56 protein-coding genes (1 of these 56 running past the window's edge) are annotated in these 55,366 nt (G+C 71.1%); 30 read left to right on the forward strand and 26 right to left on the reverse strand.

Going from position 1 to position 55,366, the window contains the following annotated elements; translation table 11 throughout:
* The 6 genes from C2865_RS35330 to C2865_RS35355 all read left to right on the forward strand — a co-directional run.
* A protein-coding gene (locus tag C2865_RS35330; RefSeq protein WP_106402998.1) for a hypothetical protein crosses the window boundary here: on the forward strand, window positions 1-385 show its 3' portion. Its footprint begins 251 nt before the window's first position; the window shows 385 of its 636 coding nt (coding positions 252-636); its start codon lies beyond the left edge, outside the window; the stop codon is at window positions 383-385.
* The gene (locus tag C2865_RS35335; protein ID WP_106402999.1) at window positions 382-1,431 is read left to right on the forward strand and encodes a bifunctional lytic transglycosylase/C40 family peptidase; all 1,050 of its coding nucleotides are present in this window, start codon (window positions 382-384) and stop codon (window positions 1,429-1,431) included. The genes C2865_RS35330 and C2865_RS35335 overlap by 4 nt, the downstream gene beginning before the upstream one ends.
* A gap of 74 nt (window positions 1,432-1,505) precedes the next feature.
* Complete coding sequence (locus C2865_RS41175; RefSeq protein ID WP_232835980.1) at window positions 1,506-2,273, forward strand: SEC-C domain-containing protein; 768 nt, start codon at window positions 1,506-1,508, stop codon at window positions 2,271-2,273.
* A gap of 43 nt (window positions 2,274-2,316) precedes the next feature.
* The gene (locus C2865_RS35345) at window positions 2,317-2,712 is read left to right on the forward strand and encodes a (deoxy)nucleoside triphosphate pyrophosphohydrolase (RefSeq protein ID WP_106403000.1); all 396 of its coding nucleotides are present in this window, start codon (window positions 2,317-2,319) and stop codon (window positions 2,710-2,712) included.
* 175 nt (window positions 2,713-2,887) lie between these two features.
* Window positions 2,888-4,738, forward strand: coding sequence for a translational GTPase TypA (gene typA, locus C2865_RS35350; protein WP_106403001.1), 1,851 nt, complete (start codon window positions 2,888-2,890; stop codon window positions 4,736-4,738).
* Between the two features lie 120 nt (window positions 4,739-4,858).
* The gene (locus tag C2865_RS35355) at window positions 4,859-5,524 is read left to right on the forward strand and encodes a Uma2 family endonuclease (RefSeq protein WP_106403002.1); all 666 of its coding nucleotides are present in this window, start codon (window positions 4,859-4,861) and stop codon (window positions 5,522-5,524) included.
* Between the two features lie 280 nt (window positions 5,525-5,804).
* Here the strand turns inward: C2865_RS35355 and C2865_RS35360 are convergent, their stop codons facing one another.
* From C2865_RS35360 to C2865_RS39740, 6 genes are all read right to left on the reverse strand, one after another.
* Complete coding sequence (locus C2865_RS35360; protein WP_106403003.1) at window positions 5,805-7,217, reverse strand: FHA domain-containing protein; 1,413 nt, start codon at window positions 7,215-7,217, stop codon at window positions 5,805-5,807.
* Window positions 7,205-7,864 (reverse strand): 4Fe-4S single cluster domain-containing protein, encoded by a 660-nt coding sequence (locus C2865_RS35365; protein ID WP_106403004.1) that lies wholly within the window; start codon window positions 7,862-7,864, stop codon window positions 7,205-7,207. The genes C2865_RS35360 and C2865_RS35365 overlap by 13 nt, the downstream gene beginning before the upstream one ends.
* Window positions 7,861-9,714, reverse strand: coding sequence for an AAA family ATPase (locus C2865_RS35370; RefSeq protein WP_232835981.1), 1,854 nt, complete (start codon window positions 9,712-9,714; stop codon window positions 7,861-7,863). Before C2865_RS35370 ends, C2865_RS35365 begins: the two co-directional genes overlap by 4 nt.
* Entirely contained in the window at window positions 9,704-10,774 is a 1,071-nt protein-coding gene (locus C2865_RS35375) for a response regulator receiver protein (protein WP_106403005.1), read from the reverse strand. The genes C2865_RS35370 and C2865_RS35375 overlap by 11 nt, the downstream gene beginning before the upstream one ends.
* Window positions 10,775-10,813: 39 nt before the next feature.
* Complete coding sequence (locus tag C2865_RS35380; protein ID WP_106403006.1) at window positions 10,814-12,376, reverse strand: serine/threonine-protein kinase; 1,563 nt, start codon at window positions 12,374-12,376, stop codon at window positions 10,814-10,816.
* 139 nt (window positions 12,377-12,515) lie between these two features.
* Window positions 12,516-13,055, reverse strand: coding sequence for a DUF4352 domain-containing protein (locus C2865_RS39740; RefSeq protein WP_157964027.1), 540 nt, complete (start codon window positions 13,053-13,055; stop codon window positions 12,516-12,518).
* Between the two features lie 437 nt (window positions 13,056-13,492).
* Between C2865_RS39740 and C2865_RS35390 the strand changes: the two genes are divergently transcribed.
* Window positions 13,493-13,864, forward strand: coding sequence for an ATP-binding protein (locus C2865_RS35390; RefSeq protein ID WP_157964028.1), 372 nt, complete (start codon window positions 13,493-13,495; stop codon window positions 13,862-13,864).
* A 37-nt stretch (window positions 13,865-13,901) separates the two neighbouring features.
* Here C2865_RS35390 and C2865_RS35395 read toward each other — a convergent pair whose 3' ends face one another.
* On the reverse strand, window positions 13,902-14,552 hold the full coding sequence (locus C2865_RS35395; protein ID WP_232835982.1) for a response regulator: 651 nt from the start codon (window positions 14,550-14,552) through the stop codon (window positions 13,902-13,904).
* The gene (locus C2865_RS35400; protein ID WP_198653823.1) at window positions 14,549-15,691 is read right to left on the reverse strand and encodes a sensor histidine kinase; all 1,143 of its coding nucleotides are present in this window, start codon (window positions 15,689-15,691) and stop codon (window positions 14,549-14,551) included. The genes C2865_RS35395 and C2865_RS35400 overlap by 4 nt, the downstream gene beginning before the upstream one ends.
* A 149-nt stretch (window positions 15,692-15,840) precedes the next feature.
* Here C2865_RS35400 and C2865_RS35405 point away from each other — a divergent pair, with 149 nt between their 5' ends.
* From C2865_RS35405 to C2865_RS35415, 3 genes are all read left to right on the forward strand, one after another.
* A complete protein-coding gene (locus tag C2865_RS35405; RefSeq protein ID WP_106403010.1) occupies window positions 15,841-16,455 on the forward strand; it encodes a VanZ family protein in 615 nt (204 codons plus the stop codon).
* A gap of 73 nt (window positions 16,456-16,528) precedes the next feature.
* Entirely contained in the window at window positions 16,529-17,533 is a 1,005-nt protein-coding gene (locus C2865_RS35410; protein ID WP_106403011.1) for a metallophosphoesterase family protein, read from the forward strand.
* A gap of 443 nt (window positions 17,534-17,976) precedes the next feature.
* Entirely contained in the window at window positions 17,977-19,197 is a 1,221-nt protein-coding gene (locus C2865_RS35415; RefSeq protein WP_106403012.1) for a glycosyltransferase, read from the forward strand.
* Window positions 19,198-19,323: 126 nt separating this feature from the next.
* Here C2865_RS35415 and C2865_RS35420 read toward each other — a convergent pair whose 3' ends face one another.
* Genes C2865_RS35420 through C2865_RS35435 form a run of 4 tightly spaced genes read right to left on the reverse strand, consistent with a single transcriptional unit; the run spans window position 19,324 to window position 22,942 of the window.
* Entirely contained in the window at window positions 19,324-19,761 is a 438-nt protein-coding gene (locus C2865_RS35420; RefSeq protein WP_106403013.1) for a carboxymuconolactone decarboxylase family protein, read from the reverse strand.
* Window positions 19,758-20,609: an RNA polymerase sigma factor SigJ gene (gene sigJ, locus C2865_RS35425; RefSeq protein WP_106403014.1), complete on the reverse strand. Its 852-nt coding sequence runs from the start codon at window positions 20,607-20,609 to the stop codon at window positions 19,758-19,760. Before sigJ ends, C2865_RS35420 begins: the two co-directional genes overlap by 4 nt.
* A gap of 41 nt (window positions 20,610-20,650) precedes the next feature.
* Window positions 20,651-21,655, reverse strand: coding sequence for an NHL repeat-containing protein (locus C2865_RS35430; protein ID WP_157964029.1), 1,005 nt, complete (start codon window positions 21,653-21,655; stop codon window positions 20,651-20,653).
* A 48-nt stretch (window positions 21,656-21,703) separates the two neighbouring features.
* Entirely contained in the window at window positions 21,704-22,942 is a 1,239-nt protein-coding gene (locus C2865_RS35435; RefSeq protein WP_232835983.1) for a benzoate/H(+) symporter BenE family transporter, read from the reverse strand.
* A gap of 99 nt (window positions 22,943-23,041) precedes the next feature.
* Here C2865_RS35435 and C2865_RS35440 point away from each other — a divergent pair, with 99 nt between their 5' ends.
* Window positions 23,042-23,584 carry a helix-turn-helix domain-containing protein gene (locus C2865_RS35440; RefSeq protein WP_106403016.1) on the forward strand — a complete coding sequence of 181 codons (543 nt, stop codon included), beginning with the start codon at window positions 23,042-23,044 and terminating at the stop codon, window positions 23,582-23,584.
* 237 nt (window positions 23,585-23,821) lie between these two features.
* Here C2865_RS35440 and C2865_RS35445 read toward each other — a convergent pair whose 3' ends face one another.
* Complete coding sequence (locus C2865_RS35445) at window positions 23,822-24,247, reverse strand: hypothetical protein (protein ID WP_157964030.1); 426 nt, start codon at window positions 24,245-24,247, stop codon at window positions 23,822-23,824.
* A gap of 235 nt (window positions 24,248-24,482) precedes the next feature.
* Here C2865_RS35445 and C2865_RS35450 point away from each other — a divergent pair, with 235 nt between their 5' ends.
* A complete protein-coding gene (locus C2865_RS35450) occupies window positions 24,483-25,223 on the forward strand; it encodes a sporulation protein (RefSeq protein ID WP_157964031.1) in 741 nt (246 codons plus the stop codon).
* Window positions 25,224-25,485: 262 nt separating this feature from the next.
* Here C2865_RS35450 and C2865_RS35455 read toward each other — a convergent pair whose 3' ends face one another.
* Window positions 25,486-25,992 carry a hypothetical protein gene (locus tag C2865_RS35455; protein ID WP_106403019.1) on the reverse strand — a complete coding sequence of 169 codons (507 nt, stop codon included), beginning with the start codon at window positions 25,990-25,992 and terminating at the stop codon, window positions 25,486-25,488.
* Window positions 25,993-26,067: 75 nt separating this feature from the next.
* Here C2865_RS35455 and C2865_RS35460 point away from each other — a divergent pair, with 75 nt between their 5' ends.
* Window positions 26,068-26,433 carry a VldE C-terminal domain-containing protein gene (locus C2865_RS35460; protein WP_106403020.1) on the forward strand — a complete coding sequence of 122 codons (366 nt, stop codon included), beginning with the start codon at window positions 26,068-26,070 and terminating at the stop codon, window positions 26,431-26,433.
* 22 nt (window positions 26,434-26,455) lie between these two features.
* Here C2865_RS35460 and C2865_RS35465 read toward each other — a convergent pair whose 3' ends face one another.
* Window positions 26,456-27,109 (reverse strand): hypothetical protein, encoded by a 654-nt coding sequence (locus C2865_RS35465; protein WP_106403021.1) that lies wholly within the window; start codon window positions 27,107-27,109, stop codon window positions 26,456-26,458.
* A gap of 95 nt (window positions 27,110-27,204) precedes the next feature.
* Complete coding sequence (locus C2865_RS35470) at window positions 27,205-27,885, reverse strand: DUF4282 domain-containing protein (RefSeq protein WP_106403022.1); 681 nt, start codon at window positions 27,883-27,885, stop codon at window positions 27,205-27,207.
* A 290-nt stretch (window positions 27,886-28,175) separates the two neighbouring features.
* Here C2865_RS35470 and C2865_RS35475 point away from each other — a divergent pair, with 290 nt between their 5' ends.
* The 3 genes from C2865_RS35475 to C2865_RS35485 are packed head-to-tail and all read left to right on the forward strand — an operon-like array spanning window position 28,176 to window position 31,668.
* The gene (locus C2865_RS35475) at window positions 28,176-29,006 is read left to right on the forward strand and encodes a hypothetical protein (protein ID WP_106403023.1); all 831 of its coding nucleotides are present in this window, start codon (window positions 28,176-28,178) and stop codon (window positions 29,004-29,006) included.
* A gap of 8 nt (window positions 29,007-29,014) precedes the next feature.
* Complete coding sequence (locus C2865_RS35480) at window positions 29,015-30,901, forward strand: fumarate reductase/succinate dehydrogenase flavoprotein subunit (RefSeq protein ID WP_106403024.1); 1,887 nt, start codon at window positions 29,015-29,017, stop codon at window positions 30,899-30,901.
* Window positions 30,898-31,668: a succinate dehydrogenase/fumarate reductase iron-sulfur subunit gene (locus tag C2865_RS35485; protein ID WP_106403025.1), complete on the forward strand. Its 771-nt coding sequence runs from the start codon at window positions 30,898-30,900 to the stop codon at window positions 31,666-31,668. The genes C2865_RS35480 and C2865_RS35485 overlap by 4 nt, the downstream gene beginning before the upstream one ends.
* A 590-nt stretch (window positions 31,669-32,258) precedes the next feature.
* On the opposite strand, the gene C2865_RS35490 is transcribed toward C2865_RS35485, so the two are convergent.
* The 5 genes from C2865_RS35490 to C2865_RS35510 form a co-directional block, all read right to left on the reverse strand.
* Window positions 32,259-32,843, reverse strand: a complete 585-nt coding sequence (locus tag C2865_RS35490; RefSeq protein ID WP_106403026.1) for a hypothetical protein — start codon at window positions 32,841-32,843, stop codon at window positions 32,259-32,261.
* Window positions 32,844-33,035: 192 nt separating this feature from the next.
* The gene (locus tag C2865_RS35495) at window positions 33,036-33,776 is read right to left on the reverse strand and encodes a succinate dehydrogenase/fumarate reductase iron-sulfur subunit (RefSeq protein ID WP_106403027.1); all 741 of its coding nucleotides are present in this window, start codon (window positions 33,774-33,776) and stop codon (window positions 33,036-33,038) included.
* A gap of 14 nt (window positions 33,777-33,790) precedes the next feature.
* The gene (locus tag C2865_RS35500; protein ID WP_106403028.1) at window positions 33,791-35,731 is read right to left on the reverse strand and encodes a fumarate reductase/succinate dehydrogenase flavoprotein subunit; all 1,941 of its coding nucleotides are present in this window, start codon (window positions 35,729-35,731) and stop codon (window positions 33,791-33,793) included.
* A complete protein-coding gene (locus C2865_RS35505; protein ID WP_269802771.1) occupies window positions 35,731-36,420 on the reverse strand; it encodes a succinate dehydrogenase cytochrome b subunit in 690 nt (229 codons plus the stop codon). Before C2865_RS35505 ends, C2865_RS35500 begins: the two co-directional genes overlap by 1 nt.
* 339 nt (window positions 36,421-36,759) lie before the next feature.
* On the reverse strand, window positions 36,760-38,832 hold the full coding sequence (locus tag C2865_RS35510; protein ID WP_106403030.1) for a S9 family peptidase: 2,073 nt from the start codon (window positions 38,830-38,832) through the stop codon (window positions 36,760-36,762).
* 325 nt (window positions 38,833-39,157) lie between these two features.
* Here C2865_RS35510 and C2865_RS35515 point away from each other — a divergent pair, with 325 nt between their 5' ends.
* On the forward strand, window positions 39,158-40,126 hold the full coding sequence (locus tag C2865_RS35515; protein WP_106403076.1) for a LysR family transcriptional regulator: 969 nt from the start codon (window positions 39,158-39,160) through the stop codon (window positions 40,124-40,126).
* A gap of 67 nt (window positions 40,127-40,193) precedes the next feature.
* On the opposite strand, the gene C2865_RS35520 is transcribed toward C2865_RS35515, so the two are convergent.
* Both C2865_RS35520 and C2865_RS35525 read right to left on the reverse strand, forming a co-directional pair.
* On the reverse strand, window positions 40,194-41,888 hold the full coding sequence (locus C2865_RS35520) for an ABC transporter ATP-binding protein (protein ID WP_198653825.1): 1,695 nt from the start codon (window positions 41,886-41,888) through the stop codon (window positions 40,194-40,196).
* A gap of 2 nt (window positions 41,889-41,890) precedes the next feature.
* Window positions 41,891-43,582 carry an ABC transporter transmembrane domain-containing protein gene (locus C2865_RS35525; protein ID WP_106403032.1) on the reverse strand — a complete coding sequence of 564 codons (1,692 nt, stop codon included), beginning with the start codon at window positions 43,580-43,582 and terminating at the stop codon, window positions 41,891-41,893.
* 147 nt (window positions 43,583-43,729) lie between these two features.
* Between C2865_RS35525 and mshB the strand changes: the two genes are divergently transcribed.
* The 5 genes from mshB to rraA all read left to right on the forward strand — a co-directional run bounded on the left by mshB (window position 43,730) and on the right by rraA (window position 47,258).
* Entirely contained in the window at window positions 43,730-44,581 is an 852-nt protein-coding gene (mshB, locus tag C2865_RS35530; protein ID WP_106403033.1) for an N-acetyl-1-D-myo-inositol-2-amino-2-deoxy-alpha-D-glucopyranoside deacetylase, read from the forward strand.
* 6 nt (window positions 44,582-44,587) lie between these two features.
* Window positions 44,588-44,980 carry a DUF6113 family protein gene (locus C2865_RS35535; protein WP_106403034.1) on the forward strand — a complete coding sequence of 131 codons (393 nt, stop codon included), beginning with the start codon at window positions 44,588-44,590 and terminating at the stop codon, window positions 44,978-44,980.
* Entirely contained in the window at window positions 44,955-45,452 is a 498-nt protein-coding gene (locus tag C2865_RS35540; RefSeq protein ID WP_106403035.1) for a flavin reductase family protein, read from the forward strand. The genes C2865_RS35535 and C2865_RS35540 overlap by 26 nt, the downstream gene beginning before the upstream one ends.
* A gap of 89 nt (window positions 45,453-45,541) precedes the next feature.
* Complete coding sequence (gene rocD / locus C2865_RS35545; RefSeq protein WP_106403036.1) at window positions 45,542-46,735, forward strand: ornithine--oxo-acid transaminase; 1,194 nt, start codon at window positions 45,542-45,544, stop codon at window positions 46,733-46,735.
* 28 nt (window positions 46,736-46,763) lie between these two features.
* On the forward strand, window positions 46,764-47,258 hold the full coding sequence (gene rraA / locus C2865_RS35550) for a ribonuclease E activity regulator RraA (RefSeq protein ID WP_106403037.1): 495 nt from the start codon (window positions 46,764-46,766) through the stop codon (window positions 47,256-47,258).
* Window positions 47,259-47,269: 11 nt separating this feature from the next.
* Here rraA and C2865_RS35555 read toward each other — a convergent pair whose 3' ends face one another.
* Window positions 47,270-47,494 carry an EF-hand domain-containing protein gene (locus C2865_RS35555; RefSeq protein ID WP_232835984.1) on the reverse strand — a complete coding sequence of 75 codons (225 nt, stop codon included), beginning with the start codon at window positions 47,492-47,494 and terminating at the stop codon, window positions 47,270-47,272.
* A 16-nt stretch (window positions 47,495-47,510) separates the two neighbouring features.
* Window positions 47,511-48,968, reverse strand: a complete 1,458-nt coding sequence (locus tag C2865_RS35560; RefSeq protein ID WP_106403039.1) for a lysyl oxidase family protein — start codon at window positions 48,966-48,968, stop codon at window positions 47,511-47,513.
* Window positions 48,969-49,140: 172 nt separating this feature from the next.
* On the opposite strand from C2865_RS35560, the gene C2865_RS35565 reads away from it, so the two are divergent.
* From C2865_RS35565 to C2865_RS35590, 6 genes are all read left to right on the forward strand, one after another.
* Entirely contained in the window at window positions 49,141-49,785 is a 645-nt protein-coding gene (locus tag C2865_RS35565; RefSeq protein WP_157964032.1) for a Uma2 family endonuclease, read from the forward strand.
* A gap of 45 nt (window positions 49,786-49,830) precedes the next feature.
* Window positions 49,831-49,980 (forward strand): hypothetical protein, encoded by a 150-nt coding sequence (locus C2865_RS39745; protein ID WP_157964033.1) that lies wholly within the window; start codon window positions 49,831-49,833, stop codon window positions 49,978-49,980.
* Between the two features lie 95 nt (window positions 49,981-50,075).
* Window positions 50,076-50,288 carry a helix-turn-helix domain-containing protein gene (locus C2865_RS35570; protein WP_106403041.1) on the forward strand — a complete coding sequence of 71 codons (213 nt, stop codon included), beginning with the start codon at window positions 50,076-50,078 and terminating at the stop codon, window positions 50,286-50,288.
* Window positions 50,289-50,689: 401 nt separating this feature from the next.
* The gene (locus C2865_RS35575) at window positions 50,690-51,745 is read left to right on the forward strand and encodes an AI-2E family transporter (protein WP_106403042.1); all 1,056 of its coding nucleotides are present in this window, start codon (window positions 50,690-50,692) and stop codon (window positions 51,743-51,745) included.
* 147 nt (window positions 51,746-51,892) lie between these two features.
* Entirely contained in the window at window positions 51,893-52,588 is a 696-nt protein-coding gene (locus C2865_RS35580; protein WP_157964034.1) for a hypothetical protein, read from the forward strand.
* Window positions 52,589-53,157: 569 nt separating this feature from the next.
* Window positions 53,158-53,358: a hypothetical protein gene (locus C2865_RS35590; RefSeq protein ID WP_106403044.1), complete on the forward strand. Its 201-nt coding sequence runs from the start codon at window positions 53,158-53,160 to the stop codon at window positions 53,356-53,358.
* Window positions 53,359-53,682: 324 nt separating this feature from the next.
* Here C2865_RS35590 and C2865_RS35595 read toward each other — a convergent pair whose 3' ends face one another.
* Window positions 53,683-53,901, reverse strand: coding sequence for a hypothetical protein (locus tag C2865_RS35595; RefSeq protein WP_106403045.1), 219 nt, complete (start codon window positions 53,899-53,901; stop codon window positions 53,683-53,685).
* A gap of 153 nt (window positions 53,902-54,054) precedes the next feature.
* Between C2865_RS35595 and C2865_RS35600 the strand changes: the two genes are divergently transcribed.
* The gene (locus C2865_RS35600; protein WP_106403046.1) at window positions 54,055-54,867 is read left to right on the forward strand and encodes a helix-turn-helix domain-containing protein; all 813 of its coding nucleotides are present in this window, start codon (window positions 54,055-54,057) and stop codon (window positions 54,865-54,867) included.
* Window positions 54,864-55,070 (forward strand): DUF397 domain-containing protein, encoded by a 207-nt coding sequence (locus tag C2865_RS35605; protein ID WP_106403047.1) that lies wholly within the window; start codon window positions 54,864-54,866, stop codon window positions 55,068-55,070. Before C2865_RS35600 ends, C2865_RS35605 begins: the two co-directional genes overlap by 4 nt.
* The last annotated feature ends 296 nt before the right edge of the window (window positions 55,071-55,366 follow it).

Genomic DNA, 55,366 nt, shown 5'->3' on the forward strand with positions numbered 1-55,366 from the left:
GGCCACCACCGCCCAGCAGTTCGTCTCCCGTTACGGGACGTACCGGTACGACGAGACCCCGCAGACCTATCTGGACAGGCTCCGCCCGCTGGTGAACGATCAGGTCCATGACGACCTGCTGGCCGCCGCGTCCTCCCCGGGCATCCTGGAGCAGCGCAAGGCCGACCGGACCGTCGCGGAGGGCAGCGCCTCGCTGAACTCCATCCGCACGATCGGCGGCACCTCGATCACCTTCGTGGTCACCGGCATCCAGCAGGTCACCGAGGCCGGCACCACCGGCCAGGACAGCGAGCAGTGGGCGGTGACGGTGCAGAACACCGGAGGTTCCTGGAAGGTGTACTCCTTCGGCCCGGCCGACGTCGGGCAGGACGGTGAGTCCGGATGAGGCGGCGCCTGCTGGCGGTGGCCGCGGTCAGCGTGTTCGCCGCGCTCTTCTTCGCCCTCCTGGTCGTCCCCACGTTCTTCGGCGCCTCCCAGTTCCTCTTCGGCGGGGGAGGCGGCCGCGGCAACTGCGTCGACACCTCCGATGCCGCCGAGCAGCCCAGCGAGGCCGAGGCCGCCAAGGGCATCCCCGAGAACTACCTCGCCCTCTACAAGAAGGCGGGCGAGGAGTACGGCATCCCGTGGAACGTCCTGGCCGGGGTCGGCCGGGTCGAGACGATCCACGGCACCCTGGAGGCCGAGGGCGTCCTCAGCGGCGAGAACTACGCCGGCGCGGGCGGCCCGATGCAGTTCCTGGAGCCGACGTGGAAGGCCTTCGCCGTCGACGGCGACGGGGACGGCGCGAAGAACCGCTACGACCCGGCCGACGCGATCCCCGCCGCGGCCCGCTACCTCAAGCACAACAAGGCGCCGGAGAAGATCCGCACGGCGCTGTTCCAGTACAACCACTCCTGGGACTACGTCGACGACGTGCTGGACTGGGCGACCAAGTACGCGGCCGGCGAGTTCCGGGTGATCCAGGCGGCCGGGCTGCCCGACTGCAAGGACACCGAGGGCCTGCCCGCCTACGCCGACGGCGTCGTCGCCCGCATCATCGACTTCGCGCTGGCCCAGCGCGGCAAGCCCTACATCTGGGGCGGCGTCGGCCCCGACGGCTACGACTGCTCCGGGCTCATGCAGATGGCCTACAAGCACGCCGGCCTGGACATCCCCCGCGTCACCTTCGACCAGTGGCCGTTCGGCGCCAAGGTCGACGACGGCTCGGAGCAGCCCGGCGACCTCGTCTTCTTCAACTCCGGTCCGGGCACCGCCCCCGGCCGGCCCGGCCACGTCGGCATGGTCATCGGCGAGAACAAGATGATCGTCGCCCGCTGCACCTTCTGCCGTCCGGCCATCGCCGTCATGCCCTACCGCATCGGCACCCTGATCGGCTTCACCCGCCCCATGGAGAACCCCCAGGTGGCGGACCAGCTGGAGAAGCTCGGCTGAGCGTGCGGCGCCCGCCCTGACCGGCCCCGACTCGCCGCGGCCGGTCAGGGCGGGGCCTCTGGCAGACTTGACGGATGCTGCCTGACGAGTTGTTTCACCCGCTGGACCTGGACGACGCCCTGGAGGAGGCCGAGCAGGCCGGGGGGCGCGCGGCGGCCGTCGAGCTGCTGCAGCGGGTGCTGGACGATCCCCGGGCCGAGGGCGACGAGGCGCTGCCGGAGTACCTGGACGAGCTGATCGACCAGCTGACCGAGTTGAAGCGCTACCCCGAGGCGATCGAGGCGACCTACCGGCTGATCGAGGTGGACGAGTCCGCGCGGCTGGAGGAGCTCGGCGCGATCGCCCACCTGCACGCGATGAACGGCGACAGGATCCAGGCGCGCGAGCTGCTGGAGGAGCTGCGCGGGAAGGCCGAGCCGCTGGACGCGCTGATGAACACCCTGGTGCTCGCGGGAGAGCTGGACGACCACGAGACGGCCGTCGAGTGGCTCGCCGAGGACCTGCGGCGCGGCGTCTCCGAAGGCTGGGACCCCGACCTCGTGCTGATCCACCGCGGCCACTTCCGCCGCCTGGGCGGCTCCGACGCCCGGCTGGAGGCGCTGGTCGCCGACTACCTGCCGCCCGTGGAGCAGCGCGGCACCAAGCGGCTGCCGACCGGGCCCCGCTTCACCCATCCGGGCACCGACCGGCTGGAGATCGAACGCCGGATGCGCGCCGACCTGTCCGCGCGGATCATCACCCCCGAGGGCGAGCTGGTCCCCTGGCCCCCGGAGCGCAACGACCCGTGCTGGTGCGGATCGGGCGCCAAGTACAAGAAGTGCTGCGGGCGTCCCACGCTGTGAACTCCGCGCTCGGGTAGGTTGCGGGGAACTCTCGGGAGGACTCATGGTCATCGTGGTGGGCGCCGCCATCATCTCCGAAGGCAGGCTGCTGGCCGCCCAGCGGGCGGCTCCGGCCTCGCTGGCGGGCGGCTGGGAGCTGCCCGGCGGCAAGGTCGATCCGGGCGAGACCGACGAGGCAGCGCTGGTCCGGGAGTGCAAGGAGGAGCTCGGCGTCCTCGTCGAGCCGCTCGTCCGGGTCGGGGGCGACTGGCCGCTGGGCGAGGGCAAGGTGCTGCGGGTCTGGACGGCCCGGCTCGCGGAGGGCGAGCCCGAGGCGCTGGAGCACACGGCGCTGCGCTGGCTGGGCCGCGACGAGCTCGGCGACGTCGCCTGGCTGCCCGGCGACCTCCCGGCCGTCGAGGCGGTGCGCTCCCACCTGAGGTCTTCCGGACCGTCCTAGACCTGCGGTTAAGGGCCCGGGAGTGACGTGGAACACCGTGTGACGGCGGGTCGACAAGCCGGGACGCACTAGAATTCTGGGGTAGACCGCTGATCTGCGCCGCCCGGTTCCGGATTCAGACCCGATTCAGACCTTCGGATGCGGCGAATCCCGACACGAAACCGAGCGTACTCTCATGCCCATCGCCACCCGTGACGACCTGCGAAACGTGGCCATCGTGGCCCACGTCGACCACGGCAAGACCACCCTCGTGGACGCCATGCTCTGGCAGTCCGGAGCCTTCCGCGACAACCAGTCCGTCGACGACCGCGTCATGGACTCCAACGACCTGGAGCGCGAGAAGGGCATCACCATTCTCGCCAAGAACACCGCGGTCCGCCACAGCGATCTGCTGCTGAACATCATCGACACCCCCGGCCACGCCGACTTCGGCGGCGAGGTCGAGCGCGGCCTTTCCATGGTCGACGGCGTGGTGCTGCTGGTCGACGCCTCCGAGGGCCCCCTGCCGCAGACCCGCTTCGTGCTGCGCAAGGCGCTGGGCGCCAAGATGCCGGTCATCCTGGTGATCAACAAGGTGGACCGGCCCGACGCCCGGATCGCCGAGGTCATCGACGAGGTCTACGAGCTGTTCATGGACCTCGACGCCACCGAGGAGCAGATCGACTTCCCGATCGTCTACGCCTCGGGCCGCGCCGGGCGGGCCAGCCTCAACCAGCCCGCCAACGGCGAGATGCCCGACAACGAGGACCTGGAGCCGCTGTTCCAGGTGATCAAGGAGACGATCCCGGCGCCGGCGTACGACCCGGCCGCCCCGTTCCAGGCGCAGGTCACCAACCTGGACTCCTCCAGCTACCTGGGCCGCATCGCGCTGTGCCGGGTGTACAACGGCACGATCAAAAAGGGCCAGCAGGTCGCCTGGTGCAAGGCCGACGGCAGCGTCGAGCGGGTCAAGATCTCCGAGCTGCTGATGACCGACGCGCTGGAGCGCAAGCCGGCCGAGTCCGCGGGTCCCGGCGACATCATCGCCATCGCCGGCATCTCCGAGATCATGATCGGCGAGACCCTGGCCGACCCCGAGGACCCGCGCCCGCTGCCGCTGATCACGGTGGACGAGCCCGCGATCTCCATGCTGCTGGGCACCAACACCGGCCCGCTCGCGGGCCGCGAGAAGGGCACCAAGGTCACCGCCCGCCTCGTCAAGGACCGCCTCGACCGCGAGCTCGTCGGCAACGTCTCGCTGCGGGTCCTGCCGACCGAGCGCCCCGACGCCTGGGAGGTGCAGGGCCGCGGCGAGCTGGCGCTGGCCATCCTGGTGGAGAACATGCGCCGCGAGGGCTACGAGCTGACCCTCGGCAAGCCCCGCGTGGTCACCAAGCAGGTCGACGGCAAGCTGCACGAGCCCGTCGAGCGGCTGACCGTCGACATCCCCGAGGAGTACCTCGGCGCCGTCACCCAGCTGCTGGCCGTCCGCAAGGGCCGCATGGAGCACATGACCAACCACGGCACCGGCTGGATCCGCATGGAGTTCCTGGTCCCGGCCCGCGGCCTGATCGGCTTCCGCACCGAGTTCCTCACCGAGACCCGCGGCACCGGCATCGCCCACCAGGTCTTCGAGAAGTACGAGCCGTGGTTCGGCGAGCTGCGCACCCGCCCCACCGGCTCGCTGGTCTCCGACCGCGCGGGCACGGCCACCACCTACGCGATGTTCAACCTGCAGGAGCGCGGCACCCTGTTCGTGGACCCGTCCACCGAGGTCTACGAGGGCATGATCGTCGGCGAGAACTCCCGCGCCGACGACATGAGCATCAACATCACCAAGGAGAAGCAGAAGACCAACATCCGCTCCTCCACGGCCGAGGAGTTCGACCGCCTCACCCCGCCGAAGAAGCTCTCCATGGAAGCCGCCCTGGAGTTCATCCGCGACGACGAGTGCGTCGAGGTCACCCCCACCGCCGTCCGCCTGCGCAAGGTCATCCTCGACACCAAGGACCGCGAGCGCACGGCCGCCCGCGCCAAGCGCGCCTGACCTGCGGCGATACGAGCCCGGTTCCCTTCGGGGAGCCGGGTTTTTTCTTCGCGTTCTGGCTACGCTGGGAGACGGCGGATCCTACGATGACGGGAGCTGAGCGTGAGGAGAAGAGCGCAGATGGTAATCGTCTCGGTCCCGCCGGAGTTCTCCGTGTCCCTGCCGGAGGAGGACACGCCGTACGGCATGTGGCTGCGCGGTGAACTCGAGGACTATCTCCATCTCCCCGAACTCTTCTACACGGAGATCATCGACGGGGAGATCGTGGTGTCACGTGCACCGGCCCATGGCCACAATCAGATCATCGAGTCCATCGGGCTTCCGTTTCGCGGAAGGCTGTTCAACGACTCCTCATTCCCCTGGCGCTGTTCGCAGTGCACCGGGCTCGACATGGTCGGGATCGAGCAGGGCTTCCTGCCGGATCTGATGATCCTGGACGCCCGGCTGTACCAGGAGGCGTCGCGTGAACACAGGCTGGTCTCCGACCAGATCGAGATGGTCGTCGAGGTCACGTCGCCGTCGAACGCCGGGAACGACCGACGTCCCGCCAAGGCGAACACCAAGTTCAGCAAGTGGCGCGACTACGCGCAGGTGGGAATTCCCTATTACCTGCTGGTCGACCGTGACCCGAAGGCCAAGGTCATCACCCTGTACTCGATTCCCGATGCCGCCACGGGGGCGTATCTGCAGGAGGAGTCGTGGAAGTTCGGGGAGACGGTCGTGCTGCCCGAGCACCTGGGCGTGGAGATCCCCACCGACGAGTGGCTGCCCTGGGATCTCGCCTGAGGTTCCGGGCGCTTCCGCACCGGGAGCGCCGGACGGCCGTCAGCCCGGGGTGGGCCTGCCGGTGGCGTCGGTCCTGACGGCCCTGGAAGAGGCGTGTCGCCCTTGGCGGTGCCGTCGAAGACGACCCGATACCCGGCGTCGCACCCGGTGCCGGACTTGAACTTGAAACGGCCCCGGCGCCGGTGCGGCCGGTGGCCGCGAGGCGCCGGATACCGCCGCAGAGGAAGATCACGGCGATTCCGCGGGTCCGGGGGTCTTGGGGACCCCCGGACCTCCGGCGTCAGTTGAGGTGCACCGTGCCGGTGACGTCGGCGGCGAGGCGGAGGGAGTCGCCGTCCTGGAGGAAGGCCTCCACGCCGGGGGAGAGGCGCTCGCCGTTGACGAACGTGCCGTTGGTGGAGCGCTCGTCGCGGACCTTGGCCACGCCCCCCTGGTCGACCCAGACGGTCGCGTGCTTGCGCGAGACGTTGTCGTACTGGGTGAAGGTGGACGCGGCGGGGGACTGGCCCGCGTCGCGGCCGAGGATCAGCTGCTGGCCGGCCGTGACCTTCAGCTCCCCGGTGGGGAAGCTCAGCCGCAGCGTCGGGCCCAGACCGCCGGGCCGCAGCGGCTTGAGGCAGACGTTGCACTGGGCCGCGGCCGGGTTGGCCAGCACGCTCTCGCAGTGCGGGCACATCGCGGCGGTGCTGTCCTGCGGCGGCATCAGCGTGCCGTCGCGGGCGGGCGGCGGATCCAGGTGGCCCGGACGGCGTCCGTACGGGTCCTGGGGCTGGCCGTAGCCCGGCTGGGGCTGCTGCCCGTAGCCCTGGGGTCCGGGCTGCCCGTAGCCCTGCTGGGGCTGGCCGTAGGGGTCCTGGGGGCCGGGCTGCTGGCCGTAGCCGGGCTGCTGGGGCTGGCCGTACGGGTCCTGAGGGCCGGGCTGCTGGCCGTAGCCGGGCTGCTGCGGCTGGCCGTACGGGTCCGGGGCGCCGGGCTGGCCGTAGCCCTGCTGGGGCTGGCCGTAGGGGTCCTGGCCCTGCTGGCCGAGCTGGTTGGGCTGGCCGTACGGGTCCTGGCCGCCGGGCTGGGCGTACGGGTCCTGGCCCTGCGGCTGGCCGTAGCCCTGCTGGGGCTGGCCGAGCGGCTGGCCGTACGGGTCCTGGCCCTGGGGCTGGCCGCCGTAGCCGCCCTGGCCCTGTTGGCCGAGCTGGTTGGGCTGGCTCTGCTGGGCGTAGGGGTCCTGGGGGCCGGGCTGCTGGCCGTAGCCGGGTTGCTGCGGCTGGGCGTACGGGTCCTGGCCCTGCGGCTGGCCGTAGCCGGGTTGCTGCGGCTGGGCGTACGGGTCCTGGCCGCCGGGCTGGGCGTACGGGTCCTGGCCCTGCGGCTGGCCGTAGCCGGGCTGCTGGGGCTGCTGGCCGTAGCCGGGCTGCTGCGGCTGGGCGTACGGGTCCTGGCCCTGGGGCTGGCCGTAGCCGGGCTGCTGGGGCTGGGCGTACGGGTCCTGGCCCTGCTGGCCGTACTGGGCGGGCTGCCCGTACGGGTCCTGCGCGGGCTGGCCGTAGCCGCCCGCCGGACCAGGCTGCGACGCGTAGGGCTGTTCCGCGGGGGCGGGACGCCGACGACGCCCGCGGGTGAGGTTGTTCCCGCAGGTCATGCAGATCAGGTCGCCAGGATTGTGCGGGGTCTGACAGACCTCGCAGGTCAGAGTCTCCATGAGGCCTCCCCGGCTCGTACTCCCGCCCCGTCCAGCACCGCGCTCAGACGATCCATGTCGCCTCGGCGCGGGATGCCGATGTAGTACACCCGCCGTCCTTCCGCACCGTCCTCGACGCACACCTGCATGCGCCGCCCGTCCATCTCGTCAGTCCCGTACCGCCTGCGTCCCAGGGGGGACAGCGGTATGAGTCGCTGGTTCGCCGATCCCCGGAGCGGGGATCCGTCGTTGAGCCGCTCCACGTACGGACCGGTCACCACAGCGTCGCACAGTTTAAGGATGTCCCGCGACTCCGGATCCCGGGAGAGCCTCGAGATTACATATCCGGAATAGACCAGGATGTCCAATGGACGTGACCTGCGCCACTCCTGCAGCCCCTCCAGCAGCTCCCGTAGCGCGCGGACCTGCTGGAACGGCTCCCCGCCGGAGATCGTGACCCCGTCCAGGTCCGGCAGGCCCGCCAGCCACTCCAGGACCGAGGCCACCGGCACCCGGTGGCTCTCGTCGGCCTCCCAGGTGTCCCGGGACAGGCAGCCGGGGCAGGCCAGCGTGCAGCCCTGGAACCAGATCCCGGCCCGCACGCCCGGCCCCAGCGCGGTCACCGGATGGTGCAGCTTGGCCAGCAGGACCGAGCCGCCGCCGCTCACGTCTCCTCGTCGGCGGAGTCGGGAGGCGTGGAGTCCAGCTCCAGCTCGACGATGCTGCCCTCGCGCCGGATGCCCCGCACCGTGACCCGCGTCCCGGCGGGCAGGTCGAGCTCGAACAGGGCGCGGGCCAGCGGGTTGACGAAATGCGACTCCAGGGCCATGCCGATGCCGCGGCCGCCCTTGTCGAGCTCGCCGGTGCACCACTCGCGCAGCGTGCCCATCACCTCGGACTTGACCGCCAGGCTGAGCCGGTGCTCCTCGGTGACCCGGCGGCAGATGTTCGCCAGCTGCATGTCGAAGATCCGCGACGCGGCCTCGGCCCCGATGAAGTTGAAGACGATCACGTTGTCGCCGAGCCGGTTGAGCAGCTCGGGGCGGTTGAGCGTCGAGGTGAAGTGGTCGGAGATCGCGCTCTTGATCCGGTGCTCGATCTCGGCGTACCCCAGCCCCGGCGTGACCGTGGCCGAGCCCAGGTTCGAGGTGAAGATCAGGATCGACTCGGAGAAGTGCACGGTGTGGCCGCGCCCGTCGGTCAGCCGCCCGTCCTCCAGGATCTGCAGGAACTTGTCGAGGATCCGCGGGTGCGCCTTCTCGATCTCGTCGAAGAGGATCACCCGGAACGGGTCCTCGCGCACCGCGTTGGTCAGCTCGCCGCCCGCCTCGTGGCCGATGTAGCCGGGCGGGGCGCCGATCAGCCGGTCCCCGGCGCCCTCGGCGGAGAACTCCGACATGTCGAAGCGCAGGTAGGCCGAGTCGTCGCCGAAGACCAGCTCGGTGATCGACTTGGCCAGCTCGGTCTTGCCGGTGCCGGTCGGGCCGGCGAAGAACAGCACGCCGCGCGGCCGGGAGGCGGACTTGGTGGCCTGCGCGCCCGACAGGCCCAGCACCGCCCGCTTGAGGATGTCCAGGGTCTTGGTGACGGCCTGGGGCTGGCCCAGGACCCGTTCGGGCACCCGCCGCTCGCCGTCCAGCACCCGGCGGCGCAGGTGGCCGCGCGACCACGGGTTGTCCAGGACGCCCAGCTTGTAGGTGCGCACCGCGTCGGGCAGGTCGGCCAGGTCGATGTTGCGCTCCTTGGCCAGCCGGGTGACCTCGATCATCGACTGGAGGGTCAGCCCGTCGGCCTGCTCGGCGAAGGCGTCGCAGGCCTCGGCGGCCCCCTGGTCGGCCTCGGGGTCGGCGGCGAACGCGCGGGCCAGCAGCCGTGCGGTCACCTGCCGGTCGCCCAGGTGCGGGCGGGGCAGCGTCAGCTCGCGGATGGCGTCGTTCTCGGCCGCCAGCCAGGCCGGGAGGTCGCCGGGGCGCTCCACCAGCCACAGGATCGGGTTGTAGAACGGCTTGGGCCGCACTCCCGGCACCCGGACGGGCCGGGCCGTGCGCGAGAGCTTCTCGCAGAAGCGGAAGAAGTCGCGCTCGGGCGGCTGGAGCTCGGTGGGGGAGGTGCCGATCCGGGACGCGCCCTCGATGAGGAAGGCCGCGCGGATCTGCTCGGAGGGCCGGGCCAGCGCCGCCAGGTGCTTGGTGAGCCCCTCCAGGGACGGCTTGGCGTCCCACTTGCCGAGCAGCTTCTCGGCGGCGGCGTGCGCGTCGTCGTCCTCGGGGAAGACGCGCAGCCCGTCGACCACGTCGTAGACGAGCATGCAGGACACCCCGCTGGACTGCAGCGCCTCCCACAGCAGTTCGCGCAGCGGCAGCAGCGCGATCTCGCCGCCGTTGGGGAAGAGGAAACTGTCGTAGAGGTTGCCCGACAGTACATACTGCGAGTGCACCGACAGGGTCGCGTCGAGCTCCCGGACGAACGGCGGCCAGCCCATGAGGCGGCCGCCGAGGGTGGGCTGGTCAGTGCTCACGTCGGCGTTCCCTCGGCTTGTTCTTCTGCTGCGTGGTGGTCGACGTCGATTGTGCACCCAACGGGAGTTCCTCGGCGCCGGGCTCCAGCCGCCAGGTGAGCTCCATGTCCAGCCCGTCCTCGCGCAGCCGCTCCTTGGCGGCCTCGAAGGCGTCGCACCACTCCCGTTCGCGCTCGGCGTCGCGGCGGCGGTCGTCCTCGCTCAGCGCCGGCCGGGTGCGCATCATCTTGGCGCGCAGGGTGGAGTCGTCCAGCTGCATCCGGACGGCCTGGTCGGGCCAGGCGGAGCGGGTCAGCAGCAGCGATCCCTCCACGGGGACGAAGGTGGAGAAGCCGGTGTCGACCTGGTAGCCGAGTTCTTCGAAGGTCCGCGTGATGGTCGACAGGATGTACTGGCGCTCGGCCTCGGCCTGGGCGAGCCTGTCCTGCTCCAGCGCCCAGGCCTTGAGGCGCTCCCGCTCGGCCCTGACGTTCCGGCCCGCCTCCTGGACGCGCAGGCGCACCTCGGTGAGCATGGCCTCGGCCTCGGCGTCCGTGGTGGCCTGGGCGACGCGCTCGGCGGCCTCCCGAACATGGAGGCGGTCGGCTTCGGCGGTGTCGTGGGGGAGCCGGGAGAGGACGCGGGCGAGGTCTTCACCGCGGTTCGCAGGGGTCTTGAGCTCGCGGGCGGTGCGGCGCCCGAGCTCCTCGGCGAGGGCGCTCTCGGCACGGGCGAGCGCCTCGTCGGCGGCGGCGCACCAGGAGACGAGCGCTTCGTACTCCTCCTCACCGGTGAACTCCAGCTCGGCGGGGAGGGGAACGGCGGCGTGCTCCCGGCGCCGGACGTCGCCGAGCGCACGGATCCGGGCGTTGCGGTCGATGACCTCGCGCAGCGCACGCTCGTACCGTTCGACCTCGGCGAGCGCCTCGGCCCGCCCGCCCGCCTTCTTCTCGGCGAGCGCGGCCAGCACCTCGGCCGTCTTCGCCCCGGCTCCGGCGCCCGCGCCGAGCAGCCGGTTCATCCCCAGGCTGGCGATCACCGCGGCGTCCAGGACGATCTCCGCCTCCACGCCACTGCTCAACTAGTGCCCCTTCCCGGTGCGCCCCGCATGCGTGCGGAGTCAGCCTTCTATGACTTCCCTGCGGCGCGCGGAGTTCGCCTCACGCCACCGATGGCTTCGCATACCCCCGCCGAGCGCGTGCCCGACGGTCGCCACCGCGACCAGCAGCAACCACAACAACCAGGCCAGCGAGCTGAGGATCGAGACCAGCACGAGCAGCATCAGCACGGGGATCATCGCCGCCAGCAACGCGACCCCGCATCCGCGCGCACCCGTCCGCCGTGCCGTGTTCGACACCGCCTGCGACGTCTTGGACAGCCCGCCGCTGAGGACCCTGCCGCCCTTGGCCAGCGCCGCCCACGGCCCCCCCGCGAGGTAGTCGGCACCCTGCTGCTGGGCGAGCGCGAGCTCCACGGCGGCCGAGACGAGCCAGGCGCCCGCCCCCACGAGCAGCATCAGCCCGAGCGGCACGGCCGAGGCCCGCTGCACGCCTCCGACACCGGCCGTCTCACCCGGCTGGGCCTGCCCGGCCATCGCCGAGACGGCGAAGCTCCCGGCGCTCCACAGCGCCAGGAAGGCCAGCGACCACAGGACCGCCCTGACCCGTGCCGCGTTCCGTCCGGCCTTCCTCTTGCCCTCCTGCTGCTCCCACAGCGCTGCCCTGCCCTCGGCCCGGTAGGCGTCCGCGGCCGCGTCCACGTCGGCGGGCAGCCGCGCGGGGGCCGGCGGGGCCTGCGGCGGCACGTACGGCTCCGCGGCCTCCTCCTGGACGGCGGGGGTCCCGCCCCGCAGCCATTCCGCGATCTGCGCGTACCCCCACCGCCGGCGCGGGTCCCGCGTGAGCAGCCCCTGGCAGAGCAGCCGCAGGTGCGGGTCCTGCACGTCGTCGTTCTCGATGGCCCGCGTGGCCAAGTGGTCCACGACCACGGTCTCGCTCAGCCCGTCGAACGGCCTCCGCCCGGTGATGAGCTCACGCGCGATCATCCCGAGCGACCACCAGTCCCGCGCCGGCGACACCTGCCCCGACAACGACTCCGGCGCCGCGTAGGCGAGCGTCCGGGAGGAGGAGGCGAACACCACGCTCTGCTCCAGCACCCGGCTGAGCCCGAAGTCGGTGATGACGAGCTCGCTCCCGCGCACCAGCACGTTCTCGGGCTTGAGGTCACGGTGCACGATGCCCGCGTCGTGCAGCGCCTTCAGCCCTTCGGCGAGCTGCGCCACGGCCGCGGTCGGGTCCACCCGCCTGGCCCGCGCCAGCCCCCGCAGGCTCCCCTCGGGCAGGTACTCGAGGATCTCGTAGTCCCGGCCGTCCGCGTGCCCGGTCTCCAGCACCCTGACCACATTCCGCGACGAGAGCCGCGGCAGCATCTCCCATACTTCCCGGTCGGCCGAGTACCCCCGCCGGTAGATCTTGACGACGTACCGCCCGGCCTCTCCGCCGTGCTCCCGCACCAGCAGCAGGTCGGACTCCGCTCCCTGGACGGGCAGCTCCCCCTCGACGGCGAACCGTGATCCGAGCGCCCCCGGCAACCGCACCAGGGAGTCTCCTCCCGCCTGCTGCGCCCCCGGCGCATCCCGGCTGGTGACTCCCGGATCCCGTCGCGTCCACTGCGGGTCGTCCACGCCGCGAGCCTACCGCCCCCGAACCCGGACGCACCCGGCACGACCGCTCCCAGCCGGACTGTGTTGTGTCACCACGGCCCGGCCGGCGGCCGCACCGCGCTGTACGGCCACCTGACGCCGGGACGGCCGGCGCGGCCGGTCAGCTCAGCGCCCACTCCCCGGTCTGGGGGGCCATGCCGCTGTCCAGCGTGATCTGCAGGGCCGCGGGCTTGACGTTCTTGGGCATCTCGAAGACGAGGTAGCCCTTGCGGCTCTTCCCGGGCGCCATCTTCACCAGGTCCACGAGCGGCCCCGCCGCGATCTCGGTGACGAGGATCGTGTTGTACTCCTGCCCCTCGGCGTCCAGGAGGACCGACCCGTTGGTGAGGGCGTCGTCGTAGACCACGGTGCCGACGTTCTCCAACGCGAGCCGCACGCCGACGAAACGCTGCCCCTTCTTGGTGGGCTTGGACCCGTCGGTGGCCTTGACGGCCTTGGGGGCCTTGAGCACGGTGACCGCGATCTTCAGATTCTCGTCGGTGCCCTTCAGCGTGATCTTGTCGCCCACCTTCGCGGCCTCCTGCTTCTTGTGCTGCGATCCGTTATCGGTCCCGTCCGGACTGGTCGTCACTTCGGAGGCGGCGCATCCGGACGAACCCAGCACGAGCGCGGCGGCCAAGACGGCAAGGGACTTCTTCATCGGAACTCTCCAGACCACGGTCAATGTCAACGTCTGAGCAGGCCGATTCTGGAGCGTTCCGGATGAACGACCTGTGCTGGTTGACGCAAATAGGTCAATTTCGATTTCCTGGCTTGTTTGACAGAATCCCGCAATTTGTCCACGGGAACTCCGTCCGCCGACCCGGTTCCCCGAGTCGCTCCGGGATCCGGAGGCCCGCACGCGGCAGGGTCGGATGTCCGGTTCTCTGGTCGGTCTCCTGTTTCCGACTTCCTTTCGAGAAAGTCCGGATCGGCGTCCGTTCGAGTTCACCCACGTGTTCTCTCGGCGTTCCTTGTCGGGATGTTCCGGGCGGCTCATACTCGAGGGCAGTTCGCTGATACGGGATCGTGTGACGAAGGAAGCCGGGGGCGATGTCCTGTCCAGGGCAGGGTGGTGCCGACAGGGAGACCGACTGCGTGCGTTTCGCCGCCTCGCCCGCTTCGGTGGGGTCGGCGCGGCGGCTGGTGCGGGCGCGGCTGCCGTCGTGGGGGCTGGAGGATCTCGTGGACGCCTGCGCGCTCGTGGTCAGCGAATGCGCCACGAACAGCGTCCGCGCCACGGAGGGCGACGGTGAGTCCGCGTTCGTCGTCGTCCGGCTCAGGCTCACCCCCACGCAGCTCTTCGCCGAGATCGACGACGCCTCTCCCGCGCCGCCCGTCACCAGAAGGGCGGGGGAGGACGCCGAGGATGGCAGGGGCCTGTTCCTCGTCGCGGAGTACGCCGACCAGTGGGGCTGGTATCCGACCACCGGCGGTAAACGCGTCTACGCCGCGTGGAACCTCTGCTGAACGGCTGCGGGCACCGGGACGCGGAGAGAGAGGGCGTTCAGCTCTCGAGGAGGCCGGACTCCCAGGCCCAGGCGGCGATCTCCACGCGGTTGCGGGCGGGGAGCTTGGCCTGCACGTTCCCCAGGTGCGTCTTCACCGTGCCGGCCGTGACGGAGAGCGCGGCGGCGATCTCCGCGTTGGTGAGCCCCCTGGCCACGAGCCGCACGACCTCCGTCTCCCGGGACGACAGCTCCACCTGCGGCTTCCGCGGCACGGGCTTCGTGCGCTGGAATCTGCGCAGCAGCCGCAGGGTGATGGACGGGCTGATGAGCGCATCGCCCGACGCGGCGGCGCGGACGGCCTCCACCAGCAGGGCGGGCCCGGCGTCCTTGAGGATGAAGCCGTGCGCTCCGCCGTGCAGCGCGCGGTGGACGTACTCGTCGTCGTCGAAGGTCGTCACCATGACGACCCTCGGCGGGGCGACGGCACCGGGCCGGTTGAGCAGGCGCAGCGCCTCCAGGCCGTCCAGGCGGGGCATGCGGATGTCCATGAGCACCACGTCGGGGCGGTGCCGGGCGGCCAGCTCCACCGCCTGCACGCCGTCCTCGGCCTCCGCGACGACCTCGATGCCGTCCTCGGCGGCGAGGATCATCCCGAAGCCGGTGCGGACCATGGCCTGGTCGTCGGCGATCATCACCCGGACCGTCACGGGGCGCCCTCCACCGGAAGGGACGCCTCGACGGCCCAGCCGCCGTCCGGTCCGGGCCCCGCCCGCAACGTGCCGCCGACCATGGACACCCTCTCCTCCAGTCCTTTGAGCCCGAACCCTCCGCCCGTGCCGTGCCGCCGCCGGCCGTCGTCGTGCACCCGCACGGCCACCCGGTCCGGGGCGCGGTCCACCAGGACCTCGACGGCCGTGCAGTCGAGCCCGTGCTTGCGCACGTTCGTCAGCGCCTCCATGACCACCCGGTGCACGGTCCCGGCCACCTCCGGAGGGAGCTCCCCGCTCCCTCCCCGTGCGGTGAAATGCGCCTTCACCCCGCCGGGCAGGGAGAAACCCCCGACGAGGGAACGCACCGAGGCCATATCCGGCGACGCCGTACGCGAGAGGCCTTCGCCGGACTCCCGCAGCATTCCCACCATGCGGCGCATCGACGTCAGGGTCTGGGCCCCGGCCCGTTCGATCTCCTCCAGCGCGGGCAGGACGAGTTCCGGCCTCTTCGCCGCGATGGTACGCGCCCCCTGCGCCTGTACGACGATGCCCGTCACATGGTGGGCGACGAAGTCGTGCAGGTCCCGGGCGAACTCGGCGCGCTGCTCCAGCCGCACGGTCTCCTCCCGCCGCCGCCTGTCCGCCGCGAACAGCCGCCCGGCGAGCCCCGCACCCAGCGCCATCATCGCGACCAGCGCGAGGAACAATGCGAGGACCACCCCGGTCTCCTGTACCCCGACCGCCATCGGCCGCAGCACGATCGCCGCGACCAGCACCGGAACGGCCAGGACGGTGCCCGCCGGAGCACCACGCCACGCGACGAGTGCCAGCAGGACGAGCAGAACGGCCGGCTCGGTGAACCCGAACGCGTCCGATGCCTCGGATCCGGGCCCCGAAACGGAACGAAGGACAGCCGTCCCGGCCAACGACACCAGCCCGGCCGCACAAGAAGCCACCGACAGGCCGCGGCCTTCCCGAGGCCAGGAGATGAGGAGGATCACGGCGGACGCCGCTGCGAGCCCCAGCTTGATCTCGCCCGCGAAGCCCCGGAACAGGTCGAACCGGAGGTCGATCAGTGCTCCGGAACCCGCCAGGACCACCGTCAGCACCGCGGTGAGCCGTCCTCCAGATCTCATGCCGGTGAGGCTAACCGCATTCCGCAGGTCAGCGGCTCTGCCGAAAGTCGTAGCGCAGGTGAGAGAGCTCGCTCTTTCGGGAGATCCGGAGCGAGAGGCCACCGGCCGAGACTCATCGGCGACAAGGTTCCCGAACCAAGGTTCACACGATGAAGAACTTCGATTTCGAGCTCGATTCCACATTCGTTCTGGGGCCGCTCCTGGTCGCCTTCTGCGTCCTCACGGTCGTGCGCGCCGTCCGGAGGCGCCCCGGCTGGACGGGCGGGCACGCCGCCGTCCGCCTCGTGGCGGCCTGCTACGCGGCGGCCGTCCTCGACCTCACGATCTTCCCGATCGCCATCACCTATGGCGAGTACGCCAACCAGACACCCTGGTACGAACTCGTCAACTTCATTCCGCTGCTCGTCGCCGACCTGACGTTCGTGCCCAACGTGGTCATGCTGCTGCCGCTGGGCTTCCTCCTCCCGCTCACGGCGGCCGGACCCGTCTCCTTGAAACGGGCCACGGGCCTGGCCTTCCTCGCCTCGCTCACCATCGAGGCGGCGCAGCTCCTGTGCTATCTGCTGTTCAACAACGGCCGCTCCGTCGACGTCAACGACCTGATCGCCAACACCCTCGGCGGCGCGCTCGGCTATCTGGCCTACCGTCTGGCGGCCCGCACGCCGTCCCTGAACGCCCTCCTGGGCCGCCTCACTCTGCCCGCCGCGGCCGAGGAGGGCCGGTCGACGCAGCCGAAGGCGAGCGTCGGTGAGACGGGAGGATGAGCGGGACTTCGAGGGGTGCGAGCGCCTTCAAAATGTTTTGTGCGGTGGATCGGCGTCTCCTTAAGATCCCCCGATGGGGCGCATCGTCATCGTGGGTGACATTCACGGCTGTTTCGAGGAACTGATCGAACTGCTGGAGAAGGTCGATCTCCGCCCGGACGATCTGCTGATCAGCGTCGGCGACCTGGTCGACCGCGGCCCGGATCCCGGCGGGGTGGTCGAGTACTTCCGGGAACGCCCGAACTCCGTCGTGCTGATGGGCAACCACGAGCGCAAGCACGTGCGGGGCGTCTTCTCCTACGCGCAGGAGATCACGCGCCTGCAGCTCGGCGACCGCTACGCCGAGACGGTCGACTGGATGCGGACGCTGCCCTACTACTTCGAGAACGAGCAGGTCCGCGTCGTCCACGCCGCGATGGTGCCCGGAGTCCCACTGGCGTCCCAGCGGGAGGAGGTCCTCTGCGGCTCGACGCGAGGGGAGCGGGAGCTGGCGGCGCTGTTCCCCGGCGGGCACTGGCACGACCACTACACCGACGCCGCACCGGTCGTGTTCGGCCACCACGTCACCGGGCGGGAACCGCTGATCCGCGACGGACGGGTCTTCGGCCTCGACACCGGCGCCTGCCACGGCTGGAACCTGACCGCCCTGTGCGTCCCGGGATTCACGGTCCACGCGGTCCCGGCGCGCGCCGACCACTGGGCGGCCGCCAAACGCCGGTGGCAGCTGCCCGTCCTGAAGAGCAGGCCGTGGCGCGACCACACCTGGCAGGAACTGGATCAGGCGCTCGGGCGGCACTCCCCGTCCGCCGACGCCGACACCCGCCGCTGGCTGGAGGCGCTCGAAGCATGGGCCGCGGACCTGCGGTCGGGCTTCCCCGCCCTGGTCTCCGCGGCGCGGCGCACCGCCGGCGGGCTCACCGCGGACGAGCTGCGCCGGCACCCCGCGGCGCCGGTGCTGTTCCAGGCCCGCGACGGCCGCCTCGACACCACCGCCCTGGCCCGGCGCTGCCCGACGCCCGCCAGGACCATCGCCCTGGCGGCGGCACTGGGCCTGACCCTGCCCGGCCCTCCCGGCTGAACCGCCGCCCGGCCCGCCCTGCCGGGCCGGGAGCGGGACGGCTGGCTCCGTGCTCCTTCGCCCGCCCGGGGCCGCCCCGCCGCCCGGGGCGATGACGGGCCCCTCAGTGATCTCGGCGACTCGGGGAAGGCCGGTTCGGGAACGCTCCGTGTGAACGGCTCGCGTCGACCGACACAAGTGCCGCATTTCGCGGTTCCCGTTCGACGTACGGATCCCCGAAATCCGTCCGCCATGGCGGTGGCCGACTCGTTCGGAAACGCGCCGTTCTCGTCGCCACTTTCAAGGTATAGCGGCACCGGGGGCTTGCGGCAAGACCCCGGTGCCGTCGCAGAATCGGGGTCCTTGAGCCGGGCCGGCACGGAAAGCGCCGGTCGCATGCAGATGCGGGCTCTCATTCACCATGCGGTCATTCAGGCCGTGATCGGAAATCAGGGAGAATCCACGTGCGTTTTCTGCTGTCCACGATAGGGACGCGCGGTGACGTCCAGCCGCTGGTGGCGCTGGCCATGGAACTGAGGGGACTGGGGCAGGAGGTCCACCTGTGCGTGCCTCCGGACTTCCGCGACTGGATCGACGGTTTTGCGATTCCCGCCACCGCCATCGGGCCCGAGTTGCGCAAGGCCGCGGCCGTCCCGTCGGCGCCGTCGGCCCCGCCCTCGCCGGAGCGGCTGCGCCTGCTGGCGAGGGACTCGGTCGCCGCCCAGTTCGCGACGGTCGCGGAGGCGGCCGAGGGCTGCGACGTCATCGTCGCCGCGACGGCCCTGCAGGTGGCGGCCCGCTCGGTGGCGGAACTGAAGGGCATCCCCTACGTCTTCGCCGCCTACTGCCCGGCGGTCCTGCCGTCGCCGCACCACGCGCCGCCGGTCCTTCCGGGACCGCCGCCCGCGGAGACCGGCGACCGCGGGCCGTGGGACCGGGACGCAGCACGCTTCAACGAGATGTTCGGTGACGCGCTCGACTCCCACCGCGCGTCACTCGGCCTGGCTCCGGTCGAGGACGTGCGCGGCCACATCCTCACCGAGCGGCCCCTGCTGGCGGCCGACCCGGTGCTGGCGCCCTGGCCCGGGCCCGCCGACGCGGGCGTCGTGCAGACCGGCGCCTGGATCCTGCGGGACCGGCGCCCGCTGCCTCCGGAGCTGGTGGAGTTCCTCCGGTCCGGTGAGCCGCCCGTCTACTTCGGTCTCGGCAGCCGCATGCACGCCCCGCAGGGCCTCGTCCGAGAGATGGTCGAGTCGGCCCGCACGCTCGGACGCCGCGCGATCGTCTCCCGAGGCTGGGCCGGCCTGTCCCCGGTGGACGACGCCCCCGACTGCATGTCCGTCGGCGACGTCGACCACCGGGCGCTCTTCGGGCGGGTCGCCGCCGTCGTCCACCACGGCGGGGCCGGCACCACGACGACGGCCGCCCTCGCCGGGACGCCGCAGGTCGTCCTCCCCCAGGTCTACGACCAGTACTACTGGGCGCAGCGGGTCCAGGACCTCGGCATCGGAACCGCGCACCCGTCCGCCGAGCCGACCGCGGAATCGCTGGCCGCGGCCCTCGACCGCGCCCTCCGCCCCGGTACGGCGGCCCGTGCCCGGGCCGTCGCCGCCGAGATGAGCGACGACGGCGCCGGGGCCGCCGCCCGGCACCTGGTCTCCTCGAACCTGCAGAGTCCGCCCTGAGCCGTTCCGGGCCCGTCTGAGCGGGTCAGGAGCCTCGGCCCCAGGGCTTCGGCGACGTCCGTCCGCGGCCGGTCCTGCGGCGTCCGCCCCGCCGCCCGCCGTGCAGGCGGGCGGCGGGGCCGGTGGTCACGGCTGGGGAGAGAGCCGGTTGATGACGCCCAGGCGGTTCATGGCGTTCATCTGGGCGATGGTCGCGATCAGTGCGGCGAGCAGTTCCTCCGGGTAGTGCGCGGCGGCCTCCTCCCAGACGGCGTCGGAGACGCCGTGGCCTCCGGGCAGGAGGGTGCCTTCCTCGGCGAGGGCCAGGGCGGCGCGTTCGGCCGGGGTGTAGAAGGGCGACTCGCGCCAGGCGGCGACGCCCCAGACGCGCCGGTCGTCCTCGCCGAGCTTCTTCAGGTCGGCGCTGTGGGAGTCCACGCAGTAGGCGCAGCCGTTGAGCTGGCTGATGCGCAGGTACAGCAGGTCGACGGTGGCGTCGGGCAGCCCGGACGAGCGGATGTACTTCTCGAGCGAGCCGAACGCCCGGTAGACGTCGGGGGCGGTGCTCCGCAGATCGATCCTCATGGGAGTTTCCTCAGCTTCTCAGGATTCAACTGGATGTCGATCTCGCGGATCCGGCCGTCGAGGACGGTGAAGCCGAAGACGCCGGTGACCGTGCCGTCCTGCACGCGCAGCAGCCCGGGAGCCCCGTTGACGGCCGCCGGGACGAACACCGCCGCCGAGGCGAACTTCGTCCGCACCCCGACGAGGAACCGGGCGACCCGTCCGGCCCCGACCACGGGGTTGCGCGCCGCGCGCACCCGCCCGCCGCCGTCGGTGCGCAGGACGACGTCCGGGTCGAGGAGGCCGAGCAGCCTCCCCAGGTCGGCGCCCGAGGCGGCCTCGGCGAACAGCGCGACCGCCCGCCGGTGCTCCGCCTCGTCCACGTCGAACCGGGGAGCGCGGGCGCGGACGTGCCGCCGCGCCCGCGAGGCCAGCTGGCGGCAGGCCTCGGGCGTGCGCCCGACGGCCTTCGCCACCTCGGTGAAGGCCAGCCCGAACACGTCGTGCAGCACGAACACGGTGCGTTCGGCCGGGCTCAGCGACTCCAGGACGACGTGCAGCGCCAGGCTCATCGACTCGTCCAGCGTCACCCGGTCGGCCGGATCGGGGACGGCTACGTCGGGTTCCGGCAACCAGGGACCGACGTATCGCTCCCTGCGGTGCCGCGCCGACTTCAGCACGTCGAGGGCGAGCCGCGACACCGTCACCACCAGCCAGCCCTCGACGTCCCCGTCCACCCCGGCCCGCCACATCCGCAGCCACGCCTCCTGGACGACGTCCTCGGCCTCGGCCAGGTCGCCGAGCACCCCGTAGGCCACCCGGACGAGCCGGGGCCGCAACGCGTCGAAGCCGGTCACGAGATCGTTCATACCCCGAGCACGAGACGGGCCGCCGGAGTGTGACATCGGGATCAGCCGTTGGTCAGGGAGACCGCCGCCTTGTCGCCGGGAGCGGTGCCGACCGCCCACAGGGCGCCGGGCAGGGGGTCGACGGCGTTGATCGTGTCGACGGGCAGGGACGCGGACCGCCACGCGGTGCCGTCGAAGCGGTGGACGGTGTTCTCGTCGACGCGCCACAGGGCGCCTTCGGCGTCGAGCAGGTACCTGGTCGCCAGGACGCTCGTGGGGATTTCGGGAGCCGGCGGAAGGGCGGTGGTGCCGCCGTCGGACACGCGTTTCACGGTCCGGTCGGGGGAGGAGTAGTAGTACAGGGCGTCATCGTCGACGGCCAGGAGGTGGCCCTCGGAGGCTCCTTCCGCCTCGACCCAGCCGTTGCCGTCCCGGCGGAGCGGCTTGTGGCCCACCAGGTAGACCTCGTTCGAGGCGGTCACATGGACGTCATGGACGAAGTCGTCGGGCACGGCGTGGACGGCCCATTCGCCAGCCTTCCAGTGGAACACGCACCTGCCGCCCCAGGAGGCCCAGGCTTCGTCGGTTCCCGCGGCGGTCAGCTGGAGCTTCGCGCGCGAAGCGGTACTCGGGCAGTCCCCCGCGGGCAGAGCGATCTCGTTCCACTTCTTCCCGTCCCACCGGAAGATGCGGGCCTGGCCGTTCTTCATTCCAGAGACCCACACGTTGCCCGAGGCGGACGCGTCGAGGTCCGCCAGTTCGTAATTCCACGTGACGGGAGGGTTCTTCGTCTCCCAGAAGGTTCCGTTCCAGCGCTTGAGGGTCGTGTTGGAGTTGCATGTCGTCCCGGCGCCGAGGAAAGGAATCGACCAGTCGTAGCAGGTCTGCCCCGCGTAACCTCCGACCCACACTTCCTCGGGTCCCAGGGCGGCGACGTGGGAGAGCCCCGAGTCGGGCACCATCTGCGGTGCTCTGGTGACACGCCACGGTCTTTCTTCGGCGTACGCGGCCGGAGCGAGCATTCCGACGGCCAAGGCGGCCGCCGCGACGATGAGTGTTCTTCTCATGGCGGTCATGCTGTTCTCCCGTCCGCTGTTTTTCTTGTTCGGGGAACGTCAATCAGCCTCGGAGATTTTCTGTTCTCTGGACACTTCCCCGCTTTCGTCAATCCGCTGGATGCGGTCGGCGGGCACGGGCCGTCGCGGGGAACGCGAGGTGAGCCGGTGGTAGGCGAGGCCGGTGACGAGGCCCCAGAAGGGAGCGCCGACGCCCAGGACGGTGATGCCGGAGGCGGAGACGACGAGGGCGATGACGGCGGCCTCGCGGGCGTCCGGGTCCTGGACGGCCGCGTGCAGGGAGGCGGCGAGGGCGGCGAAGAGGGCGAGGCCCGCGACGGACTCGATGAGCAGCGGCGGCGCGGTGGAGGCGAAGGAGACGGCCAGGCCCGACATGAGGCCGAGGAGCAGGTAGACGACGCCGCCGGTGACGGAGGCGATCCAGCGGCGGTCGGGATCGGGGTGGGCGTCGGGTCCGGCGGCGAGCTGGGCGGTGATGGCGGCGAGGTTGATGGCGTGGCCGCCGAACGGGGCGCCCAGGAGCGTGCCGGCCCCGGTGGTGGTGAGGACGGGGCGCAGGTCGGGCCGGTAGCCGTTCGCCGCCATGACGCTCATGCCGGGGACGTTCTGGGACGCCATCGTCACGATGTACAGGGGGAGGGCGATGCCGATGAGCGCGTCGGGCGACAGGGCGGGCCACTCGAAGGACAGGACGGGCAGGACGCCCGCCATGGGCGGCGCGCCGGGGGAGCGGGTGAACCAGATGGCGGCGATGGCGACAGCCAGCGCGGCGGGCACGGCCCAGACCTTCGTGCGGGCGAAACGGCCGAGCACCAGCCAGGTCAGGACGACGGGGATCGCGGCGCGCGGGAGCTCGGCGACGGCCTTCACCGGCGCGAGGCACAGCGGGAGCAGGACGCCCGCGAGCATCGCCGACGCCAGCGGGACGGGGATCGCCGCGAGCAGCCGGGCGAGCCGCGCCGACAGTCCGGTGAGCACCAGGAGCACCCCGGTGACGGCGAAGGCGCCCAGCGCCTCCCGGTAGGTGATGTCCCGGCTCACCCCGGTCGCCAGCAGGGCCGCTCCGGGCGTCGACCAGGCGATGCTGATCGGCATCCGGTGGCGCAGCCCCAGGTAGACGGCGCTCAGGCCCATCGTCACCGACAGGACGAGCAGCCCGGACGCGGCCTGCCGCCCGTCCGCGCCGATCGCGCGCAGCCCGGCGAGCACGACGGCGAACGAGCTGGCGAAGCCGACGATCGCCATCACGATCCCGGCGAGCACCGGTTGCAGCCTCACCCGTTCCCCCTCACAGCGCCGTTCCGTTTACGGAACAGCGAGCATACCCGGAGTGTTCCGTAAACGGAACGGTGCGGCCGTCCGGCATGCTTGGGCACCATGACCGACGGACAGGGCTTCGCCGCCGAGATAGGGCGGCGCATCCGCGACCTCCGCCGGACCCGCGGGATCTCCCTGTCGGAGCTGGCGCACCGCGCGTCCGTCGGCAAGGCGACGCTGTCCGCGCTGGAGTCCGGCACCCGCAACCCCACGGTCGAGACGCTGTACGCGATCACGGCCCAGCTGAACGTCCCGCTCGCCTCCGTGCTCACCGACCCGGGCGTCCCCGCCGCCGAGGCCGTCCACGGCGAGGCCGTCACCGCCGAGCTGCTGGAGACGTTCGACGACGGTGGCCGCACCACCGAGCTCTACCGGCTGCGCATCCGCCCCGGCCGGCGGCAGGTCTCCCCGGCCCACCCCGAAGGCGTCACCGAACACCTGACGGTCTTCACCGGCACCGCCCGGGTGGGCCCCCTCGACGCGCCCCTGACCATCCCCGCCGGGGCGCACGCCTCGTGGCGTTCGGACGTCCCGCACCTCTACGCGACCGAAACGGACGAAGAAGTGCAGGCGGCACTTCTCATCCGGCATCCCCGGGCCTGAAGAAAGAACGGCCGATGGCCGTATCCGGACGCGGCCGAGGGCCGACCGTTCGCCCGGCTCGGCGGTGCCGGGGCATCCGCTCACCCTGGGGTCCGCGGCCCTCAACTCCGCGAGCGGGACGTGAAATGCCGTACCAAGGGAAAAGGGCCCTGGGACCCGACCGGAGGCCCGTTCCACGGAAGCCAAGGCAAGAGGAAGCCTTTTCGGAGAGCGGGGAGGTCGTCGCGGATGGCGGCGTCAGCGGAGGCGAAGCCCTCGTAGCCGCTGCACGTCGGGATGGTCGTCCCATCCGCGTTCCCGGCAGGACCGAAGCAGGGCGTCGCAGGCCGGTGTCAGGGAGCGGACGAACTCGTCCGCGGCGAGCACCACCGTGCGGCCGCTCCCGTGCGCGTTGGCGGTGACGGAGACGGATCCGTCTTCGAGAGCGGTCAGGTTGAGCCAGAAGGGGCCGTCGAAGAAACTCACCCTCCTGCGCCGACCCGGCTTCGCGCGGGCGTCCCCGGCGGCTTCGATCAGTTCGGCGACGAAGGCGACCGGGAGGTCGTTCCAGTTCCGCTCGGGGAACGGCACGCCCGCGAGTTCCACCCAGACGCCTCCCCAGATGACGCCCGATCCGGCCGGTTCGAGCGACGCCGTGTCGCAACGCAGTTGGAGTTCCATCATTCAATTTCAGACTGGAAGCGGCTTCCATCCGGCGGATTTTCTCGTTCACTCATATCTCGATCGTCAGTCCGTTCGCCTTCCCGTGGAGCTTCACCCTGTCGTCCGGCCATCGTGGAGTTCCGTGAGGTCTGCCGGATCGAGGGCGCGGAACGGGGAACCCGGGGTCGCGGTGACGCGTCTGTTCAGACGATCGGGAAGAAGCTGGACGAGATTCGCCTTTCAGAAGGAGAAGAACGTGGCATTCCGGAAGTTCCTTAGCTCGCTCGGCATCAACGCGCCCGGTGTCGACACGGTGCTGGACACCCCGGTGGTCACGCCGGGCGGCACGTTGCGGGGCTCGATCAGGGTGCGGGGCGGCGGGGCGGATGTCCGGATCGAACGCCTGAGGGTCGAACTGGTGGTCCGGGTGGAGGCGAACGAGCCGGACGCGACCGGCTGGCACGCCCCGGGAGTCGTGCACTCCTACGAGATCGACGCCTTCGACCTGCCCGAGGGGAAGACCCTCGACTTCCCGCTGGCCCTCGAAGTGCCCTGGGAGATGCCCCTCACCCACGCCCTGGGCCTGCCGCTCAAGGGGGCACGCGCCGCCATCCGCACCACCGTCGAGATCGACAACGCCCTCGACAAGGGTGACTTCGACGAGATCGACGTGCACGCGCTCCCCGCCCAGGACGCCTTCTTCGCGGCATACCGGGACCTCGGCTTCCGCTTCGACGAAGCGGAGGTGAAGCACTACCGCTGCCAGGGCGGCGACAACCAGACCCTCCCCTACTGCCAGGAACTGGAGTTCTGGTTCCCCGCCGACTACGGCCTCGCGCCCGGCTCCCAGCTGGAGACCCTGCTGATCGCCAGGTCCGACTCCCTCGACCTGATCACCGGCACCAGCGGCCCCCACCCCTTCTCCTACGCCGGCCTCACCGCCGACTCCGCCACCGAGTGGCTCGACGCCCACCTGCGCGGCCTCTTCCAGCGGTGAACGGCGCACGGTGCGGGACCCGGCGGTCCGCACGCCGTCAGTCGCCGTTGAACAGAAGGCGGCGATGGGCCTGAGCCCGACCAGATCGAGCGCCTCCCGGACGCCGGCCTCCGCGAGCCGGCACATGGCTCCGATGGAGGCGTAGGCCGGAACGTCGTCTGCGGCGCAACGGACGCCCTCCCCGGAAGCCGGCGAAAGGCCGTACCAAGGGAATCGGAGGGCGAAGGGTCCCGGGACCTGACCGGGGCCCGTTCCGCCGGGATCAGGGGAGGGCGCAGGCGCCTCTCAGGGAGAACGGGGAGGTCCAGGCGGGGAGGTTGTTGCGGATGGCGGCGGGGTCGTCGGTCTCGTAGTCGGGGACGCGGGGGGCGAGGCGGGGGACGTCGGCGACGTAGAACTCGGCGCGTTCGGCGGTGAGGCGGAGGCGGGCCTCGGGGAGGAAGACGAGGTCGAGGGTGAACAGGCCGTCGGAGGCGCCGGGGACGGAGGACGCCACGGTCCAGGCGCTCGGGGGGACGGGGCGGGAAGCGGCGGTCCAGGTGAACTCGCGGACGCCGTGGGCGACGAGGAGGGCCGCGTCGCCCTTGGTGAACTCCATGGTGGTGCGCAGTTCCAGGAGCAGACCGGCGCGGGAGACGAGGGTCTCGACGCGGGTGTCCAGCAGCTGGGCGTCGAGGAGGACGTCGGGTTCGCGCAGCGGGTCCCGCTCGGGCAGGGGGGCGGTCTCGGGCTCGGCGGTGCCGTGGAAGAGGTCTTGGGCTCGCAACATGGATGAGGCCTCCGAGGGGGAGAGGTCTGCGGCCAGGTCCTCCTGATCATAAACACGGTTGTCCCGTCAACGGCGGTGGACTCTCCGAAGCCGCCGCACGGTCTGCCGCGGGCTTCTGGAGTTCGACGCGGGCTCAGCCCCTCTCATGAGGAGGGGAGCGGTCTCCAGAAGCCGTACACCCGCCAACGCGCTTCTTCCCAGACCGCCTCTCCCCATCGGCCCTCGGGGATCCGCCTCCCTCCCGTTCTGATTCGCGCGACAGGTGCGAAGGCCGAGGACTGCCGGCCGCTGGAGCAGGCCGGGAACGCCGAGGAACGGGGCATCCACTACGTCATCTGGAAGCAGCACGTCTGGAACATCGACCGCGCCGGAGAGGGCCGGCGCCCCGTGGAGGACCGCGGCAGCATCACCCAGAACCACGTGCACATCTCGATGTACTGACCCGCGCCCGGTCCGTGCCGTCTCAGCCCAGGGTGAAGGAGGCGAGGACCGGGTCGGTGACCGTCGGGGTGAGGGTCTGCGGGGAGCCTTCGAGGGAGACGTAGCAGTACTCGTCGGCGGAGACGGGGACGCGGACTTCCACGCTCTTGTAGGCGACCTGGTCGTGGTTGCGGGTGCCCGTCTGGGTGATGCGGAGCGCGGGCCTGCCGCCGACCTGGGTGTCCTCCGCCTGGGCGCCCTCCTTGGCCTGCGCCTTCTTGCGCAGGGACTCCAGGTCGCTGCCGGTGAGGCCGCCGGAGTCGCAGGCGGCGCTCAGGTGGTGGGCGAAGGAGCCGGTGGCCGAGGCCGGGTCGAGCGCCCAGACCGCGCCCTTGTCCTTGAGTTCGGCTTGGAGGTCGGTGATCAGGCCGCCGAAGGGGTTGTCCTTGACGCCCCAGGAGACCTGGACGAGCTCGGAGGTGTCCGTGGCGGGGTCGACCCGGCTCCATCCGGCGGGGACGGTGACGGTGAGGCCGCGGGATCGCAGCACCTGCCCCTGGGCCGGGGGCTGCCCGGCGGGCGGGGAAGCGGACGCCGGGGCCTTCGACGCGGGCGGCGTGCTCGCGGACCGATCGTCCTGGCAGCCGGTGAGCAGCAGGACGCCGGCGATCGTGCACAGTGTGACGCGGGTGGACAAGGGAGGCTCCTGGGATGAGGGGGATCGCCCAGGAGTAGAGACCGGCTTCCGCCCGGAAGTTCGCCCGCGGCCTCTTCCGGCCGTCCGCGGCGGGATCAGCGGCCGGGGCCCGAGGTGTTGCGGCGGATCTTCTGCAGCTCCTCGGTGATCTTGAACTGGTTGATGACGAACTCCAGCGCCATCCGCACCAGCAGCACCTGGAACAGCCAGAACAGCGGGGCGATGACGATGGCCGCGTAGAAGGGCCAGTCGGCTCCGTCGTCGTAGGGACTGGAACCGCCCAGCCCCCAGATGCCCAGGAACAGGAACAGGCTGATCAGCGTGATGACCGCCAGGGACAGCAGGTAGAAGCCGCGGATGAGCATCGGGGTGACCATCGCGTCGAACCGGGTGTCCAGCAGCGCGCCGAAGAAGCCCTTCTTGCGCACGACGGGGTGCCCCTGCGACTGGCCGGGACCCGGCTGGCCCGGCGGTCGGTTCTGCGGCGGGAACGCCTGCTGCGGGCCGGTGTGCCCCTGCTGCGGCAGGGCGGGCTGCGGGCCGGTGTGGCCGGGCGGCACCTGCTGCTGCGGTCCGGTGTGCTGGGGGCCGGGCTGCCACTGGCGCGGCGCGCTCGGCGGCTGGCCCTGCTGACCGGGTTGCCCCTGCTGGGCGGGCTGCTGGCCCTGCTGGCCGGGCGGGTTCTGCGCTCCGGGGGGTCCCGGCTGCTCGGGCGGGGTGGGGCCGTATCCGTACTGCTGGGGGTTGAACCTCGGCTGTTCGGACGGGGTCGTCATCCACCTGCTCCTGTCATCGGGGACCTGCGTCCACCTTAGAACGCACGGCCCGCGCGGGACGGCCGGACACGGACGAGGTTCTTCCGGGCGAGAAGAGGGAAAGGGCATAACCGGCAAAGCGTCTGTCCTAAACCAATTCCCTGCAGATGTCCTGTCCATAGCCTACGGCTATCAAAGAGGGGGAGAGCATATGTGATGAGCATCACAGCTAGATGACTCGGTGTTAGCTGTGTCACATCAGCTGAGGAAGAGCGTAAGGTCGCCTTCCTCAGAGCCCTGAGGAGGCTGCGATGGCTACGGTCGATGCGCCCGCGAAGACGCGGGCGCGGATCTCGGCAAAGACCTTCCGTACCGACAACTGGCGCAAGTATCCGTATGTCACCTTCATTTTCTTCACCGCCTGGGTCGCCTACGCGACGGTCCGCGCGATGTGGGGCGGGGCGTTCTACGTCCCCGAGTACAACTATCTGACGCCGTTCTACTCGCCCTGCGTGAACGATGCCTGCCGGAACATCACGTTGGACGGGGTGACGGGAGACGCCGCGCACTTCGGCACGTTCGTACCCGCGAACGTGCCTTTTTTCATTCCCTACGCCCTGCTCTCCCTGCCGTTCCTGCTGCTGTTCCGGTTGACCTGCTACTACTACCGCAAGGCCTACTACCGGTCCTTCTGGGCGTCCCCGCAGGCCTGCGCGGTCCGCGAGCCGCACGCCAAGTACACGGGTGAGACGCGCTTCCCGCTGATCGGGCAGAACCTGCACCGGTACTTCTGGATCGCCGCGGGCCTCATCTCGCTCATCAACACCTATGACGCGATCCTCGCCTTCAAGGGCAAGGACGGCGGGTTCGGCATCGGCCTGGGCAGCCTCATCCTGCTGGCCAACGTCATCCTCCTGTGGCTGTACACGCTCTCGTGCCACTCCTGCCGGCACGTCATGGGCGGCAGGCTGAAGAGCTTCTCCAAGCACCCCGTCCGCTACCGCCTGTGGACCTGGGTGTCGAAGATCAACGCCCAGCACGGCATGTACGCCCTCATCACGCTCGGCTCCCTGGTGGTCGCCGACTTCTACGTGATGCTCGTGGCCAGCGACACCATCAACGACTTCCGCTTCTTCAACTGAAGGCCCTCATGACAGAAATCGAACGACACTCCTACGACGTCGTCGTCATCGGCGCGGGCGGCGCGGGTCTGCGGGCGGCGATCGAGGCCCGGCTGCGCGGCAAGAAGGTCGCGGTCATCTCCAAGTCGCTGTTCGGCAAGGCGCACACGGTCATGGCCGAGGGCGGCGCCGCCGCCGCGATGGGCAACGTCAACAGCAACGACGACTGGCAGGTGCACTTCCGCGACACCATGCGCGGAGGCAAGTTCCTCAACAGCTGGCGGATGGCCGAACTCCACGCCAAGGAGGCGCCCGAGCGGGTCTGGGAGCTGGAGGCCTGGGGCGCGCTGTTCGACCGCACCAAGGACGGCAAGATCTCCCAGCGCAACTTCGGCGGCCACACCTACCCCCGCCTGGCGCACGTCGGCGACCGCACCGGCCTGGAGCTGATCCGCACCACCCAGCAGAAGATCGTCTCCCTCCAGCAGGAGGACCACGCCGAGTTCGGCGACTACGAGGCGCGCATCAAGGTGTGGGCCGAGACGACGGTCACCAGGCTGCTGAAGAACGGCGACCGCATCTGCGGCGCGTTCGCCTACGTCCGCGAGACGGGGAAGTTCGTCGTCTTCGAGGCCCCGGCCGTCGTCCTGGCGACCGGCGGCATCGGCAAGGCGTTCAAGGTGACGTCCAACTCCTGGGAGTACACCGGCGACGGGCACGCGCTGGCGATGCTGGCCGGGGCGACGCTCATCAACATGGAGTTCATCCAGTTCCACCCCACCGGCATGGTCTGGCCGCCGTCGGTCAAGGGCATCCTCGTCACCGAGTCCGTGCGCGGTGACGGCGGGGTCCTGACGAACTCCGAGGGCAAGCGCTTCATGTTCGACTACATCCCGGACGTCTTCAAGGAGCAGTACGCCACCACCGAGGAGGAGGGCGACCGCTGGTACACCGACGCGGACAACAACCGGCGCCCGCCGGAGCTGCTGCCGCGCGACGAGGTGGCCCGCGCGATCAACTCCGAGGTGAAGGCGGGCCGGGGATCCCCGCAGGGCGGCGTCTTCCTCGACGTCTCCTCCCGGATGCCCGCCGAGGAGATCATCCGGCGGCTCCCGTCGATGTACCACCAGTTCAAGGAGCTGGCCGACGTCGACATCACCAAGGAGCCGATGCAGGTCGGCCCGACGTGCCACTACGTCATGGGCGGTGTCGAGGTCGACCCCGACACCGGCGCGGCGCTGGTGCCGGGCCTGTTCGCGGCGGGGGAGTGCTCGGGCGGCATGCACGGCTCCAACCGGCTGGGCGGCAACTCGCTGACCGACCTCCTGGTGTTCGGCCGCCGCGCCGGCGGCGGGGCCGTCGACTACCTGGAGGCGCTGGAGGCCCCGGTCGAGGTGCCCGACGAGGTGGTCCACGCCGCGGCCTCCGAGGCGATGGAGCCGTTCAGCCGCCCCGGCGGCGAGAACCCGTACGCGGTGCACGCCGAGCTCCAGCAGACCATGAACGAGCTGGTGGGCATCATCCGCACCGAGAGCGAGCTGCAGGCGGCCCTGGAGTCGCTGGACAAGCTGCGCGAGCGGGTCGCCGCCGTCGGCGTGGCCGAGGCCGGGCCCGGCGGCCGCGGCTACCACCCGGGCTGGCACCTGGCCCTGGACCTGCGCAACATGCTGATCGTCTCCGAGTGCGTGGCCAAGGCCGCGCTGGAGCGCCAGGAGTCGCGCGGCGGCCACACCCGTGAGGACCACCCGTCGATGTCCTCCGAGTGGCGCAAGGTCAACCTCGTCTGCCAGTGCGACGAGCAGGGCAGGGTGACGCTGCGCCGCCAGCCGATGGACCCGATGCGCGAGGACCTCCTCGCCCTCTTCGAGACCGCAGAGCTGAAGAAGTACCTCACCGACGAGGAGATCCCCTCATGAGCTATCTGGCCAGGTTCCGCGTCTGGCGCGGAGACAGCGGCGAAGGCTCGCTGCAGGACTTCGAGGTCGAGGTGAACGAGGGCGAGGTCGTCCTCGACGTCATCCACCGGCTGCAGGCCACCCAGACGCCGGACCTGGCGGTGCGCTGGAACTGCAAGGCCGGCAAGTGCGGCTCCTGCTCGGCCGAGATCAACGGCAAGCCGCGGCTGCTGTGCATGACCCGCATGTCGACGTTCACCGAGGACGAGACCATCACGGTCACCCCCGTCCGCACGTTCCCGGTGATCCGCGACCTCGTCACGGACGTGTCGTTCAACTACGAGAAGGCACGGCAGATCCCGGCGTTCGACGGCGGCGACGTCAAGCCCGGCGAGTTCCGGATGCAGCAGATCGACGTGGAGCGCTCGCAGGAGTTCCGCAAGTGCATCGAGTGCTTCCTGTGCAACAACGTCTGCCACGTCATCCGCGACCACGAGGAGAACGAGCCGCAGTTCGCGGGCCCGCGCTTCCTCATGCGCATCGCCGAGCTGGAGATGCACCCCGCGGACGTCCAGGACCGCCGTGAGATCGCCCAGAACGACCACGGCCTCGGCCTGTGCAACATCACCAAGTGCTGCACCGAGGTCTGCCCCGAGCACATCAAGATCACCGACAACGCGCTGATCCCGATGAAGGAGCGGGTGGCGGGCAAGAAGTACGACCCCCTGGTCTGGCTGGGCTCCAAGCTCGGCATCGTCCGCAAGGGCCAGGACACCCCCAGCGCCTGAGGCCCGGCCCGTCCGAGGCGCGGCCCGTCCGAGGCGTGGCCCGTCCGAGGCGCGGTCTGCCTGAGGTGCGGCTTGTCCGTGGCGCGGTCCGGCCCGTCTAAGGCGCGGCCCGCCTGTGGCGCGGTCTGCCTGAGGTCTGGCTCGCCTGTGGCGCGGCTTGTCCGTGGCGCGGTCCGGCCCGCCCAAGGTGCGGTTCGCCCGTGGCGCGGCTTGCCCCAGGTCCGGCCCGTCCGAGGCGCGGACCGGCCCGAGGTGCGGCGTGAGGCCCCCGCCCCCGTGCGGGGGCCTCACGGCGTCTCAGCCCGGGGGCGCGGCGGTCAGGGTGCCGCGCGGGCGGCGGAGGACCGGCTCGTCCTGCGCCGGGTACGGGTGGTTCATGAAGCGGGCGGGGTGCCCGGCCCGCCGGAGGCCGGCCGGAGCGCGCCGTCGGGCGGCTCCGCGGCGTCGGTCTTCTCCCGGTCCGTGGTCACGCTCCCCAGGATGCCGGGCGGCGGTGTCCCCGCGCATGGGACCGGAGTCCCGTCCGAAAGAGGCGCGAGCCCCCGTCCCTGCGGGGACGGGGGCTCGCGCGGTGTCGGGCGGTGCGGCGCCTACTGGGCGGCCAGGACCACGTTGACCAGGATGTTGGCCAGGAGCGGGGCGGACCGCTTCTTGCCGGCGTCCTTCAGCAGGGCGTCCAGGATCCAGGCGGCCTTCTGCTCGCCGGCGTCCCCGGGGGCGCCGACCTGCACGAAGACGGGGCCGCCGGTGGCGGAGGCGGGCGTGACGACCGGCGCGGGGTCCGGCGCCGGCTGGGTGGGGGCCGGGTCGGCGGGCGGGACGGGCGCGGGCTCGGTCGGGGCGGGCGTGGGCACGACGCCGCCGCCGAACTGGCCCAGGATCTCCTGCAGTTTGGCGAAGATGGTGTTGATCTGGGTCGGCGTCAGCTTGGTCGCCTCGCCGAACAGGACGAAGACCTGGCTGAGGTCGCCGGCCAGGACCAGGCGGGCGGCGTCGGCCATGCCCGTCGGGAAGGCGGAGAGGATCTGCTCGACCAGGCTGAGCTCTTCGGCGAGGGCGGCGCCCACGATCGTGGCCCGGGAGGGGGCGGCCTGCGCGGGGGTGACGGCGGTGAGCGCCGGGGTGATGGCCAGGGCCAGTGTCGCTGCGGCCAGCGCCGGCTTGCGGAACTTCAAGGGGGCTCCTCGTGCGCGGAACGGGGGGAATGGCGAGGAGGGGGTTCGGCACCCCTCGCGTTGAGCCCGCTAAGACTAGTGACGTAAATGAATACTTTTCAAGATCTGTCCCCTTCTGGTCCAGATGTGACGAAACCAAAGAAGAAGACGCTCCAGGGCGTGGGCCCTGGAGCGTCTGCGGTGCCAAGGAGGCTACTTGCCGGAGGCCTTCAGCCAGTCCTTGTTCATCCGGCCGATGAACTCCAGCGGGATGCCCTTCGGGCACGCCACGGTGCACTCGCCGGTGTTCGTGCAGCCGCCGAAGTCCAGTTCGTCATGGGTCTTGACCATGTTGAGGACCCGGCTGTCCCGCTCGGGCTGGCCCTGCGGGAGCAGGCCCAGGTGCGAGATCTTGGCGGACATGAACAACGACCCCGAGCCGTTCGGGCAGGCCGCCACGCACGCGCCGCAGCCGATGCACTCGGCGGCGACGAACGCCTTGTCGGCGTCGGCCTTGGGCACGGGGGTGGCGTGCGCGTCCGGCGCGGTGCCGGTCGGGGCGGAGATGTAGCCGCCCGCCTCGATGATCTTGTCGAACGCGCCGCGGTCGACCACCAGGTCCTTGACGACCGGGAAGGCCTTGGCCCGCCACGGCTCGACGTCGATCGTCTCGCCGTCGCGGAACTTGCGCATGTGCAGCTGGCACGTGGTGGTGTTGCGCTCGGGGCCGTGCGGCTGGCCGTTGATGACCAGCGAGCACATGCCGCAGATGCCTTCACGGCAGTCGTGGTCGAACGCGATCGGCTCCTCGCCCTCCAGGATGAGGCGCTCGTTGAGCACGTCGAGCATTTCCAGGAACGAGGCGTCCTCGGAGATGCCGTCGACGTCGTAGGTCACCATCTGGCCCTTGTCGGCCGCGTTCTTCTGACGCCAGATGCGGAGCTTCAGCTTCATGGGTTCTGCGCCTCTTACTTGTAAGAGCGGGTGCTGGGCTTGACGTACTCGAAGAGGAGGTCCTCCTTGTGGAGCACCGGCTTGTCGCCGCCGGTCCACTCCCAGGCCGCGGCGTAGGAGAAGGCGTCGTCGTCGCGCTTGGCCTCGCCCTCCTCGTCCTGGGACTCGGCGCGGAAGTGGCCGCCGCAGGACTCGGTGCGGTGCAGCGCGTCGATGCACATGAGCTCACCGAGCTCCAGGAAGTCCGCGACCCGCCCGGCCTTCTCCAGCGACTGGTTCAGGTCGTCGCCGGAACCCGGCACGGTCACGTTCTTCCAGAAGTCCTCGCGCAGCTCGCGGATCATGTCGATGGCCTTGCGCAGGCCCTCGTCGGTCCGCTCCATGCCGCAGTACTCCCACATGATCTGGCCGAGCTCGCGGTGGTAGGAGTCCACGGTCCGCTCGCCCTTGATCGAGAGGAACTTCTCGACCTGCGCCTTGACGCCGTCCTCGACCTCCTGGACGGTCTCGTCCGGCACCGGGGTGGCCGGGTTCTTCGCCAGGTAGTCGCCGATGGTCTGCGGGATGACGAAGTAGCCGTCCGCCAGGCCCTGCATCAGCGCGGACGCGCCGAGGCGGTTGGCGCCGTGGTCGGAGAAGTTGGCCTCGCCGAGCACGAACATGCCGGGGATGGTCGACTCGAGGTCGTAGTCCACCCACAGGCCGCCCATCGTGTAGTGCACGGCGGGGTAGATGCGCATCGGCTGCTCGTACGGGTTCTCGCCCGTGATGCGCTCGTACATCTGGAAGAGGTTGTCGTACTTGGCCTCGACGGCCTTGCGGCCCAGGCGCTTGATGGCGTCGGCGAAGTCCAGGTAGACGCCCAGGCCGCCGGGGCCGACGCCGCGGCCCTCGTCGCAGACGTTCTTGGCGGCGCGGGAGGCGATGTCACGCGGCACCAGGTTGCCGAACGCCGGGTAGATGCGCTCCAGGTAGTAGTCGCGCTCGTCCTCGGGGATGTCGGCGGCCTTGCGGGTGTCGCCGCCCTTCTTCGGCACCCACACGCGGCCGTCGTTGCGCAGCGACTCCGACATCAGGGTCAGCTTCGACTGGTGGTCGCCGGAGACCGGGATGCAGGTCGGGTGGATCTGCGTGTAGCAGGGGTTGGCGAACAGCGCGCCCTTCTTGTGCGCCCGCCAGGCCGCCGTGACGTTGGAGCCCATGGCGTTGGTGGACAGGAAGTACACGTTGCCGTAGCCGCCGGTGGCCAGCACGACCGCGTCGGCGGTGTAGGACTTGATCTCGCCGGTGATCAGGTTGCGCACGACGACGCCGCGCGCCTTGCCCTCGTGCATGATCAGGTCGAGCATCTCGTGCCGGGCGTGCAGCTCGACGTTGCCGAGGTCGACCTGGCGCATCAGCGCCTGGTAGGCGCCGAGCAGCAGCTGCTGGCCCGTCTGGCCGCGGGCGTAGAAGGTGCGGGAGACCTGCGCGCCGCCGAAGGAGCGGTTGTCCAGCAGGCCGCCGTACTCGCGGGCGAACGGGACGCCCTGAGCGACGCACTGGTCGATGATCTGGGTGGAGATCTCCGCCAGGCGGTGCACGTTGGACTCGCGGGCGCGGAAGTCGCCGCCCTTGACCGTGTCGTAGAACAGCCGGTAGACCGAGTCGCCGTCGTTGCGGTAGTTCTTGGCGGCGTTGATCCCGCCCTGCGCGGCGATGGAGTGGGCGCGGCGCGGGGAGTCCTGGAAGCAGAACTGGATGACCTTGTAGCCCAGCTCGCCCAGGGTGGCGCCCGCCGAACCGCCGGCCAGGCCGGTGCCGACGATGATGACCGTCTTCTTGCGCTTGTTCGCCGGGTTGACCAGCTTCACGTCGAACTTGCGCTGGGTCCAGCGGTTCTCGACGGGGGTGGCCGCAGGGGCCTTGGTGTCGGCGATGGGCTCGCCGACGCTGAAGTATTCGGTCTCGCTCATTAGTCGATCAACCCCACGGTCACGGAGAAGGGAACAACCAGGAATCCGACGACGATCAGCAGGGAGAAGCCGGTGGCGATGAGGTTCAGGGGGGCCTCGTGCCGGGGGTTCTTCAAACCGAGCGTCTGCACCGCGCTGACCAGGCCGTGGCGCAGGTGGAAACCGAGCGCGATGACGGCGGCCGCGTAGAAGAGGGTCACCCACCAGCGGTCGGGGGCGAAGCCGGCGACCACGTTCTGGTAGGCCTCGCCGTGCACGCCGTGCGGGTTCACGGTGCCGACCGTCAGGTCGAGGATGTGCCACACCAGGAACAGCAGGATGATCACACCGCCCCAGCGCATGGTGCGCGCCGCGTAGGAGCCGTTGACCTTCGCGCGGTGCTGGTACTTCACCGGCCGGGCCCGCCTGGCCCGCGCGGTCAGCTCGGCGGCGGTGCTGAAGTGCAGGAAGATGACGACCAGCAGGCCCACCCGCTGGATCCACAGGAACCAGCCCTCGTGGAGGGCGGGCTCGCCGAGGGTGCGCAACCAGGCCGCGTAGCCGTTGAACTCTTCCAGACCGAAGAAGATCTTCAGGTTCCCGACCATGTGCCCGAGAATGAAGAGGACCATCAGGCCGCCGGTCACGGCCATGATCGCTTTTTTGCCCACCGTGGACCGGTAGAGGGCGGGGATCGTCGCTATAGCCACGCGCCGAACCGTACAAATCCGGCGACTATTAGGTCCAAGTCATGAACCCTCTGGCTTCCATAGCCAAAAGCTATGTGACCTGCCGAGCAGGCGAATCCGCCTCGTGGTCCAGACCACTCCGGTGATGGACTTCACACACTCACCGGGAACCCCGGAGGCCGGTGAGCAGCCCGGACGCCCCTTCGGGCCCTGCCGTCCCGGGCGCCTGCTGCTCACCGTACCGGCCGTTCTCCCGACCCGTTCCCGGGGTCCCCGGAAGGCGGGACCGGCCCTCGGCGGGCGGGCCCCGTCTCCCTTCCGGACGGGAGGGAGACGGGCGCCCGGGACGGGTGGCGCCGGCTAGCGGGGGGCGAGGGCGTCCTTGAGGAAGGAGACCTGGAGGTGCAGGAGGTTCTCGGCGACGACCTCCTGGGGGGTCATGTGGGTGACGCCGGAGAGGGGGAGGACGGTGTGCGGGCGGCCGGCGGCCAGGAGGGCACTGGAGAGGCGCAGGGTGTGGGCGGCGACGACGTTGTCGTCGGCGAGGCCGTGGATGATCATCAGGGGGCGCTCGAGCTTGGGGGCGTCCTCGATCAGGGAGTTGGCGGTGTAGGCCTCGGGCTCCTCGTCGGGGTGGCCCAGGTAGCGCTCGGTGTAGTGGGTGTCGTACAGGAGCCAGTCGGTGACGGGGGCGCCGGCGACGGCGGCGTGGAAGACGCCGGGGCGGCGCAGGACGGCCAGGGCGGCCAGGAAGCCGCCGAAGGACCAGCCGCGGATCGCCACGCGCTCCAGGTCCAGCGGGTGGCGCTCGGCCGCGGCGTGCAGGGCGGCGACCTGGTCGTCCAGGACGACCTCGCAGAGGTCGCCCGAGACCGCGCGCTCCCAGGCGGGGCCGCGGCCCGGGCTGCCCCGGCCGTCGGCGATGACCACGGCGAAGCCCTGGTCGGCCAGCCACTGGGCCTCGCAGTACATGCGGCCCACCGCCAGGACGCGCTGGGCGTGCGGGCCGCCGTACGGGTCCATCAGGACGGGCAGCCGCTCGCCGGAGGCCGGGTCGTAGCCGCTCGGCAGCAGGACGGCCGTGCGGATCTCCCGCTCCCCGGCGGAGAACAGCTCGGCCTTCGGGGTGATGACCGGCTGCTCGGCGAGGTTGGCGATCTCCACGTCCGAGCCGTGGATCCAGGTGCGGGAGCGGGTGGAGCCGAGGGAGGTGCCCGTCAGCACCGTGACGTCCCCGCCGCGGACCGCCGCGTACACGCCGGGCTCCTCGGTCAGCCGGGTGAGGCCCTCGTCGGGGGAGCGGCGCCACACGTGCACCTCGGTCGGCTCCTCGGAGGCGGTGAACAGCACCGACTCGCCCTGCACGCCCAGGACCGCGCGGACCTGCAGCCCGACGGGGGTGACCGGCTCGCCGCCGACGGTCAGCCGCCGCGTGTCGCCGTCGTCCCGCGTCCAGACCAGCGCGCCCGTGCGGGTGCGGGCCGGCACGCCCGGGACGATCTCCAGCCAGACGGAGTCGTGGTCGGCGTGCTCGACGGAGGTCTCGCCGTCGAGCACGTCCGCCCGCAGGATGCGCAGGGTGCGCTGGTCGCGGGTCTGCACCACGACCAGCGGGCCGCGCTCGCCCCAGGAGGCGGTGACCACGTACGGGTACATGCCGCGGTCCCAGGCGATGGCGGTCTTGCCCTCGCCCTCGGCGTTCACCAGGAACAGCGAGACGATGGCGTTGGCGGTGCCGGCCGCGGGGTAGGCGACCTCCTGCGCGGGCCGCCCCGGGTTGGCCGGGTCGGCGATGTGCCAGCGCTGCACCGGTGTCTCGTCCACCCGGGCGACCAGCAGCTGCTGCCCGTCGGGCGACCACCAGTAGCCGCGCATCCGGCCCATCTCCTCGGCGGCGATGAACTCCGCGAGGCCGTAGGAGATCTGCGGGCTCTCCGGGCGCGCCACCACGGTGTCGGTGCCCGAGGCCAGCTCGACCACGTGCAGGGACCGCTCGGCGACGTAGGCGACACGCCGGCCGCGCGGGTCGAGCCGCGGGTCGAAGGCGGGCGTCGCCGCGGGCAGCCGCTGCACCGACCCGTCCGCCAGGTCGACCAGGAACAGCTGCCCCGCCAGGGCGAACACCGCCCTGCGGACGGCCTCGTCGGCGGTGTAGGAGACGATGCCGCCCGCGGCCTCCCTGGCCCGCTCCCGGCGTGCCCGCTCCTCGGCCGGCAGGTCGCTCTCGTCCACGTCCAGACGCGCCGGATCGGCCACCAGCGTCTCCTCGCCGGTGGCCGGGTCGAGCCGCCACAGGCAGGTGACCGGATCGGTGCCCCCCCGGCTGCGCAGGAAGACCACGGACGAGCCGTCGGGAGCGACGGTGATGCCGCGGGGCGCGCCCAGCGTGAACCGGCGGGTCCTGGCACTCTGCCGAGGGAAGCTGATCGTCATGACCCCAGCCTAAGACCGGGGCGTGACATCCGGACAGGCCCCCGCCCCTCCTGTGGACGAGCGCGCCCCCGGGGTGGCCTGGCCGTGCGCTCTTCCTCACCCCCGGTCCACCACATCGTCTCCTGCCTTATTTCTCCGAACCAGAGGAAACTGGCGCTCGGCCTTCCTCGCGGGACGGGACACCGGCCGGAGAGGATCCGCGGCACCTGTGGGGCGTGCCGCGGGTCCTCCGCCACCGGGAACCCGGGCGGCACGGGCCGCCGGAGCCCCGCCGCCGAGGAACCGGTTGCGCTCCGTGGCGGAACGGTAGGCGACAATGGCCGGTGTGCAGCTCCAGCAACTGGCCTACTTCGTCGCGGTGGCGGAGATCCGTCACTTCACGCAGGCGGCCGAGTCGCTCGGCATCGCACAGCCCTCGCTGTCCAAGCAGATCCGCACGCTCGAGAAGGAACTGGGCGCGTCGCTGTTCAGCAGGGCGCGCGGCAACATCACCCTCACGCCGGCGGGGGAGATCCTGCTTCCGCTGGCCAAGCGCATCCTCGCCGACGTCGACACCGCGCGGCTGGAGGTGCGGGAGCTGGCGGGGCTGGTGCGCGGCCGGGTCCGCCTCGGCGCGACCCCGTCGCTGTGCGGGGGCCTGCTGGCGGACGTGCTGCGCCGCTTCCACGACTCCTATCCCGGCATCAGCCTCACCGTGGAGGAGGGCGGCTCCCGCGACCTCGTGCGCGAGCTGACGCGCGGCTCCCTGGACCTGGCGCTGGTCATCCTGCCGCTGGCCGAGGACACCCCGCTGGTGACCACCCCGATCCTGCGCGAGCACCTGGTGGTGGCGATGCCCTCGGACCAGCGCTCGCGCCGCTCCCCGATGGCCATCTCCGACCTGCGCGACCGCGACCTCGTGATGTTCCGCTCCGGCTACGACCTGCGCGACTCCACCATCGCGGCCTGCCGCCAGGCCGGTTTCGAGCCGCGCTTCGCGGTCGAGGGCGGCGAGATGGACGCCGTCCTGCGCTTCGTCGAGGTGGGCCTGGGCATCGCGGTGGTGCCGAGCATGGTGCTGGCCGGACGCCCGAGGCTGCGCGGCGTCCCCCTCACCCTGGAGAACAACTCCGCCTCGGTGACCCGCCGCGAGCTCCCGCCCCCGCCGGGCCTGCAGCGCACCATCGCGATCGCCCACCGCAAGGACGTCGCCCCCACCCACGCGGCCCGCGCCTTCCGCACGACCCTCGAGGAGTTCGTCGCCGAGGCCGCCCGGGAGGAGACCCTCCCCCCGGGCGTGCAGTACCTGTCCTGACCTGCCGGTCCGGGGCGGCTCCCGGGCCTTGGAGGCCCGGCGGCCGGTCCTCGCCGCGGTCGCCCGATCAGCCGCCGTTCCAGGTGCGCCAGAGGGCGGCGTAGGAGCCGGAGAGCGCGAGGAGCTCCTCGTGGGTGCCGAGCTCGGTGATGCGGCCGCCTTCGACGACGGCGACGCGGTCGGCGTCGTGGGCGGTGTGCAGGCGGTGCGCGATCGCGACGACCGTGCGGCCCTCCAGGACGGCGCCGAGGGAGCGTTCGAGCTCGCGGGCGGCGCGCGGGTCGATCAGCGAGGTCGCCTCGTCCAGGATGAGGGTGTGCGGGTCGGCGAGCACGAGGCGGGCCAGCGCCAGCTGCTGGGCCTGGGCGGGGGAGAGGTCGGCGCCGCCGGAGCCCACGACGGCGTCCAGGGCCGGCCCCTCCCAGCCGACGGCGGCCAGCGCGTCCAGCAGCTCGTCGTCGGAGGCCGGGCGGACCAGGACGAGGTTCTCGCGCAGGGTGCCGCGGAAGACGTGGTGCTCCTGGGTGACCAGCGCGATCCGGTGGCGCAGCTCCTCCAGCGGCAGCTCGCTCAGCGGCACCGAGTCCAGCGTCACCGAGCCGGCGCGGGGCGCGTCGATCCCGGCGAGCAGCCGCCCGAGCGTGGACTTGCCCGCCCCGGACGGCCCGACGACCGCGAGCCGCTCGCCCGGCCGCAGGTCGAGGCTGACCCCGTGCAGCACGTCGCGGGTGTCGTAGGAGTACCGGACGTCCCGCGCGGACACCTCCGCCCCGTCCGGGAGCCGCCCGCCCTGCCCGCGCTCCTCGGTGAGGCCGGCGACGCCCAGCAGCCGGGCCAGCGAGGCCCCGCCGATCTGGAGTTCGTCGAGTTCGGCCAGCAGCATGTCCAGCGGGTGGGCGAGCTGCTGGACGTACAGCGTCGCCGCCGTCACCTGGGCGAGGGAGGCGTGCCCCTCCAGGTAGAGCCAGCCGCCGAACAGCAGGGTCAGCGTGACGGGGAAGACGTAGGACAGCTCCAGGACCGGGTACCAGATGGTGCGCAGCCGCAGGGAGACGCGTTCGGCCTTGTAGCTGCCGGCCATCTGCGCGTCGGCGTGCTCCCGCCGCAGCCGCTCCCGGCCGAGCGCGGCGACGGTCCTGGCGCCGTTGACCGTCTCGGCGAGCCCGTCGATGACCTCCGCCCAGGCGGCGTTCTCCCGCAGGTAGGCGTCGCGGGCGCGCTTGAGGTACCAGCGGGTGCTGAACCACACCACCGGCATGATCACCAGGGTGGGGAGCAGCATCAGCGGGCCGGTCAGCAGCACCGCGCCGAGCGTGCACAGGCAGGTGACCAGCGCGATCACGACCTGGAGCAGCCCGTGGCGCACCGACCGGGTGAGGGTGTCGATGTCGCGGGTGGTGCGGGAGAGCAGGTCGCCCGTCCCGGCGCGCTCCACGGTCGCCAGCGGCAGCCGCAGCACCTGCTCGACGAACTCCTCGCGCAGTTCGGCCAGCACCTGTTCGCCGAGCCGGGAGGAGGCGGCGAACGCCTGCCGGGTCAGCACCCCCTGCAGGACGACGAAGAGGGCGATGCCCGCCGCGATCAGGTCGATCCGCCGGCCGGGGTCCTCCACCAGCCGGCTCAGCAGCCAGGGCACGGTCAGCCCGCTGGCGGTGGCCAGCGCGTGCAGGCCCAGCGCCCTGCCCAGGTCCCGCGGGTGCCGCAGCACCAGCCGCCGGGCGTAGGCCTTCACCTCCGCCGCGGAGGCCACCGGCAGACGCATGTTCACTCCTTGGGTTCGGTGACGAGGCCGGTACGGGTGACGGCGGCGCGGTAGGCGGGCTCCCGGTCGAGCAGTTCGCGGTGGCGGCCCTCGGCGGCGACCATGCCGTCGCAGATCCAGACGACCCGGTCGGCGCGGTCCAGCACCAGGGGGCTGGCGGTGAACACGACGGTGGTGCGCCCCGCCCGGTGCGCGCCCAGCCGTTCGGCGATCCGCGCCTCGGTGTGGGCGTCGACGGCGCTGGTGGGCTCGACCAGGACGAGCACCTCGGGGTCGGCGGCCAGGGCGCGCGCCAGTTTGAGCCGCTGCTGCTGCCCGCCGGAGAACTCCCTGCCGCCCTCGGCGACGTACCCGTCCAGCCCGGTCGTCTCCACGATGTCCTCGGCGCAGGCGGTGCGGACCGCCTGTTCCAGCCCGGCGCCGCCGGGGGACAGCTCGGCGGCCAGGGGGCCGGTGAACAGCCTGTCCTCGTTGCGGGCGACCAGGATCCGGCGGCGCAGGCCGGCCAGTTCGGCGAGCGGCACCCCGCCGTAGCGGACGTCCTCGTCGGTGTAGCCGCCCAGCCGGTCGGCGAGCGCGGACGCCTGCCCGCCCGCGACGACGGCGGTGAGCAGGCCGGGCAGGACGCGCAGCCCGGAGCCGGGGTCGGCCAGGACCGCCGCCTGCGGCCCGTCCGGTTCGCGGGTCCCCGTGCCGGGCTGCTCGGGGTCGAGCGACAGGACGCGGACGGTGCGCGCCGCCGCGACATGGCCCTTGATGACGGCCTCGGCGGTGTCGGCGAGCGTCCACAGCGGCCCCACCAGGAAGGCGGTGTAGCCGTAGGCGGCGACGAGCTCCCCGGGGCCGATCGCCCCCGCGGCCAGCTGGCGGGCGCCCAGCCAGGTGACGGCCACGACGAGCAGGCCGGGCAGCAGCGCCCCCGCGCCCTTGAGGGTGGCCTCGGCGGACGCGGTGTGCGCCCCGGCCCGCCGCAGCCGCTGGGACCGGGCGTTGAAGCCGCGCCCGAACGGCTTCTCGCCGCCCAGGCCGCGCAGGACCCGCAGCCCGGAGACGAGGTCGGCGGCCTGGTCGGTCAGCTCGCTCTCCAGCTCGCGCTGGCGGGTGCGCCGCCGGTGCACCGGGCGCATCAGCGGGGCGCTGAGCACCATGATCAGCGGGACGCCGAGCAGCACCACCAGGCCCAGCCGCGGCGTGGCGGCCAGCAGGACGGCGGTCGCCGTCACGACCGCCACCGCCGAACCGGCGGCGCGGATGAGGATCTCCGTCGCGTTGGCGATCTTGGAGACGTCCGCGACGCCGACCGCGACCACCTCGCCGGCGCTCAGCCGCCGGGAGAGCGTCGCGCCCAGCCGGACGGACTGCCGGGTGACGAGCTGGACGACGCGGTACGCCGCGTCGAGCCAGACGGCGACCGCCATGCGGTGCTGGGGCGTGCCGACGGCGGCCTGGACGAGGCCGAGCAGCAGCAGGATCAGCGACCACCGCAGCAGCTCGGACCCGTCGCGGCCGATCAGGCCCAGGTCGATCGCCCTGCCGATGGCCGCGGGCATCAGCGCCTGGCAGACCATGGCCAGGACGTTCAGCGCGGCTGCGGGCACGAGCAGGCGGGACTGCGCCCGCACCGTCCAGCCCAGGAATCGCCAGGGTCCGCGGCAGTCGGGGGTTCCGGGATCGGAGACCGGCAGTGGGCGCATTCTCTGACGGTAAGTAACAAACTGCTGACGATGCCAACGGTTTTTTCCGCGCCCGCTCAAGGTCGCGCCCGGTAGGGGCGATATCGGACACCGTGTCGGGGACCCTGGTAACCGGAGTGGTCCGTACCGCTGACTACGCTGCTGCACATGAGCGATCGCCGCATCCTGTTCATGCACGCCCACCCCGACGACGAATCGATCAACACGGGTGCGACCATGGCCCGGTATGCGGCGGAGGGCGCCCACGTCACGCTGGTGACCTGCACCCTCGGCGAGGAGGGCGAGATCATCCCGCCGGAGTACGCCGACCTGGCCTCCGACCGGCAGGACAGGCTGGGCGAGCACCGCGTCTCGGAGCTGGCCGACGCGTGCGCGGCGCTGGGCGTCACCGACCACCGGTTCCTGGGCGGCGCGGGCCGCTGGCGGGACTCGGGCATGGCCGGGGTCTCCTCCAACGACCGGCCCGGCGCGTTCTGGCACGCCGACGTGGACGAGGCCGCCGCGCTGCTGGAGGAGATCGTCCGCGAGGTGCGGCCGCAGGTGATCGTCACCTACGACGACGACGGCTATTACGGGCACCCCGACCACATCCAGGCGCACCGGGTGTCGTGGCGGGTGTTCGAGAAGTCCCAGGGTACCGACTGGCAGATCGACAGGTTCTACGCCATCGCCATGCCGCGCTCGGTCCTGGCCCGCTCGGTGGCGGTGCTGAAGGCCAGCAGCCCCTTCCGCAGCCCCGGCAGCGTGGACGAACTGCCCTACGGGGTGCCCGACGACCAGGTGACGACGGCCATCGACTGCCGCGCCTACCTGCCGCGCAAGCTCGCCGCGCTGGCCGCGCACCACACCCAGATCACCGTCGAGGGCAGCCATTTCGCGCTGTCCAACAAGGTCGGCCAGCAGGCCTTCGGCGTGGAGTACTACACCCGGTTGGCGGGGCCGGAGGGGCCGCTGGGACCGGACGGGCGTGAGCACGACCTGTTCGGCGGGCTAACCTGAACTCTCGTGAACAGGTCGGACAGTGTCCTCAGGGGCGCGCTTTACGGACTTCTCGCGCTGGGCGGCGCCCTTCTCGCGCTGGTCGGCTCGTTCAGCTTCGGGTACTCCCTCATGATCGCCGCGGCGCTGTGCGTGCTCAACCTGGCGGCCTTCCGGGCCGCGGGCTGGGCGGCCGGCGGCCGCACCGGGGCGCTCGTCCCCGCCGCGGCCTGGCTCACCACCGCCGGGGTGCTCTCGATGCCCCGCTCCGAGGGCGACGTGATCATCACCAGCGGCGCGGGAGGCATGCTCTTCCTGTTCGGCGGCTCCGCCGCCGCGCTGCTGGCCGCCGCCCTGACCCCCGCCACCCGCTCCTGGCTGACTGGACTGCCGCATGACGCCCCCGCCCGATCCCGCTGAGTTCCGCCGTGTGATCGGGCGCTTCGCCACCGGCATCACGGTGGTGACGACCGTCGCGGACGGCGTCGACCACGCGATGACCATGAACGCCTTCACGTCCGTCTCGCTCGACCCGCTGCTGGTCCTCTTCTGCGTGGAGAAGAAGGCGCGCTTCCACAAGGTCGTGCTGGAGCAGGAGACCTGGGCGGTGTCGATCCTGGGCGAGGACTCCGAGGCCGCCTCGTCCTGGTTCGCCACCCGGGGCCGCCCGTGGGACAGCCAGATGGAGGGCTGGGCGACCCGCAGGGGCGAGCTCACCGGCGCGCCCATCCTGGCCGAGGCGATCGGCGCCCTGGAGTGCCGCACCCACGCCGCCCACGACGCGGGCGACCACACGGTGGTGATCGGCGAGGTGCTGTCGGTCGACGCCCCCGCCGACCGCGCGCCCCTGCTGTACTACCAGGGCGCCTACCGGTGGCTCAGGGACGATTGATCCGCCCGGCCGGCGCACCGCGGGTAAAAACCCGGGACGCGGCCGCCGCGCGCGGTTCCGAAAACGGCGCGCGGACCTAGCCTGAAGGCATGACGACGTCTTCCGCCCGGCTGCTGGAGCTGTCCGACGCGCATTCGGCGCACACCTACCATCCGCTGCCCGTCGTGATCTCCCGGGCGGAGGGCGTTTGGGTGACCGACGTGGCGGGCAGGCGCTACCTCGACATGCTCGCCGCCTACTCGGCGATCAACTTCGGGCACGGCAACCCCCGGCTGCTGGCGCGGGCGAAGGAGCAGCTCGAGCGGGTCACGCTGGTCAGCCGGGCCTTCGAGCACGACCAGTTCGGACCGTTCGTGTCCGAGCTGGCGGAGCTGTGCGGCAAGGACATGGTGCTGCCGATGAACTCCGGGGCAGAAGGCGTCGAGACCGCGCTGAAGACCGCGCGCAAGTGGGGCTACGAGGTCAAGGGCGTGCCGCCGGGGCAGGCCAACATCGTGACCTTCCACGGCAACTTCCACGGCCGGACGACGACGATCATCTCCTTCTCCGACGACCCGGACGCGCACGACTCCTACGGCCCCTACACGCCGGGGTTCCGGCTCGTGCCCTACGGGGACGTCGAGGCGCTGCGCGCGGCGGTCGACGACGCGACGGTGGGGGTCCTGATCGAGCCGGTCCAGGGGGAGTCGGGGGTCAACGTGCCGCCGCCGGGCTTCCTGCGGGCGGTGCGGGAGCTGTGCACCGAGGCGAACGTGCTGATGATCGACGACGAGATCCAGGCGGGCCTCGGCCGCACGGGCCGCACGTTCGCGGCCGACCACGAGGACGTCGTCCCCGACGTCTACATCCTCGGCAAGGCGCTGGGCGGCGGGATCATGCCGGTGTCGGCGGTGGTGGCGGACCGCGACGTGCTGGGGGTGTTCAAGCCGGGCCAGCACGGCTCGACGTTCGGCGGCAACCCGCTGGCGTGCGCGATCGGCCGGGAGGTCGTCGCGATGCTCAAGGAGGGCACCCACCAGCGCCACTCCGCGGAGCTGGGCGCGTACCTGCACGAGCGGCTGGCCGGGTCGCCGGGCGTCGAGCGCGTCTCCGGGCGGGGCCTGTGGGCCGGGCTGCACCTGGGCCGCGCGGCCCGGCCGGTGTCGGAGCGGCTGCTGGAGCTGGGGGTGCTGGCCAAGGAGACGCACGAGACCGTGCTGCGCCTGGCGCCGCCCCTGGTGATCACCAGGGAGGAGCTGGACTGGGCGCTGGAGCGGCTGGAGACGGCGCTGGCCGGGGACTGAACACTACTGATCGGTAGGATTTCGGGTCATGACCTTCGCGACCGCAGACCTCATCGACGACTTCGACGCCGAACTGCTCAGCTGCGAGACGCAGTTCCGCCAGTACGGCGGCAACCCCGTCTTCAGCGGGCCCGTCACCACGATCCGCTGCTTCCGCGACAACGGCCTGGTGAAGCGCACGCTGAACGGACCTGGCCTGGGCCGCGTCCTCGTCGTCGACGGCGGCGGCTCCCTGGCCTCCGCGCTGTGCGGCGACCTCATCGCCAAGGCCGCCGTCGACAACGGCTGGGCGGGCGTGGTCATCCACGGCGCCGTCCGCGACACCGTCACCCTGGCCACGCTGCCGATCGGCATCAAGGCCCTGGGCTCCAACCCGCGCAAGAGCGCCAAGGACGCCGCCGGCGAGACGGACGTGCCCGTCACGTTCGGCGGCGTGGAGTTCCGGCCCGGCGACTGGCTCTACAGCGACTACGACGGCATCGTCGTCGCCGGGCGGGACGTGCTGGCCGCGCCGGAGGACTGACCGGCCGCGGCCTACCTGCCCGCGCCGGGCTGGATCCGGCTCATCAGGGTGGAGAACTCCGCCAGGGTCAGCTTGCCGTCGAGGGTGAGGTCGGCGGTCAACATGATCTCCACGACCCGTGCGGTGCTGGCCTCCTGGCCGAGCGCCCGCATCAGGTTGCGCAGTTCGTCCATGTCGATGTACCCGTCACCGTCGACGTCGATGAGGTCGAAAGTCGCCTTGTACTCATTGCTCACGCGATGCACCGTATCGTTAGTGGCCCTTGATCATCCCGACGCGTTCGACTTCGACGGTCCGGGCGCCGGGCCTGCCGCCCAGGGTGATCCTCCGGAGCGCGACGTTGTTGTCCAGGTCCGTCTCGACGAGGCGGCGTGCCGGGTTCGCGGTGACCTCCAGCCGGTAGACGCCGTTCGGGATCTTCGTGACGTCGAAGGACTGGCCGGGCAGCGAGTGCTCGTAGGTGTCGCCGGACCCGGCCTCCAGCGCCTGGCGCAGCGACACCGAGGTGCTCTGGCCGCACGAGCTGGACAGGTCGGTGTTCTCCGGACGCGGGTTGGCGCCCTCGACCGTCAGGTCGATCTGGTCGGTGTTGGCCAGGCAGAACGCCTCCTTGCGGCCCCGGACGACGCGCTCGCCGTCCGCGGACAGGAGGCGGTAGGCGGCGAAGTCCCGGAAGTGCCAGTGCTCGTGGCCGCTCTTGGGCTCCCACTCGAACGTTCCCGTCCTGGTGTGGCCGGTCTGCGTCCCGTCCGCGTCGTAGAAGTACTGGTAGGCGTCCATGACGTCGCTCCCCTCGCGGCGGAACCCGTCGACGACGAGCCGCGACGGGCCCGCGTTCCACACCGTCGTGGAGAAGCGCAGGTAGTCGCGCTTCTTGACGACGCGGCCCGTGTCGTTCGTGTGCGAGACCGTGATGTCCCAGGCGGGGAGCGCCCGCAGGTCGGGTTTCGGGCCCTGCGGGACCGGCGGGACGGTGGACGGGCGGCGGCCGGGCCGCTGCGCGCCGTCCCGCGCGGCGAGCGCGAGGCGCCGCCCCGTGTGGCCTCCTCCGTGCTCCTGGTCCGCGGCGGCGCGGACGGTCAGCCCGATCGTGCGGACCTCGCCGGAGACGTCCAGCAGCCGCCGGTACTTCCGCGCGACGGACGCCTCGAGCCGGTACTTCCCGGGCTTGAGGTCGACGAGGTTCTCGCCGACGGGCGTGAAGGGCAGCGCCCAGCCCCGCTGGACGCCCCAGACCGTGCCGAGCGTGAACGGGTGGGTCGGGCAGGACTCCGGGTAGGGGCTGACCGGCGCGGCGTCCCGCTGGACCCGGTGCGCCACGCCCGCCGGGCAGAACTTCTGGGCGAGCCGTGCGACCGTCCTGCCGCGTTTGTCGATCACCTTGACCTCGAGGAAGCCCGGCAGGCCCGAGAAGTCCTTCACCAGGCCGTCGGGGAGCCTCTCGTACCGGCCGCCGGCCCACCGGTGGACCTCCGGGGCCCGGCCGTAGGAGGGGCGCCGCACCCGCAACTCGAAGCGCTCCCGGGCGGCGAGGTGGAGGCCCAGGTCGAGCGCCACTCCGGGATCGCCGGGGTAGCGCTCGGCGACCACGTTCCCGGTGGCGGCGACCAGGCGCAGCAGGGGCTCCTCGGCCGCGGCGGGCGGCGTGGGGGCGACGGCGAGGGAGAATGCGGCCAGGCCGGAGAACCCGGCGCAGAGGGGGCGGAACACGGCGACTCCGAGTGATCGAGACGGGAATTGCTGAGAGTATCCGTCTGATCACTCGATGTGGGTTGAATTCAGGAGAACGCTCTGATGTTCTCATGCCATCGGCCGTTATCCACGGTACGTGTCGGCGTCGTGTCCTAGAGTGACCTCCATGGTTCTCCTGAGGAGACGGACGTTGCTCCGGCAGCCCCTCGCCTCTCCGGTCACCGCGCAGGGCCTCCGCCGCTCGCTGGCCCTGCCCCGCGGGCGTTCGATGAGCCTGACCGAGGGGCGCGTGCGCATCGACGGCGGCGAGGACGCCCGAGCGCTCGCCGCGCGGCTCGCCTGGGAGCTGCCCGACGAGGTCCGCGTGGAGCTCTACGACGAGGGGATCGTCATCGCGGGCGAGCCCTCCCCGGCCCACGAGACGGCGGTGCGCGACCTGGCGGAGCAGCTCGCGCCCTTCGCCCTCTCCCGGCAGTGGGCCGTGCGGCGCGGGCCGACCGTCCTGATGCCGCGCGGCCCCGCCTACGTGCGCTGCGACCTGGCGTACGCCCGCGCGGGCCCGGCCTGGCCGGGGGAGGTGCTGCTCGGCTCCGACCTCGCCCTGGCCGTGGAGGTCGCCGCCGACCCCGACGCCGCCGACGACCGCGGGCTCAAGCGCGCCTTCTACGCGACGGCGGGCGCGTCCTGCTACCTGCTGGTCGACCTGCCGCTGCGCCAGGCCACCCTGTTCGACATCCCGTGCGACGGCGACTACCAGCAGCGCGTCACGGCGCCCCTCGGCGAACCCCTCCAGCTGCCCGACGGTCCCGTGCTGAAGACCCCGATACCCGACTGATCAGTACTGCTGCCAAGAGTGCCCGCCTGGTCGCACAATGTGCCCATGATGCGTCTTCTCATGCTCTGCTGTGTTCTGCCACTGGTCGCGGCCTGCGACGGCGGTTCTTCCGATCCGGCCCCCGTGCCCTACACGGCGGTCCCGCAGACGCCCTCCCCGCTCCCGCGGCTCACGGCCCCCGTGCTCCAGCCGTGACCTTGGTGGTGCGGTAACTGCATCGATCTTGTGGCCTGGACGTGATCAACCGCCGGTTATCGTGCGATCACCGGAGAATAAGAAAGGGTGGCACAATGGCGGAGGAAAACAACAGGGGCCGCAGAGTGTCCGGAGACCAGCGGGCAGAACTGGCACGGACCGCGGCCGAACAGTACGCGGCGGGGCGCAGCATCCGGGCACTCGCCGCGGAACTGGGCCGCTCGTACGGCTTCGTGCACAAACTGCTGGGCGAGGCGGGCGTGGAACTCCGCGGCCGAGGTGGAAACAACCGTTCCAAGAAGAGCTGATTCACGGCGCGGCGGGCTGGGGGCGGCCCCCGTGCCACCAGGCAGGACGGCGGCGGGCCGCTCGGGCGAGCGGCCCGCCGCCGCTTTCCCCGCACCCTTCGCGCCGTGGCCCCGTCGATGGTGTTTTTACGGGTGGCCGCCACCAAGTGAAACTTTTTCACGAACCATCATGAAAACGGGTGTTCGGGGGTGGGACGATAGACGGCGGACCCTTCGCGCGGCGCTCCCCTTTCCTTTTCCCGCCTTCTCCTCCGCCGTGAAAAGAACGGTTCGCCGATTCCCCGGTCCCGCCCATCTGGCCGAGGCCCCGCCGCAGGGCCCGGCAACGGGAGTTCCAAGAGGGGCCGCCGTCGCGGCACGGACCGTTGACACCCTCCGCACGGAGGGTGACGCTCGCCCGTATGCCCCGTACGGAACGTCCAGTACAGCTCGCGCCGGGCCTCCTGGTGCTGCTCGGAACCGCGTCGGCCGCCCTGGTGCTCACCTTCCTGCACTCGGCGTCGGGCTGGGCGGCGCCGGCCATCCTGGCGCTGATGCTGACCATCGGGGTCCATCCCGTCCGCGCCTGGCTGGCCCGGCTGGGCGCCCCCGAGTGGCTGCGCTTCCTCGTGCCGCTGCTGGTGATCCTGGTGTTCCTCGCGGCCATGGGCCTGGCCCTGGCGATCTCCATCAGCGAGCTGATCTCGCTGCTGCCCCGCTACTCCGGCCGGTTCACCGACATCGTCGACGACGCGAGCAGGCTGCTGGCCCGCGCCGACATCGACACCAGCCGCATCGCCGCCCAGGTGAGCGACCTGAACCCGGCGAACCTGGTCCCCTTCCTGCAGACCTTCCTCAACGGCGTGGTCAGCCTCTCCTCCACCGGCGTCCTGCTGGTCACCCTGCTGGTGGCGATGTGCCTGGACGCCACCGCCCTCGGCCACCAGATCGCGGCCCTGGAGTCCGAGAAACCCGACCTGGTCCGCGCCCTCCGCGGCATCGTCCGCGACACCTACAGCTACCTGAAGGTCAGCACCATCTTCGGCTTCCTCATGGCCGTCCTGGACGTCATCGCCCTGTACATCCTCGACGTCCCCCTGCCGCTGTTGTGGGGCCTGCTGGCCTTCATCGCCAACTACATCCCCACCTTTGGCTTCCTCCTGGCCCTGATCCCGCCCGCCCTCCTGGCCCTCCTCATCGATGGCCCAGCCAAGGCAGTCGCCGTGGTCATCACCTACATCGTCATCAACTTCGTCACCCAGTCCCTCCTCCTGCCCAAGTTCCTGGGCGGCGCCGTCGGCCTGTCCGTCACCCTGACGATGCTCTCCCTGATCCTGTGGACCTCCGTCCTGGGCCCCCTCGGCGCCCTCCTGGCCGTCCCCCTCACCCTCATGGTCCGCGCCCTCCTCCTGGAGGCCGACCCCGACAAGGCATGGGCCGGCCGCCTCCTCACCGGCGCCTCGCCCCGTCTCGACTGAAATCCCTTTCACCGGATATTAGATGCACGGGAAGAAAAGAAATTATCGGTCATTCATTGACCAACTCATTTCGTATCCCGCCTCGGCGTCAAAACCCCTGAAGACTGCACTTTGGCCACGGGCTCCGAGGACTGCACCACCACCCCGGTGGAGCTCACCCGCGACAGCACCTTCGTCTACCGGTCCGGTGACGGGCTCTCGCGGCTCGCGGTCTGCTGCGAGATCCAGCTCCGCGTCGACCCCAGCCGGGAATGGGTCTGGCCCGTCTACCAGACCAAGCTGCGCCTCGACCTCAAATGCCCCGTCGTGCTCATCGTCATCACACCCGATCCCGCCGTGGCCCGCTGGTGCGCTCGGGGCTTCGACACCGGCCACCCCGGCTTCATCCTCGCCCCGCTCTGCATCGGCCCCGAGGAGACCGACCGCATCACCGATCTGGAGGAGGCCCGAGAAAACCTGGAATTGGCCTTCATGTCCGCGCTCACCCATGGCGACACGCCGCAAGGCCTGGTGATCCTCGACACCTTCGTGGAAGCCTTGAACGAAATAGACCTGGAAAAGGCCCGCCAGTACGCCGAACTACTCCTCAGATCCCTCACGGGACCCGGCAAACTCCACATGGAGCACCTGATGAAGAACGACTTCGAGTTCACCAGCGACTACGCCTGCCGCCTCCGCGCCGAAGGAGAGGCCAAGAGCATCCTGATCGTCCTCAAGGCGCGTGGCGTTCCGGTCACCCAGCACGCCCGGGACCGTATCCGCGCCTGTGCGGACACGGCGCAGCTTGAGCGTTGGCTTGAGCGTGCCGCGCGGATCGAGCACATTGACGAGCTGTTCCAGTAGCGGCCCGCGGACGTGAGCGAGGGCGTCCGTACACCGTGTTCGTCGGCCGGGCGCCGGAGTCGCCTCCGTCATGGCGTCGAGACGGGGCTGGCTCGAGCGCCGCGGCTTCTCTCCGCGACTCCGCCTCTGCGCAGTCCTGAACGAAGAGGCGAACCGTCCATGTCCGATGTTCGAGTGGAGTACTTCATGGAGACCGAGAACTGCGATCTCACGAGCGGTTGCGCCTGCCAAGTCAGGTTCCTGGGCCAGGCTGAAGGCAGGGCCGAGGGCAGGATCGAAGGCAGGGCCGAGGGCATCCTCATCGTCCTCGGATCACGCGGCATCCCGGTGCCTTCGTCTGTCCGCGCGCGTATTCGGGAGTGCACGGAGCCCGCGCGGTTGGGACTCTGGATCCAACGTGCCGTGCATGTCGACCGTGCTGAGGAGATCTTTCAGGACTGGCCTCGCCGGGGCCCGGAGAAATGGGCAAATCCATTCCAAAGTATGGATGAGTGACCAACCGCTCGGTCGCGGGTGGGGATATGAAGGAAGGGCGTACACGACCAGATCTCTGTTCCGGGAGGCTCGACATGGCGGACCGAAGGCGAGAAGAGGCGGGGGACGCCGAACGGCGCACGAGCGGCGAGAAGCCCGACGCGCGCCGGGCCCCTGCCGAGGGGAAGACCGCACGCCGTCCCACGGCGACCCCTCCGGACGACACCACGGACCTGGACGACGGCCGCCGCAGAGCCCACAACCCGGAGGACTTCAGCCCCGACGATTTCGAGTAACACGGCGCGGCGGCATACGAGGACGTCTTCTTCCTCCGGCCCGCCCGGCCGCGCTCACACCGAAGGGCGGGCTTACGGCTCGAAACGGGCCAGGCGGGATTCAGACGGACAGGCCGGGACGCTTGATGCGTTCGTCCAGACCGGTAGACCGGTAGACCGGTAGACCGGTAGACCGGTAGACCGGCGCCCGGAAGGCGTCAGGTGCTCGCGCTGAGGATTCTCGAAGTCCCGGACGGCCGCGACGGCCGGAGAACGGCGAGTTCGACGCGGGCGTTGCCATGGACGCCGCCGCCGTGAGGATCCTGCGTCACGCGATGCCCGGGGTCACAGGGAGTCCTCGATCTCGACCTGGATGGCTAGGGCTTCGCCGAGGTCTTCGAGGGTGTCCTCCACGAGGGTCATGTAGAGGCCGGCCACGAGTTCCTCGTCGGTGAGGAAGGGGCAGCCGAGGCGGGTGGCGATGTAGCAGCCTTGGTCACCGAAGGGGCGGATGTTCCAGTCCGGGTGCTTCCGCTGGAGTGGTGTGCATTCCTGCTCGTTCATGGATGAGTTTCCTTGGGGTTTCGAGTGCGTTCTTGTGACCACCCTCACAGGAAGCGATTACTCTCGGCTACGAACCGCGTACTCCTCTGTCCGCACCCGCTTTCCGTGGCCGACACCCGGAATCCCGGCGGACCCGTCCACGGGAGAACCCCGATGGCACCTCAACGCAAGGACGAGCCGCTCTGGCCCCAGAAGATGTTCGCCCTCGAGATGCGCGCCCGGCGCGAGGCCGCGGGCCTGTCCCGCAACAGGCTCGCCGAGGCCCTCGGCTGCACGCCCCAGTGGCTGGCGAAGGTCGAGACCTACGACAAGACGCCGTCCGAAGCACTCGCCGACGATCTCGACACCTACTTCAAGGCCGGAGGCGCCTTCCACCGGCTCTGGGAAGAGATCATCGACGCACGGAAGCGCGGACTCGTCCCCAGCAGGTTTCGCCCGCTCATGGAAGCAGAGAAGGAAGCCTCACAGATCAGCATCTACGAGCCTCTGCTGATGACCGGGCTGCTCCAAACAGAGGAATACGCGCGCCTGGTGCTGAGCTCCGGGCAGTATCCGAGGAAAGCCGAAGAACGGTTGGCGATTCGGCTGGAGCGGCAAAGAGTCCTCACCAAAGAGGATCCCCCCTGGCTGTTCGTCCTGCTCCGAGAGCCGGTCATCCGGGACGTGCGGCGGGAGTTCCGCATCGAGCAGTGCAAACGGCTGCTGGACCTGATGCAGGAGGAGAGGATCTCCATCCAGGTCATCCCCACGGATGCGCCGGTCTTCCAGCCGAGCGGTTTCCAGGTGCTCAACTTCGATTCCGCAGCGGACATCGCCTATGTGGACGGAGCCGGTAGTAACGGTCAGACTCTGACTGAACCAGATGCTGTTCGCGCGCTTACCGTGCTGTTCAACGTGATCAGATCCACCGCGATGTCCGCAGAGGAATCCGAGAACCTGATCAGCAAGATCATGGAGGACACGTGAGTACATCCCACCCGTCATCCGCTCTCTGGCGTAAAAGCACCTACAGCGACTCCGACGGAGGGGCCTGCGTGGAGGTCGCCGGTCTTTCCGAGGTGATCGCGGTACGCGACTCCAAGAACCCCGCCGGTCCCCAGCTCGCCTTCACCCGCACCGCTTTCGCCCGGCTCACCCACCAGATCCGTGCGGGCCGTCACGACCTCTGACGTCCCGCTCAGCGGGCAGCCTCCGACCGTCCGGCCAGAGGCTGCCCGGTGAGCGACCCTCTGGGGCCTGGCCGGTGGCGTCGGTGGGCTTTGGCGACGCTGACCCGGCCATAGGGTTCTGGTTTCCGGAGTCGGGGAGAAGCCGCGGGCCCGAACGGGAACGAGTGGTGAGGCGTCCGGCATCCTGCCGAGGATGGGTCCTTGCCCTGCATGAAGTCGCCTTTCTCGGACACCCTGGTGGATCCGGGCGTCGACCGCCACAGGGGCCGCAGCCCTGAGGGCCTCAGTCCAGACGA

Origin of the sequence: Actinocorallia populi, from assembly GCF_002995495.1 — a bacterium.
Lineage (GTDB): Bacteria > Actinomycetota > Actinomycetes > Streptosporangiales > Streptosporangiaceae > Actinocorallia > Actinocorallia populi.

What these genes read in the sequence shown, in the direction of transcription:
- C2865_RS35335 (WP_106402999.1), top strand. Translation starts at nt 382, where the DNA reads ATGAGGCGGCGCCTGCTGGCGGTGGCCGCGGTCAGCGTGTTCGCCGCG.
- C2865_RS41175 (WP_232835980.1), top strand. Translation starts at nt 1,506, where the DNA reads ATGCTGCCTGACGAGTTGTTTCACCCGCTGGACCTGGACGACGCCCTG.
- C2865_RS35345 (WP_106403000.1), top strand. Translation starts at nt 2,317, where the DNA reads ATGGTCATCGTGGTGGGCGCCGCCATCATCTCCGAAGGCAGGCTGCTG.
- typA (WP_106403001.1), top strand. Translation starts at nt 2,888, where the DNA reads ATGCCCATCGCCACCCGTGACGACCTGCGAAACGTGGCCATCGTGGCC.
- C2865_RS35355 (WP_106403002.1), top strand. Translation starts at nt 4,859, where the DNA reads ATGGTAATCGTCTCGGTCCCGCCGGAGTTCTCCGTGTCCCTGCCGGAG.
- C2865_RS35360 (WP_106403003.1), bottom strand. Translation starts at nt 7,217, where the DNA reads ATGGAGACTCTGACCTGCGAGGTCTGTCAGACCCCGCACAATCCTGGC.
- C2865_RS39740 (WP_157964027.1), bottom strand. Translation starts at nt 13,055, where the DNA reads ATGAAGAAGTCCCTTGCCGTCTTGGCCGCCGCGCTCGTGCTGGGTTCG.
- C2865_RS35400 (WP_198653823.1), bottom strand. Translation starts at nt 15,691, where the DNA reads ATGAGATCTGGAGGACGGCTCACCGCGGTGCTGACGGTGGTCCTGGCG.
- C2865_RS35405 (WP_106403010.1), top strand. Translation starts at nt 15,841, where the DNA reads ATGAAGAACTTCGATTTCGAGCTCGATTCCACATTCGTTCTGGGGCCG.
- C2865_RS35410 (WP_106403011.1), top strand. Translation starts at nt 16,529, where the DNA reads ATGGGGCGCATCGTCATCGTGGGTGACATTCACGGCTGTTTCGAGGAA.
- C2865_RS35420 (WP_106403013.1), bottom strand. Translation starts at nt 19,761, where the DNA reads ATGAGGATCGATCTGCGGAGCACCGCCCCCGACGTCTACCGGGCGTTC.
- sigJ (WP_106403014.1), bottom strand. Translation starts at nt 20,609, where the DNA reads ATGAACGATCTCGTGACCGGCTTCGACGCGTTGCGGCCCCGGCTCGTC.
- C2865_RS35430 (WP_157964029.1), bottom strand. Translation starts at nt 21,655, where the DNA reads ATGAGAAGAACACTCATCGTCGCGGCGGCCGCCTTGGCCGTCGGAATG.
- C2865_RS35440 (WP_106403016.1), top strand. Translation starts at nt 23,042, where the DNA reads ATGACCGACGGACAGGGCTTCGCCGCCGAGATAGGGCGGCGCATCCGC.
- C2865_RS35445 (WP_157964030.1), bottom strand. Translation starts at nt 24,247, where the DNA reads ATGATGGAACTCCAACTGCGTTGCGACACGGCGTCGCTCGAACCGGCC.
- C2865_RS35455 (WP_106403019.1), bottom strand. Translation starts at nt 25,992, where the DNA reads ATGTTGCGAGCCCAAGACCTCTTCCACGGCACCGCCGAGCCCGAGACC.
- C2865_RS35470 (WP_106403022.1), bottom strand. Translation starts at nt 27,885, where the DNA reads ATGACGACCCCGTCCGAACAGCCGAGGTTCAACCCCCAGCAGTACGGA.
- C2865_RS35475 (WP_106403023.1), top strand. Translation starts at nt 28,176, where the DNA reads ATGGCTACGGTCGATGCGCCCGCGAAGACGCGGGCGCGGATCTCGGCA.
- C2865_RS35480 (WP_106403024.1), top strand. Translation starts at nt 29,015, where the DNA reads ATGACAGAAATCGAACGACACTCCTACGACGTCGTCGTCATCGGCGCG.
- C2865_RS35485 (WP_106403025.1), top strand. Translation starts at nt 30,898, where the DNA reads ATGAGCTATCTGGCCAGGTTCCGCGTCTGGCGCGGAGACAGCGGCGAA.
- C2865_RS35495 (WP_106403027.1), bottom strand. Translation starts at nt 33,776, where the DNA reads ATGAAGCTGAAGCTCCGCATCTGGCGTCAGAAGAACGCGGCCGACAAG.
- C2865_RS35500 (WP_106403028.1), bottom strand. Translation starts at nt 35,731, where the DNA reads ATGAGCGAGACCGAATACTTCAGCGTCGGCGAGCCCATCGCCGACACC.
- C2865_RS35510 (WP_106403030.1), bottom strand. Translation starts at nt 38,832, where the DNA reads ATGACGATCAGCTTCCCTCGGCAGAGTGCCAGGACCCGCCGGTTCACG.
- C2865_RS35520 (WP_198653825.1), bottom strand. Translation starts at nt 41,888, where the DNA reads ATGCGTCTGCCGGTGGCCTCCGCGGCGGAGGTGAAGGCCTACGCCCGG.
- C2865_RS35525 (WP_106403032.1), bottom strand. Translation starts at nt 43,582, where the DNA reads ATGCGCCCACTGCCGGTCTCCGATCCCGGAACCCCCGACTGCCGCGGA.
- mshB (WP_106403033.1), top strand. Translation starts at nt 43,730, where the DNA reads ATGAGCGATCGCCGCATCCTGTTCATGCACGCCCACCCCGACGACGAA.
- C2865_RS35540 (WP_106403035.1), top strand. Translation starts at nt 44,955, where the DNA reads ATGACGCCCCCGCCCGATCCCGCTGAGTTCCGCCGTGTGATCGGGCGC.
- rocD (WP_106403036.1), top strand. Translation starts at nt 45,542, where the DNA reads ATGACGACGTCTTCCGCCCGGCTGCTGGAGCTGTCCGACGCGCATTCG.
- rraA (WP_106403037.1), top strand. Translation starts at nt 46,764, where the DNA reads ATGACCTTCGCGACCGCAGACCTCATCGACGACTTCGACGCCGAACTG.
- C2865_RS39745 (WP_157964033.1), top strand. Translation starts at nt 49,831, where the DNA reads ATGATGCGTCTTCTCATGCTCTGCTGTGTTCTGCCACTGGTCGCGGCC.
- C2865_RS35570 (WP_106403041.1), top strand. Translation starts at nt 50,076, where the DNA reads ATGGCGGAGGAAAACAACAGGGGCCGCAGAGTGTCCGGAGACCAGCGG.
- C2865_RS35575 (WP_106403042.1), top strand. Translation starts at nt 50,690, where the DNA reads ATGCCCCGTACGGAACGTCCAGTACAGCTCGCGCCGGGCCTCCTGGTG.
- C2865_RS35590 (WP_106403044.1), top strand. Translation starts at nt 53,158, where the DNA reads ATGGCGGACCGAAGGCGAGAAGAGGCGGGGGACGCCGAACGGCGCACG.
- C2865_RS35595 (WP_106403045.1), bottom strand. Translation starts at nt 53,901, where the DNA reads ATGAACGAGCAGGAATGCACACCACTCCAGCGGAAGCACCCGGACTGG.
- C2865_RS35600 (WP_106403046.1), top strand. Translation starts at nt 54,055, where the DNA reads ATGGCACCTCAACGCAAGGACGAGCCGCTCTGGCCCCAGAAGATGTTC.